The organism is Bradyrhizobium oropedii (genome assembly GCF_020889685.1).
Classification (GTDB): Bacteria; Pseudomonadota; Alphaproteobacteria; order Rhizobiales; family Xanthobacteraceae; genus Bradyrhizobium; species Bradyrhizobium oropedii.
Map to the genome: position 1 here is coordinate 1 of NZ_JACMYO010000038.1, position 53451 is coordinate 53451.

47 protein-coding genes and 1 pseudogene are annotated in these 53451 nt (G+C 64.9%); 25 read left to right on the forward strand and 23 right to left on the reverse strand.

Translation table 11 applies throughout. The features are described 5' to 3' along the window. The coding region (locus H8A95_RS13210) for an SDR family NAD(P)-dependent oxidoreductase (protein WP_229183607.1) at positions 1-163 on the reverse strand (163 nt) is incomplete at its 3' end. A 195-nt stretch (positions 164-358) separates the two neighbouring features. On the opposite strand from H8A95_RS13210, the gene H8A95_RS13215 reads away from it, so the two are divergent. Both H8A95_RS13215 and puuE read left to right on the forward strand, forming a co-directional pair. Then, positions 359-772, forward strand: a complete 414-nt coding sequence (locus tag H8A95_RS13215) for a DUF3830 family protein (protein WP_050631209.1) — start codon at positions 359-361, stop codon at positions 770-772. Between the two features lies 1 nt (position 773). Next, positions 774-1712: an allantoinase PuuE gene (gene puuE / locus H8A95_RS13220; RefSeq protein ID WP_229183571.1), complete on the forward strand. Its 939-nt coding sequence runs from the start codon at positions 774-776 to the stop codon at positions 1710-1712. A gap of 218 nt (positions 1713-1930) precedes the next feature. On the opposite strand, the gene H8A95_RS13225 is transcribed toward puuE, so the two are convergent. The 5 genes from H8A95_RS13225 to H8A95_RS13245 are packed head-to-tail and all read right to left on the reverse strand — an operon-like array spanning position 1931 to position 7302. Then, positions 1931-3463 carry an ABC transporter ATP-binding protein gene (locus H8A95_RS13225; protein WP_229183572.1) on the reverse strand — a complete coding sequence of 511 codons (1533 nt, stop codon included), beginning with the start codon at positions 3461-3463 and terminating at the stop codon, positions 1931-1933. Then, positions 3460-4143, reverse strand: a complete 684-nt coding sequence (gene biuH, locus H8A95_RS13230) for a biuret amidohydrolase (RefSeq protein WP_229183573.1) — start codon at positions 4141-4143, stop codon at positions 3460-3462. The genes H8A95_RS13225 and biuH overlap by 4 nt, the downstream gene beginning before the upstream one ends. A 15-nt stretch (positions 4144-4158) precedes the next feature. Further along, positions 4159-5085, reverse strand: a complete 927-nt coding sequence (locus tag H8A95_RS13235) for an ABC transporter permease (protein ID WP_229183574.1) — start codon at positions 5083-5085, stop codon at positions 4159-4161. Between the two features lies 1 nt (position 5086). Continuing rightward, positions 5087-6196, reverse strand: a complete 1110-nt coding sequence (locus tag H8A95_RS13240; RefSeq protein ID WP_229183575.1) for an ABC transporter permease — start codon at positions 6194-6196, stop codon at positions 5087-5089. Beyond that, complete coding sequence (locus H8A95_RS13245; RefSeq protein ID WP_229183576.1) at positions 6193-7302, reverse strand: BMP family ABC transporter substrate-binding protein; 1110 nt, start codon at positions 7300-7302, stop codon at positions 6193-6195. The genes H8A95_RS13240 and H8A95_RS13245 overlap by 4 nt, the downstream gene beginning before the upstream one ends. 371 nt (positions 7303-7673) lie before the next feature. Here H8A95_RS13245 and H8A95_RS13250 point away from each other — a divergent pair, with 371 nt between their 5' ends. The 3 genes from H8A95_RS13250 (at position 7674) to H8A95_RS13260 (ending at position 10682) form a co-directional block, all read left to right on the forward strand. Beyond that, a complete protein-coding gene (locus H8A95_RS13250; RefSeq protein ID WP_229183577.1) occupies positions 7674-8945 on the forward strand; it encodes an allantoate amidohydrolase in 1272 nt (423 codons plus the stop codon). A 131-nt stretch (positions 8946-9076) separates the two neighbouring features. Continuing rightward, complete coding sequence (locus H8A95_RS13255; RefSeq protein ID WP_229183578.1) at positions 9077-10315, forward strand: ATP-binding protein; 1239 nt, start codon at positions 9077-9079, stop codon at positions 10313-10315. A gap of 145 nt (positions 10316-10460) precedes the next feature. Continuing rightward, entirely contained in the window at positions 10461-10682 is a 222-nt protein-coding gene (locus tag H8A95_RS13260; protein WP_229183579.1) for a hypothetical protein, read from the forward strand. Here the strand turns inward: H8A95_RS13260 and H8A95_RS13265 are convergent. Then, positions 10630-11598, reverse strand: a complete 969-nt coding sequence (locus H8A95_RS13265; protein WP_229183580.1) for a LysR family transcriptional regulator — start codon at positions 11596-11598, stop codon at positions 10630-10632. The two genes, H8A95_RS13260 and H8A95_RS13265, sit on opposite strands and share 53 nt — an antisense overlap. Before the next feature lie 173 nt (positions 11599-11771). Between H8A95_RS13265 and H8A95_RS13270 the strand changes: the two genes are divergently transcribed. Next, positions 11772-12767 (forward strand): YeiH family protein, encoded by a 996-nt coding sequence (locus H8A95_RS13270; protein ID WP_229183608.1) that lies wholly within the window; start codon positions 11772-11774, stop codon positions 12765-12767. 13 nt (positions 12768-12780) lie between these two features. On the opposite strand, the gene H8A95_RS13275 is transcribed toward H8A95_RS13270, so the two are convergent. Next, positions 12781-13794, reverse strand: a complete 1014-nt coding sequence (locus H8A95_RS13275) for a formamidase (protein ID WP_229183581.1) — start codon at positions 13792-13794, stop codon at positions 12781-12783. A gap of 278 nt (positions 13795-14072) precedes the next feature. Between H8A95_RS13275 and H8A95_RS13280 the strand changes: the two genes are divergently transcribed. The 3 genes from H8A95_RS13280 (at position 14073) to H8A95_RS13290 (ending at position 17459) form a co-directional block, all read left to right on the forward strand. Beyond that, positions 14073-14750, forward strand: coding sequence for a cysteine hydrolase family protein (locus tag H8A95_RS13280; RefSeq protein ID WP_229183582.1), 678 nt, complete (start codon positions 14073-14075; stop codon positions 14748-14750). Between the two features lie 246 nt (positions 14751-14996). After that, positions 14997-16226, forward strand: a complete 1230-nt coding sequence (locus H8A95_RS13285) for a peptidase M15 (RefSeq protein WP_229183609.1) — start codon at positions 14997-14999, stop codon at positions 16224-16226. 39 nt (positions 16227-16265) lie between these two features. Next, on the forward strand, positions 16266-17459 hold the full coding sequence (locus tag H8A95_RS13290) for an aspartate kinase (protein WP_229183583.1): 1194 nt from the start codon (positions 16266-16268) through the stop codon (positions 17457-17459). Between the two features lie 229 nt (positions 17460-17688). On the opposite strand, the gene H8A95_RS13295 is transcribed toward H8A95_RS13290, so the two are convergent. From H8A95_RS13295 to H8A95_RS13310, 4 genes are all read right to left on the reverse strand, one after another. Then, entirely contained in the window at positions 17689-18513 is an 825-nt protein-coding gene (locus H8A95_RS13295) for a carbohydrate ABC transporter permease (protein ID WP_146985232.1), read from the reverse strand. Next, positions 18510-19451: a carbohydrate ABC transporter permease gene (locus tag H8A95_RS13300; RefSeq protein ID WP_163161793.1), complete on the reverse strand. Its 942-nt coding sequence runs from the start codon at positions 19449-19451 to the stop codon at positions 18510-18512. Before H8A95_RS13300 ends, H8A95_RS13295 begins: the two co-directional genes overlap by 4 nt. Further along, positions 19448-20770: an ABC transporter substrate-binding protein gene (locus H8A95_RS13305; RefSeq protein WP_229183585.1), complete on the reverse strand. Its 1323-nt coding sequence runs from the start codon at positions 20768-20770 to the stop codon at positions 19448-19450. The genes H8A95_RS13300 and H8A95_RS13305 overlap by 4 nt, the downstream gene beginning before the upstream one ends. Before the next feature lie 260 nt (positions 20771-21030). Further along, positions 21031-21885, reverse strand: a complete 855-nt coding sequence (locus H8A95_RS13310; RefSeq protein WP_229183586.1) for a VOC family protein — start codon at positions 21883-21885, stop codon at positions 21031-21033. Between the two features lie 78 nt (positions 21886-21963). Between H8A95_RS13310 and H8A95_RS13315 the strand changes: the two genes are divergently transcribed. From H8A95_RS13315 to H8A95_RS13325, 3 genes are all read left to right on the forward strand, one after another. Beyond that, complete coding sequence (locus H8A95_RS13315) at positions 21964-23331, forward strand: NAD(P)/FAD-dependent oxidoreductase (protein ID WP_229183610.1); 1368 nt, start codon at positions 21964-21966, stop codon at positions 23329-23331. 153 nt (positions 23332-23484) lie between these two features. Then, entirely contained in the window at positions 23485-24672 is a 1188-nt protein-coding gene (locus H8A95_RS13320; RefSeq protein ID WP_229183587.1) for a 6-phosphofructokinase, read from the forward strand. A gap of 217 nt (positions 24673-24889) precedes the next feature. Then, on the forward strand, positions 24890-26035 hold the full coding sequence (locus H8A95_RS13325; protein WP_229183588.1) for a fructose-1,6-bisphosphatase: 1146 nt from the start codon (positions 24890-24892) through the stop codon (positions 26033-26035). A gap of 17 nt (positions 26036-26052) precedes the next feature. On the opposite strand, the gene H8A95_RS13330 is transcribed toward H8A95_RS13325, so the two are convergent. From H8A95_RS13330 to H8A95_RS13345, 4 genes are all read right to left on the reverse strand, one after another. Next, complete coding sequence (locus H8A95_RS13330; protein WP_229183589.1) at positions 26053-27678, reverse strand: ABC transporter ATP-binding protein; 1626 nt, start codon at positions 27676-27678, stop codon at positions 26053-26055. Continuing rightward, positions 27675-28505 (reverse strand): ABC transporter permease, encoded by an 831-nt coding sequence (locus tag H8A95_RS13335; RefSeq protein WP_163160952.1) that lies wholly within the window; start codon positions 28503-28505, stop codon positions 27675-27677. Before H8A95_RS13335 ends, H8A95_RS13330 begins: the two co-directional genes overlap by 4 nt. A 2-nt stretch (positions 28506-28507) precedes the next feature. After that, on the reverse strand, positions 28508-29485 hold the full coding sequence (locus tag H8A95_RS13340; protein WP_229183590.1) for an ABC transporter permease: 978 nt from the start codon (positions 29483-29485) through the stop codon (positions 28508-28510). Between the two features lie 213 nt (positions 29486-29698). Continuing rightward, positions 29699-31312 carry an ABC transporter substrate-binding protein gene (locus H8A95_RS13345; RefSeq protein WP_229183591.1) on the reverse strand — a complete coding sequence of 538 codons (1614 nt, stop codon included), beginning with the start codon at positions 31310-31312 and terminating at the stop codon, positions 29699-29701. A 444-nt stretch (positions 31313-31756) separates the two neighbouring features. Between H8A95_RS13345 and H8A95_RS13350 the strand changes: the two genes are divergently transcribed. Next, positions 31757-32056 (forward strand): HU family DNA-binding protein, encoded by a 300-nt coding sequence (locus tag H8A95_RS13350; RefSeq protein ID WP_021077434.1) that lies wholly within the window; start codon positions 31757-31759, stop codon positions 32054-32056. A gap of 185 nt (positions 32057-32241) precedes the next feature. Here the strand turns inward: H8A95_RS13350 and H8A95_RS13355 are convergent, their stop codons facing one another. Next, positions 32242-33021, reverse strand: a complete 780-nt coding sequence (locus H8A95_RS13355; RefSeq protein ID WP_274617412.1) for an SDR family oxidoreductase — start codon at positions 33019-33021, stop codon at positions 32242-32244. 315 nt (positions 33022-33336) lie between these two features. Further along, positions 33337-34323, reverse strand: coding sequence for an ABC transporter substrate-binding protein (locus tag H8A95_RS13360; protein ID WP_229183612.1), 987 nt, complete (start codon positions 34321-34323; stop codon positions 33337-33339). Between the two features lie 65 nt (positions 34324-34388). On the opposite strand from H8A95_RS13360, the gene H8A95_RS13365 reads away from it, so the two are divergent. From H8A95_RS13365 to H8A95_RS13405, 9 genes and pseudogenes are all read left to right on the forward strand, one after another. Next, a complete protein-coding gene (locus tag H8A95_RS13365) occupies positions 34389-34643 on the forward strand; it encodes a hypothetical protein (protein WP_229183592.1) in 255 nt (84 codons plus the stop codon). Positions 34644-34797: 154 nt separating this feature from the next. Then, on the forward strand, positions 34798-35895 hold the full coding sequence (locus H8A95_RS13370; protein ID WP_420839382.1) for an ABC transporter substrate-binding protein: 1098 nt from the start codon (positions 34798-34800) through the stop codon (positions 35893-35895). Beyond that, the gene (locus tag H8A95_RS13375; protein WP_229183594.1) at positions 35873-36889 is read left to right on the forward strand and encodes an ABC transporter permease; all 1017 of its coding nucleotides are present in this window, start codon (positions 35873-35875) and stop codon (positions 36887-36889) included. The genes H8A95_RS13370 and H8A95_RS13375 overlap by 23 nt, the downstream gene beginning before the upstream one ends. Continuing rightward, a complete protein-coding gene (locus H8A95_RS13380; protein WP_229183595.1) occupies positions 36883-37680 on the forward strand; it encodes an ABC transporter ATP-binding protein in 798 nt (265 codons plus the stop codon). Before H8A95_RS13375 ends, H8A95_RS13380 begins: the two co-directional genes overlap by 7 nt. Next, positions 37674-38846 carry an acyl-CoA dehydrogenase family protein gene (locus H8A95_RS13385; protein ID WP_229183596.1) on the forward strand — a complete coding sequence of 391 codons (1173 nt, stop codon included), beginning with the start codon at positions 37674-37676 and terminating at the stop codon, positions 38844-38846. Before H8A95_RS13380 ends, H8A95_RS13385 begins: the two co-directional genes overlap by 7 nt. Before the next feature lie 33 nt (positions 38847-38879). After that, positions 38880-39973: pseudogene (locus H8A95_RS13390) on the forward strand (LLM class flavin-dependent oxidoreductase). Further along, positions 39970-40911 carry an ABC transporter substrate-binding protein gene (locus tag H8A95_RS13395; protein ID WP_229183597.1) on the forward strand — a complete coding sequence of 314 codons (942 nt, stop codon included), beginning with the start codon at positions 39970-39972 and terminating at the stop codon, positions 40909-40911. The pseudogene H8A95_RS13390 and the gene H8A95_RS13395 overlap by 4 nt, the downstream one beginning before the upstream one ends. A gap of 416 nt (positions 40912-41327) precedes the next feature. Further along, positions 41328-42173 (forward strand): CmcJ/NvfI family oxidoreductase, encoded by an 846-nt coding sequence (locus H8A95_RS13400; protein WP_229183598.1) that lies wholly within the window; start codon positions 41328-41330, stop codon positions 42171-42173. 253 nt (positions 42174-42426) lie between these two features. After that, positions 42427-43662, forward strand: a complete 1236-nt coding sequence (locus H8A95_RS13405; protein WP_229183613.1) for an MFS transporter — start codon at positions 42427-42429, stop codon at positions 43660-43662. 14 nt (positions 43663-43676) lie between these two features. Here the strand turns inward: H8A95_RS13405 and H8A95_RS13410 are convergent, their stop codons facing one another. Genes H8A95_RS13410 through H8A95_RS13425 form a run of 4 tightly spaced genes read right to left on the reverse strand, consistent with a single transcriptional unit; the run spans position 43677 to position 46919 of the window. Then, positions 43677-44441, reverse strand: a complete 765-nt coding sequence (locus H8A95_RS13410; RefSeq protein WP_229183599.1) for an anti-sigma factor family protein — start codon at positions 44439-44441, stop codon at positions 43677-43679. Continuing rightward, positions 44438-44968, reverse strand: coding sequence for an RNA polymerase sigma factor (locus H8A95_RS13415; RefSeq protein ID WP_229183600.1), 531 nt, complete (start codon positions 44966-44968; stop codon positions 44438-44440). The genes H8A95_RS13410 and H8A95_RS13415 overlap by 4 nt, the downstream gene beginning before the upstream one ends. Further along, on the reverse strand, positions 44965-46422 hold the full coding sequence (locus H8A95_RS13420; protein ID WP_229183601.1) for a YncE family protein: 1458 nt from the start codon (positions 46420-46422) through the stop codon (positions 44965-44967). Before H8A95_RS13420 ends, H8A95_RS13415 begins: the two co-directional genes overlap by 4 nt. Next, positions 46422-46919, reverse strand: a complete 498-nt coding sequence (locus H8A95_RS13425; RefSeq protein ID WP_229183602.1) for a DUF305 domain-containing protein — start codon at positions 46917-46919, stop codon at positions 46422-46424. The genes H8A95_RS13420 and H8A95_RS13425 overlap by 1 nt, the downstream gene beginning before the upstream one ends. Positions 46920-47153: 234 nt before the next feature. On the opposite strand from H8A95_RS13425, the gene H8A95_RS13430 reads away from it, so the two are divergent. From H8A95_RS13430 to H8A95_RS13440, 3 genes are all read left to right on the forward strand, one after another. Further along, positions 47154-48806: a hydantoinase B/oxoprolinase family protein gene (locus H8A95_RS13430; RefSeq protein WP_229183603.1), complete on the forward strand. Its 1653-nt coding sequence runs from the start codon at positions 47154-47156 to the stop codon at positions 48804-48806. Positions 48807-48813: 7 nt separating this feature from the next. Then, positions 48814-50853, forward strand: coding sequence for a hydantoinase/oxoprolinase family protein (locus H8A95_RS13435; RefSeq protein ID WP_229183604.1), 2040 nt, complete (start codon positions 48814-48816; stop codon positions 50851-50853). Positions 50854-50955: 102 nt separating this feature from the next. Then, positions 50956-52194, forward strand: a complete 1239-nt coding sequence (locus tag H8A95_RS13440; protein ID WP_229183605.1) for an ABC transporter substrate-binding protein — start codon at positions 50956-50958, stop codon at positions 52192-52194. 295 nt (positions 52195-52489) lie between these two features. On the opposite strand, the gene H8A95_RS13445 is transcribed toward H8A95_RS13440, so the two are convergent. Next, on the reverse strand, positions 52490-53451 hold a 962-nt coding region (locus H8A95_RS13445), incomplete at its 5' end, for a mandelate racemase/muconate lactonizing enzyme family protein (RefSeq protein WP_229183606.1).

Consider the following 53451-nt stretch of genomic DNA (forward strand, 5'->3'; position numbering starts at 1 on the left):
CGATGACGCCCTTGGCCAGCGTTTCCGCCTCGGCCGAGCGCTCACGGTAGTTGATCGCGACGGCAGCGCCGGCGTCCGCCAGCATCTTGACGATTGCAGCACCAATGCCACGCGAGCCGCCGGTCACCAGCGCCACATGTCCGTGCAGACTGTTTGTTGTCATCGGCAGTCCTCCTTTGCGCGTCCGAACAGGTTCGCAAAGGGGGAGGCGGGGTGCAACGCAACCCTGCTCAAATCTGCGTTGCGGCGGACGCCCTTGCGGCAAAAAACCGGCGTTTGCGGCCGGAATCGGCCTTGCGTCCGGCGCAAGCCGGCGGCAATGGTTGAGGCGTCACTTCCAGCCACCCACGAGAGTCCGATGAGCAAACTGATTGTCCGCGCCGGCGATTTCACCTTTGACGCCCGTTTCGAGGAACAGCTCGCGCCGAAGACGGTCGCCGCCTTCCGCAAGGCGATGCCGTTCGAGAGCCAGGCGATCCATGTGCGCTGGAGCGGCGAGGGCGTCTGGATGCCGCTCGGCGATCTCGATTTCGGCGTCTCCTACGAGAACCACACCAGCTATCCGGCGCCGGGCCAGATCATCCTCTATCCCGGCGGCATCAGCGAGACCGAGATCCTGCTCGCCTATGGCGGCGTGCATTTCGCCAGCAAGATGGGCCAGCTCGCGGGCAATCATTTCATCACGCTGACCTCGGGGCTCGAGAACCTCACCGCCTTCGGCAAGACGGTGTTGTGGAAGGGCGCGCAGAACATCCGCTTCGAGGAAGTCTGATGTGACCGAGGCCCGCTATCCGCGCGATCTCCGCGGCTACGGCCGCACGCCGCCGGATCCGAAATGGCCGGACGCTGCGCGCGTCGCGGTGCAGTTCGTGGTCAATTTCGAGGAAGGCGGCGAGAACAACATCCTGCACGGTGATCGCGCCTCGGAAGCGTTTCTCTCCGACGTGCTGGGCGCGCAGCCCTGGATCGGCCAGCGCCACGCCAATATTGAAACGATGTTCGAATACGGCTCGCGGGCCGGTTTCTGGCGGCTGTGGCGGATGTTCACCGAGCGCAAGCTGCCGACGACCGTGTTCGGCGTCGCGATGGCGCTGAAGCGTAATCCGGATGTCGTCGCCGCGATGCAGGAGGCCGGCTGGGATATCGCCAGCCACAGCCTGCGCTGGGTCGAGCACAGGGACATGTCGGAGGACGAGGAACGCGCGGAGATCGCGCGCGCCATCGCCGTGCATACCGAGGCGACCGGCGCGCGGCCGCTCGGCTGGTACACCGGCCGCTCCTCGATCAACACGCTGCGGCTTTTGATGGAAGCGGGCGGTCTGCGCTATCTCTGCGACTCCTATGCCGACGATCTGCCGTACTGGATCAAGGCTGCCGGCACCGACCCGCATCTCGTGATCCCCTACACGCTCGATGCCAATGACATGCGCTTCATCAACCCGCAGGGTTTTGGCGGCGGCGATGAGTTCTACACCTATCTGAAGGACAGTTTCGACGTGCTCTATGCCGAGGGCGCGACGTCACCCAAGATGATGTCGGTCGGCCTGCATTGCCGCGTCGTCGGCCGTCCCGGCCGCGCTGCCGCGCTGATGCGCTTCCTCGATTACATCCAGAAGCACGAGCACGTCTGGGTGCCGACCCGGCTTCAAATCGCCGAGCATTGGTACGCCAATCTGAAGCATCTCGCCGCGGATGCGTTCGAGATCGGCTAGATGGCGGGATCTTGCAGGGATCGCGCGCAACAAACTCCGGTGTCGTCCCTGCGAAAGCAGGGACCCATAACCACGAATGCTGATTGTTACGCAACGCTGGAACGACAAATCCCTTTCACAACATCCGCCGCGGAGTATGGGTCCCTGCTTTCGCAGGGACGACATCTTTGTGTGGCCAGAGCTGTTTGTCATTGCGAGCGAAGCAATGACGCCGATGGTCAGTGCCCGGCCATATGCCGGCCGATTTCCGTGAGGTCGGCCTCGCTGGCACGGGCCTCGTGGACGAACGCGCCGTGGAACATCACGACCAGCCGGTCCGATAATTCCAGCAGCTCATCGAGGTCTTCGCTGACCAGCAGCACCGCAGCGCCGCGGTTGCGGGCGGCCATGATCTCGGCGTGGATCTGCGCCACCGCCGCGAAGTCGAGTCCGAAGCAGGGGTTGGCGGCGATGAGCACCTCGACGTCGCCCGAGAGCTCGCGCGCCAGCACCGCGCGCTGCACATTGCCGCCCGAGAGTGCTGCGATCGGCGTCTCCGGCGTACGGGTCTTGATCTTGTAGCGATTGATCTTGCGCTCCGCATCGTCGCGGAACGCCGAACGATTCAGCCACCAGCCGCCGCGCGCGAACGGGGCGCGGTCGAACTCGCGGAACGCGATGTTGTCGGCGACGCTCATGCCGCCGACACAGGCGTTCTTCAGCGGTTCTTCCGGCAGCAGCGACATCTTGTGGCGGCGCATCTCCTCGCGGCTTGCGGCATAGCCCTCGCCCTGGACGCGGATCACGCCGCTCTCGGCTTCGCGCTGGCCGGCCAGCACCTCGACCAGCTGGCGCTGGCCGTTGCCGGAGACGCCGGCGATGCCGACGATCTCGCCGCTCTTCACGCTCAGCGACACGCCGTGCACGGCAATGGCGCCGGCATCGTCAAGCGCGGTGAGCTTGTCGAGCTCGAGCCGGGCCGCGCCGGTCTCGCCGGTGCGCGGCGGCTGCACCGTCAGCTGCTCGGCGCCGATCATGGTGCGGGCCATCTCGTCCGGCGTCAGATCGGCGACCCGGCCGGTGCCGGCGGGCTTGCCGCGGCGCAGGATCGTGACGTCGTCGGCAAAGGCCATCACCTCGCGGAATTTGTGGGTGATCATCAGGATGGTCAATTCGCCCGCGACCACCATGGCGCGCAGCATGCCGAGCACCTCATCGGCCTCGCCCGGCGTCAGCACCGAGGTGGGCTCGTCCAGGATCAGGAAGCGGCGCTTCAGATAGAGCTGCTTGAGGATCTCGCATTTCTGGCGTTCGCCGGCCGAGATGGCGGAAACCTTGGCGTCGAGCGGCACCTTGAACGGCATCCGCGAAAGGAAAGCCTCCAGCTCCCTCTTCTCCTTGCGCCAGTCGACCACAGCGGGCACGTCGTCGCGCGCCAATACCAGGTTCTCGGCCACTGTCATCGCCGGTACCAGGGTAAAATGCTGGTAGACCATGCCGAGCCCGAGCGCATGCGCGTTCTTGGGATTGGCGATGCTCTGCTGGCGGCCGCCGACGATGATGTCGCCTTCGGTGGCGTGGTAGTAGCCCATGATGCATTTCACGAGCGTGCTCTTGCCGGCGCCGTTCTCGCCGAGCAAAGCGTGGAATGAGCCGGGACGCACCTTGAGCTCGACATTGTCGAGCGCCAGGAAATCGCCGAACCGCATCGTCACGGCGATGGCGTCGACGCCGAACGCGCCTGATGGTGCGGGCGGTTCGCCGATGATCACGACAGCGCCCCGATCAAGTCGGCGGATTTCGTCACCGCGCCGAACACGCCGCCCTGCATCTTGATCATCTTCAGCGCGTGGTCGTGATTGCCTTTGTCGGTCGCGCCGCAGCAATCCTCGACCAGCACGCATTCGAAGCCGCGGTCGTTGGCCTCGCGCATCGTGGTGTGGACGCAGACATCGGTGGTGATGCCGGTCAGCACGATGTTCTCGATGCCGCGCAGCCGCAGCATCAGTTCGAGATCGGTGGCGCAGAACGAGCCCTTGCCGGGCTTGTCGATGATGGGCTCGCCCGGCAACGGCGCAAGGTCGGAGATGATCTCCCAGCCCGGCTCGCCGCGCACCAGGATGCGGCCGCATGGGCCGGGATCGCCGATGCCGGCGCCGATCTGGCGCGAGCGCCAGCGCTTGTTGGCGGGTAGATCGGCAAGATCAGGCCGGTGACCTTCGCGGGTGTGGATGATGTGAAAACCCTGCGCGCGCATCACCGCGAGCAGCTTCCTGATCGGCTCGATCGGTGCCCGCGTCAGCGAGAGGTCGTAGCCCATCTTGTCGACATAGCCGCCGACGCCGCAGAAATCGGTCTGCATGTCGATGATGATGAGCGCGGTGTTCTCCGGCCGCAAATCGCCATTGTAGGGCCAGGCGTAGGGCTCGGATTTGATGAAGCGCTCGGGCATGGATGATCTCGCGGTCTATCGGGTGATGGACAATTCGGCGGGCGCGCCGGTCAGCGTGCGCTTCGGCGAGCAGGTGATGATCATGATCGCAAGCGTCAGGATGTACGGCGCGGCATTGAACAGATGATAGCCGGAGGTGATGCCGACCGATTGCAGTGCGGGCCCGAGCGCGGCAGCGCCGCCGAACGCGAGCGAGGCCCACAGGCACAGCATCGGGTCCCAGCGCGCGAAGATCACCAGCGCCACCGCGGTGATGCCCTGTCCCGAGGAGAGGCCTTCGTTCCAGCTGCCGGGATAGAACAGCGACAGGAACGAGCCGCCGATGCCGGCGAGGAAACCGCCGACCATGGTGGCGCGCAATCTGATCAGCAGCACCGAATGGCCCATCGCGCGCGCCGCATCGGCGCTTTCGCCGGCGGTGCGGATCAACAGGCCCCAGCGCGTCGCTTTGAAGGCCCAATAGAGCAGCGGCGCGATCGCGACGCCGATCAGGAACAGCACGTTGATGCGCAGCGCCGCGCGCAGTTGCGGCACGTCGCTCCACCAGCCGAAATCGATCGCCGGCAGCCGCGCCGCCGTCGGCTCGATCAGCGGCTTGCCGAGGAAGAAGGCCAAACCAGTTCCGAGCAGCATCAGCGCGATGCCGACCGCGATGTCGTTGACGCGCGGCAGCGAGCAGATGCCGGCATGCAGCGCGCCGAACAGCGCGCCGGTGATGCCGGCGGCAAGCACGCCGAGCCATGGCGAGCCGGAGAGATAGGAGATGCCGTAGGCGCTCATCGCGCCCATCACCAGCGTGCCTTCGAGGCCGAGATTGATGCGGCCACTGCGCTCGGTGATGCACTCACCGAGGCTGACGAACAGGAACGGCGTCGAGACGCGGATGGCGCCGCCGAACACGGCGAGCGGGACGGTCCAGAGCCCGAGCGAAGCATCCGCCATGTCAGGACTTTCCCTTCAGGAAGCCGATCCGTCCGTAGAGCGCATCGCTTGCCAGCACGAACACGAAGATGATGCCTTGCAGCACCAGCACCGAGGCGTCGGGCAGGCCGAGCCGCCGCTGCAACAGGCCGCCGGAGGCCGAGATGCCGCCGAGCAGGATCGCCACCGGAATGATCGCGAGCGGATTCTGCCGCGCCAGGAACGCGACCAGGATGCCGGTGAAGCCGTAGCCGGCGGCGAGATTGGCATTGGTGCGGCCCTGGACGGCTGCAACCTCGATCATGCCGGCGAGACCTGCGCAGCTGCCGGCGAGGAAGCAGACGGTGAGGATCAGCTTGCCGACGGAAAGCCCAACGATCTTGGCCGCGCGGATGTTGCCGCCGGCGACGCGCGCGGCGAAACCGAAGGTGGTGTGATAGATCAGCACGTAGGCGGCAACGGCCGCGACGAGGCCGAACACCAGGCCCCAATGCACGTCGGTGCCGGGAATGCTGCCGATCATGTTGGCGGCGCCGATCTCGCGCGTCGACGGCTTGTTGAGGCTCGCCGGATCGCGCATCGGCCCCTCGACCAGATGGTTCAGAATCGCGAGCGCGATATAGACCAGCAGCAGGCTCGAGATCGTCTCGTTGACCCCGCGATACTGCCGCAGGCCGCCGGACAGCGTGATCCAGAGGCCGCCGCCGATCATGCCCGCGATCACCATCGCGGTCTGCACCACGATCGGCGCCGCGCCCTGCAACGCCAGCGCCGCTGATGTCGCCGACAGCGCGCCGATCAGAAGCGCGCCTTCGCCGCCGATGATCACCATGCCGAGCTGCGCCGGCAGCGCCGTGCACAGCGCGGTGAGGATCAGCGGTGCTGCGCGAGTCAACGTGTTCTGCCAGGAGAAGGCGGTGCCGAACGCGCCGTAATACATGTAGAAATAGAGATCGAGCGGGTTCTTGCCGTAGAGTGCAACGAAGCCGCCGAACACCGCGAGCGCGCCGACCAGCGCCGCGCCCGGGATCAGGATGTATTCGATACTCGCGCCGGTGCGCTGGAGGAAGCCGGGATCGGCGGCCGGAGCAACGCCGGCCGCCTCCACCGATTCCGCCGCCTCGGTGGTCACGCGGTGGCTCCGATCACGCCGTCGACCAGATAGTCCATCTTCTCGAGCTCGGGATCCTGCTGGCCGCGGTCGGTGCCGCCGGCGATCACGGTCTTGCCCTTGTTGTCGACGAGCGGGCCCTTGAAGATCGCGAACTCGCCCGACATGAACTTGGCCTTGACGTCGTCGGCATGCTTGCGCGCCTCGGCCGAAACCATCTCCCCATAGGGCGAGACCTTGACGATCTCTTCCTTGAGGCCGCCGCGATAGAAATTCGGGATCGCTTCACCCGCGGTGATCATCTTGACGAATTTCGGATAGAGCGCCTCCCAATTCCACTCGGCGCCGGTGAGATAGGCCTTCGGCGCCAGCGGCGACTGGTTGACGTGATAGCCGCACACCATCGCGCCGCGGCGCGCGGCGTTCTCGACCATCGTCTTCGGTCCGTCGACATGGCAGGTCAGCACATCGACGCCCTGGTCGATCAGGCTGTTGGTCGCCTCGGCTTCCTTGACCGGCATCGACCAGTCGCCGGTGAAGATCACCTGCGTGGTCGCCTTCGGATTGGCAAGGCGTGCGCCGAGCGTGAACGCGTTGATGTTGCGCAACACTTGCGGGATCGGCTTGGCCGCGACGAAGCCGAGCTTGCCGCTCTTGGTCGAATAGCCGGCGACGATGCCGGAGATGTATTGCGCCTCGTCGATATAGCCGAAATAGCTGCCGGCGTTCTTCGGGTCCTTGTCGGTCCACAGGCCGCCGCAATGCTCGAAGTGCATCTTCGGAAACTTGCCCGCCATCTTGACGACGTGCGGGTTGTAATAGCCGAACGAGGTCGGAAACAGCAGCGTGGCGCCGTCGAGATTGATCATGGACTCGATGGTCTTCTCGACCGCGTCGGTCTCCGGCACCTTCTCTTCCTCGACCACCTTGATGCCGGGAAGCTTCTTCAGCGCCGCCGCGCCCTGCGCGTGGGCCTGGTTGTAGCCATAGTCGTCGCGCGACCCGACATAGATGAAGCCGACCGTGGTTTCCGCTGCCGCCGCGCCGCGAACGCCGAGCGTGCTGCCGACCGCCAATGCCGCGCTTCCCTGCAACAAATGCCGTCTTGAAATCCTGCCAAAATCCATCGCCTGCTCCCTCCGGCGGGGCCTGCCCGCCTGTCCTTGTCGCGACCGCGTAACGGCGGCGCGTGACGGAGTGTCGCAAGCTTCGTGCCAGAGCACGTTTGGCGATCATTGTTCCGTAAGCGACTGAATATACATGAGAATGCTAATCGGTGTGAGGAGGCTCGGAGCTCGATCGAGATTGATTTGCCTATTTTGCGATCTGTTGGTCGCCGTTGTATGCAATGCCGTTAAGCAGTCGCTAACCGCCGGGCGGCCGCTGCGAGCCCGGTCGGGGGCGGTGCTGAAGGCGCCATTTGCCGGCTGGTGAATCGGGGCCGGCCTGCTACGAGTGAAGCGGGCTGCGGCGCCGGGGCGGATTGATGGGAAACAGCATGAGCGAGACAAAACCGTCTTCGAATCCGTCCTCCCTCGGCGACGAGATCGTGGCGCGGATCGTTCAGCTGGCGGCGATCTCGGAGACGCCCGAGCATCTGGCGCGCGTCTTCCTCACCGAGGAGCATCGCAAGGCGGCCGATCTCATCCTGTCCTGGATGCGCGAGGCCGGCATGAGCGCGCATCTCGATGCGATCGGCAATGTCTGCGGCCGCTACGAGGGCGAGCGGCCGGGCCTGCCGGCCCTGATGCTCGGCTCGCATTACGACACCGTGCGCGACGCCGGCAGGTGGGATGGGCCGCTCGGCGTCATCACCGCGATCGCCTGCGTCGCCGATCTGAACCGGCGCGGCAAGCGGCTGCCGTTCGCGATCGAGATCGTGGGCTTCGCGGACGAGGAGGGCGTGCGCTTTGCCTCGACCTTGCTCGGCAGTCGCGCGGTGGCCGGCACGTTCGACGAGAGCGTGCTCAACACCCGTGATCGCGCCGGCATCTCGATGCGCGATGCGCTGATCGCCTTCGGGCTCGATCCCGATCACATCGGCAAGGCAGCGCGCGCCCGCCGCGAGCTGCTCGGTTATGTCGAGCTGCATATCGAGCAGGGGCCCGTGCTGGAGGAGAAGGCGCTGCCGGTCGGCGTCGTCACCGCGATTTCCGGCGCGACCCGGTTGGCGGCCAATCTCACCGGTATGGCCGGCCATGCCGGCACCGTGCCAATGCCGCTGCGGCGCGATGCGCTCGCCGGCGCTGCCGAATGCATCGTTGCGATCGAGGCGTTTTGCCGGAGCGACGAAGCAGGCCTGGTCGGCACCGTCGGCTATATCAACGCGATGCCCGGCGCCACCAACGTGATCCCGGGCAAGGTGTCCTTCACCATGGACATCCGCTCGCAGAGCGACATGCATCGCAAGCGCGCCGTCGCCGACATCGTGCGGCAGGTCGAGGCGATCGCCAAGCGCCGCGAGCTCGCCTTGCAAATCGACGTCACCCATGAGAACCGCAGCGTGCCCTGCGCGCCGTGGCTGAAAACGCAGATTGCGGAAGCGGTCGCCGCCGAGGGCCATGCCGTGTTCGAGCTGCCGAGCGGCGCCGGGCATGACGGCATGGCGATGGTCGATATCGCCGATATCGGCATGATCTTCGTGCGCTGCCGCGGCGGGATCAGCCACAATCCGGCCGAGCACGTCGAACTCGCCGACGCCGACACCGGTGCGCGGGTGCTGCTGCGCTTCATCGAGAATTTCCGAGCGCACGTTACAGTGAATAGCTGAAGCTGCCGGTCCCGGGCGGTCGTCCGTCCGTGCCGAATCCGGACAATGTGACCGCCATTGGCTGGCACAGGCCGCCTATTTGCGCCCCCGCCGTGAAGCGCTAGACTTGCGGCAATTGGGGAGGGCAGGACATGAGGTCGTCCGTCGTCCAGGACGTTCAGTTCCCAAAACAACCGGCGTTGCAGCTGATCTATGACACTGCACCGATCGGTCTTGCCTACCTCTCTCCCGACTGCCGTTACCTCCAGATCAACCAGCGCCTCACCGAGATCTGCGGCATCTCGGTCGAAGGCCATCTCGGACGCACCGTGCACGATTGCGTGCCCGCGCTCGCCGCCGCGGTCGAAGGCATCGTTCGGTCGATCATGGAGACCGGGCAACCCGTCACCGACGTCGAGGTCTACGGCCAGCGTCCGGGTCACAATGACGAGCGCTGCTGGATCACGCATTGGCACCCGCAGCGCGAACCGAACGGCAGCATCGTCGGGGTCAATGTTGCGGCCGAAGAGATCACCGATCGCAAGCGCAGCGAACGCGAGATCCGTGCCGCGCGCGATGCGGCCGAGAAGGCCTTGCAGCATCTGCAGGAGACCCAGGCGTCGCTGATCGAGGCGGAAAAGCTCGCCGCGCTGGGCCGGCTGGTGGCCGGCGTCGCGCACGAGATCAACAGCCCGGTCGGCACCAGCCTCACGGTCGCCTCGGTGCTGGAACAGAAATGCGCCGACTTCGCTGCCGAGGCTGCGCGCGGCAAGCTGAAGCGATCGACCCTGAGCGATTTCATCGAGGTCGTCGAAAGCGCGTCGTCGCTGCTGGTCGGCAACCTCAAGCGCGCCGCGGATTTGGTGCAGTCGTTCAAGCAGGTGGCCGTCGATCGCAGCTATTTCGACCGCAGCCAGTTCGATCTCGGCGAGGTGACCGAGCAGGTGCTTTCGAACCTGCGCCCGGCCTTGCCGAAGAACAATCTGGCGCTCGCGGTCGATTGCCCGTCCGGTCTTGCGATGAACAGCTATCCCGGCCCTTACGGCCAGGTGCTGACAAATCTGTTCGTCAATTCGGTCGCGCACGCGTTTCCGGACGGCAAGGGCGGCACGATCACGATCCGGCTGCGCGCGTTGGGTGCGGATCAAGTGGAAATCCTGTTCGCCGACGATGGCTGCGGGATGGAGGATGACGTGCTGCGGCAGGCCTTCGATCCCTTCTTCACCACGCGCCGCGACATCGGCCGTATCGGGCTCGGTCTCCACATCGTTCACAACATCGTCACGAACCGGCTGGGTGGCGAGCTCCATCTGGATAGTGCCCCGGGAATGGGGACCAGCGTGCGGATCACGCTGCCGCGCCTGGCGCCGCAGCGCGGAACCGATAGTTGACGCCCCCGGGCGCTCAGAAGGAAATACTCCCCGGCATTCGGGCTGGAAAACGTCCTTCCAAGGAACCGGCGCAAAAGGCATTCGACTACCCTTGCTTCTGCCCCCGAGGTCGCGACATCATGGGCTATTCCTGATGGTTACGACGATGAGCCAATCCGCATTCGATCCCTTCGGTGAACCGGTCCCCGCAGTCGATTCTTCGGCCGCGAGCGAAAGCGTGTCGAAATGGCTGAAGACCGCGGGCACCAGCGTGTTCTGGGTGCTGGTGGTCGGCATCGTGCTGGCCCGCGCCGTCTACTTCGAACCCGGCGTATTCAGCTTCGAGCGTGCCGTTGCCTGGGCGCAGGGTCTGTTCGCCGCGCTCTGACCGCAGCTACGCGCGGCGGCGTCTTCGCCTTCGCTTCCCGAATGATCCCCTCGAACGCGACCGCCGCCGGCACGTCGAGCCGGCCGGGCGATTTGAGCTGCCACAGCGTGCGCTCGATATGGACGCCCTTGATCGGGATCACCTTCAGCTTTCCGAGCTTCACCTGATCGTCGATCGTCGCAACCGACACGATGGCGACGCCGACACCCGATGCCACCGCCTGCTTGATCGCCTCGGTGCTGCCGATCTCGAGCGTGCGCTGCGGCTCGACGCGGTGCGCGGCGAGCGCCTGCGCCACCACCTCGCGCGTGCCTGAGCCGGGCTCGCGCACGATCAGGATCTCGTCGTTCAGTGACCGGACGTCGATCGGGCCTGCGGCGGCTGCGAAGCGGTGATCGGGCGCTGCGATCAGCACCATCACGTCCGTGCGCCAGGCTGCGCTGGTCAGGGCTTCGTCCTCGACCGGCCCCTCGACCAGCGCGATCTCGATCTCGTGCCCCAGCATCAGCGCGGCGATGTCGCTGGTGTTGGCGCTCACCACATGCAGGTCGATGCCGGGAAAGGCGCGGTGAAACACGCCGAGATATTCCGGGATCATGTAGGTCGCGATCGTCGTGCTGGCGCCGATCCGCAGCGAGCCGCTGTCGAGGTTGCGCAGCGCCTGCAACTCGTCCTCGGCGGCGCGCTCGGCCGCGAACAGCGTCTCGGCATGCCTTGCCAGCGCCGCGCCCTCCCGGGTCGGCCGCACCCCCTTCGGCGTCCGGTCGAGCAGCCGGCAACCGACCTGCAACTCGAAATCCCGCACGCCCTTGGAGATCGCCGGCTGGCTGATGTGCAGGAGGTCGGCGGCGCGGGAGAAGCTTCCACTTCTCGCCACGGCCGCGAACAGGCGGAGCAGATGCAGGTTGAGGGACATAACTTCTCTCTATCGGGGCAGTCCGAAAATATATTAGCCAAGAGGCGGCCTCTGGCGCATAAAATCTTCTCCGAAAAGAGGATTTCGTGCCGGAACAAGAACAAGACCAGGGGCAGAAGCCGGGGGCGCTGAGGCGCATTTTCCGGCTCATTCCCGGCATTCTGCTCTGCGGAATGGTCACGGTCATCTCGCTCGGCATCCAGGCCGCCGAAGAGCGGGTTTTCGATCACCCCTATATCGAGGCCCTGGTCGTCGCGATCCTGCTCGGCATGGCGGTGCGGACCGCCTGGGAGCCCTCGGAGCGCTGGCGCTCGGGCATTGCCTTCAGCGCCAAGCAGCTGCTCGAGGTCGCGGTGATGCTGCTCGGCGCATCGATCAGCTTCGCCGCGATCCTGGCGTCGGGCTGGCTCCTGATCGGCGCCATCGCCGCGACCGTCGTGATCATGCTGGCGGTGAGCTATGGCCTCGCCCGCCTGCTCGGGCTCAAGGCCAAGCTTGCGATCCTGATCGCCTGCGGCAATTCGATCTGCGGCAACTCGGCGATCGCCGCGGTGGCGCCGGTGATCGAGGCCGATGGCGACGACATCGCCTCGTCGATCTCGTTCACCGCCATCCTCGGCGTGCTGATGGTGCTCGGCCTGCCGCTGCTGATCCCGCTCCTGAAGCTGACGGCGACGCAATACGGCATCCTCGCCGGCCTCACGGTCTATGCCGTGCCCCAGGTGCTGGCGGCGACCGTGCCCGCCGGCATCGTCTCGACCCAGATCGGCACGCTGGTGAAGCTGGTGCGGGTGCTGATGCTGGGCCCGATCGTGGTCGCCCTCTCGCTGTTCGTGGCGCGGCGGCGCAAGGCAAGCACCGGGGCCGGCGCCGCCGAGGAAGGCACTGCAAAGACCGCCTCGATCAGCCCGTTCAAGCTGGTGCCCTGGTTCATCATCGGCTTCCTGGTGCTCGCCGCGCTGCGCTCGTTCCAACTCGTGCCCGACATCGCGATCGCGCCGGTGACGAAGACGGCGGCGATCCTCACCGTCGTCTCGATGGCGGCACTCGGGCTCGGCGTCGATGTACGCGTGCTCTCGACAGTCGGCGGCCGGGTAACGGCCGCGGTCACGCTGTCGCTGATGCTGCTGCTGGCCTTGAGCATCGGCCTCGTGCACTTCTTCAAGTAGCCGCCTGTGGCGGCTACTCGGCAGCCTTCGCGGTCTTGCCGAACATCCGCGTCGGCGCCGCAAAGCCGCAGGACGTGCCGTCGGTGATCTTGACCTGATCTTCCCAGGGCAGGCGGAAGCGGCCTGACACCATGTCCTGCATGAACGTGTAGGGACAATCCATCGCGCCGCCTTTCACCGCGACGTAGCCGCGGTGCCAGAGCTGATAGATGTTATTCTCGACGCCCCAGTTGATCCGCGCCTCGCGCACGAGGTCGGGCCGCACCTCGGCGGTGATGATCTCGTCGGCCCGTCCCGTGGTGCCGTGCACGATGATGCTGCCGTCGAAATTGACGATCATGCCTTCGCCCATCGAGTCGAACGACCCGTCCGAGCCGCACATGCAGACATTGGCGGTCACCATCAGGTTCTGGAACGCGTTGGCCTGGTTGGTGAAGCGCCAGCTGTCGCGGATCGGTGCGGTGTAGCCTGCGGTGCGGATCATGATCTCGGCGCCCTTGTAGGCACATTCGCGCGCCATTTCCGGGAACATGCCGTCGTGACAGATGATCAGCGCGATCTTCGCGCCGTTCGGCCCGTCGATCACGGGAATGCCGATGTCGCCCGGCTCCCACGGCTCGACCGGAATCCAGGGATGGAATTTGCGGTAGTACAGCTTGATCTCGCCGTGATCGTCGATGATCAGGCCTGAATTGTAGGGATTGCCATGCGGGTTGAACTCCATGATGGAGAAGCAGCCCCAGATCCTGTTGTCGATGCAGGCCTGCTTGAAAGCCGCGACCTCGGGCCCGTCGAGCCGGCACATGATCTCCGGATTGGTATCCATCGAGAGGCCGTGCAGCGAATATTCGGGGAATACGACCAGATCCATGGTGGCGAGATTGCGCCGCGCCTTGCCAACCATCCAGACGATGCGCTCGGTCTGCCGTGCCAGATCGGCCTTGGTCGCAACCACGGGCAGTTGCAGCTGCACCAGTCCGATCACCACGCCATTGGGCGATTTGTTGAGGCCGCCAAGTCCATTCATGCCTGTCCTCCCGCTTGTTTGAAGCGTTGTCATTTCGCGAACGTTCGTCGCCGCTCGTTCGGGCTCTGGGCCAGCTCTTAGCTAGCAACGATCATGCCAGCAGGATTAAGCGATGCGCAAATCAAGCGGATGAGGGCAGGGCGAACGGCCGGGCGCGTGTCCCAAGCAATTGAGATGCGGGGCATTTCGGGCGATTGAAGGGGACGGCACTATCATTGCGCAATGGCACGCGGTTTGCTTAATCAAGCGCGGGTCTTCTCGCATTCGGGGCGTACGTCATGGCGAATTCAGGCGCGACAATCGCGGCGGAGCCGGGGCCGATCACGCTCGACTGGAGCAAGACTGCGCTCGTCATCATCGACATGCAGCGCGATTTCATGGAGCGAGGGGGCTTCGGCGAGACGCTCGGCAACGACGTCAGCCAGCTTGCCCGCGCGGTAAAGCCGATCGCCGAGGTGCTCGCGGCAGTGCGCGACGCCGGCCTGCTCGTGGTCCATACCCGCGAGGGCCATCTGCCCGATCTTTCGGACGCCCCACCGGCAAAAGTCGAGCGCGGCGCGCCTCGCTTGCGGATCGGCGATCCCGGGCCGATGGGGCGGATCCTGATCCGCGGCGAGGCCGGGCATGACATCATCCCCGAGCTCTATCCGCTCGACGGTGAGATCGTGATCGACAAGCCCGGCAAGGGCGCATTCTACGCCACCGAATTCGGCGACATCCTGCAGAAATACGGCATCGAGAATCTCCTGGTCTGCGGCGTCACCACTGAAGTCTGCGTCAACACCACGGTGCGCGAAGCCAACGACCGCGGCTATCGCTGCGTCGTGATCTCGGACGGCTGCGCGTCCTACTTTCCGGAATTCCACGAGATGGGCCTGAAGATGATCAAGGCCCAGGGCGGCATTTTCGGCTGGGTCGCCGAGTCTGCCGCGGTGCTGGCGGCGCTCGCTGGCTAGAGCGTGATGAGATTGGGACGCGGACTCATCAACGCGTAGCCTTGGCCGGATCGAGGCAAGCTGGATGAAGGCGAGGTAGTTGCCGCCCTAGCGACCGGGCGTTGCGGTCGAGCAACACTCCTTGGAAAAGCGTCGGCCCAACGGATTCCGCCCATTGCGCGTTTCCATTTGATCCGAATGATCGATGCCGTCACGTGCTTGGCTGTGCAACAGGGCTCGGATCGAGCCTTTGGAGGCTTCGGGATGATGAACCCGCGGCGAATTGCGACGGTGACGCCGGAGTTGTGCGGGACGGTCGTTCTCGCAGGTTGGCTCTTTGCCTGGCTTGCCGGCTCTGCCGGCATCGGGAACACCGGAGCAGTGCCCATCGAGGGACTAGCACCATCTCTCGCCGCCAATGCCGAACTGGCTGATACGCGACAGGCAACTGCAGTCGCCAACGTGAACGCTGACGTGGCGATGGCTGCCGAACCCGTGACGTGGCCGGCCTCCGACGCGACGGCCGCGCCGCCGGCAGGCGTCATGGGCAGCGCTGTCGCCAACGCCGATGCGGCGATGGCGGTTGAATCGATGCCGGCGCCGCCGGCCCCTGATGCGACAGCGACCTTGAGCGAACCGAAATCAATCGTCGTGGCTGCGTTGCCGGATTCGTCGCAGATGCTGCCGGTTGAAACATCGCCGGAGCAAACGGCGATAGCGAGCAGGCCTCCAGTGTCGAGCGACACCAAGGAGGGCGCGAGACCCTTGGATATTTTCGAAGAGTGCCTCGTCGTTGATGTGTGCATCGACCGGTATTTGTGGGCCCTCTACGAGCGGACGCCCAAGGAAGACACCATCAGCGTACAAGAGCAGCGGAAAGTGACGGTCAAAAGGAAGCGCAAGACGGTGACCGTCACCAGGACGTTCACCAGGCGCGTCGATAACGATTTCACGTGGAAGGATCCGAAGGCGGCGGAAAGAATGGCCATGCCGTTGATGGACTACGTGATTGGAGGGGTGGATCGGAGATTCAAGCTCAAGCTCTTTCACGCGCTTTACGCGGCGGAGCAGGCCGGTTTGTCGCCCGGGATAACCAGCGCGTTCCGCGATGACTACCGTCAATCGATCGCGAGCGGCCTGAAGGCGGCGTCCGACAAGTCATACCACGGAGGGAGCTTCCGCGGCGGCTATGGCCACGGGCTTGCCGCAGATGTCGTGAGCGTCAAAGGCGCGACGCGGGCGGAGCGTTGGGTCTCCACCGAGGCCCTTTGGAAATGGATCGATGCGCGTGGATCGGATTTTGGAATCGGGCGACCGTATCTCGATCGAGATCCGCCGCATGTCGCGCCGATAGACGGCAAGGAATACGCCGCTCACCGCGGCGTGACGAAAGCTCAGCATGCGGAAGCGGATACCAAGAAGCGCAACCGGGGCGCTGTGCGGGTCGTGGCGAAACGATCAAAAACCGCAAAAGCGTCGAAGGGGAGAACGATCTGACCGGGTTCGGCTGCGCCTTTCAACACGACGCAGGCAAGAATGCCTAGCAATCCCATCATTGTGCAAAAATACGGCGGCGCCTGTCTCGAAACGCCGGCAAAAATCCGCGCAGTCGCGAGCAGCGTCGCCGACTTGCATGGCCGTGGCCATCGTGTCGTGGCGATCGTTTCAGCGATGGGCAAGACCACCGACGAGCTCGTCAGGATGGCCTATCAGATCAGCCCGCATCCTAATCGCCGCGAACTCGATATGTTATTGACCACCGGCGAGCGCATCAGCATGTCCTTGATGAGCATGGCGCTGTCTGATCTCGGCGTGCCGGCGATCAGCTTTACCGGCAGTCAGGCCGGCGTGATGACCGATGGATCCCATTCCTCCGCACGCATTCTGGATGTGCGGCCGACTCGTGTGCGTGAAGAGCTCGATCGCGGACGCATCGTGGTTCTGGCGGGCTTTCAGGGCGTGAATCCGCTGACCAAGGAGATCACGACGCTTGGCCGGGGTGGCAGCGATACCACCGCGGTCGCCATGGCTGCGGCACTCCAAGCGGAGTGCTGCGAGATTATCAAGGAGGTCGACGGAGTCTGCTCGGCTGATCCGCGCATCGTCGCAAATGCAAAAACCTTGCGTCAGCTGGATTTCGCATCCCTATCCGAAATGTGCTTCTGGGGCGCCAAGGTGCTGCATTTTCGCTGCGTGGAGCTGGCCGACAGCCGAAACGTGCCCTTGGTCTTGAGAAAGTGGGGCGGCGCTCGACACAGCACGCAAGTGATGAAGGAGGTCGCGGACATGGAGAACGGAAGAGTCCTGGCCGTCAACTCGATGGCTCGCATCGAGCATGTGGAGATCGATTCGGCGGACCTCAATCAAGGCTTTGAGAAGTTCGCGCAGCATCTCAAGCAAAACGCCTTGCCTTGGCCGCAACTCCTCGCCTCGGCTTTCGCCGCCGAAAAAACCCGCATCATGATGACTTCCGATTCGGAGACGCTCGACGCGTTGCTGCGCACGTTGGAGAGGAGCAAAGACCTGCGCAAACAGCGCGAGACTCTCAGTTCGGTGAGCCTCACCTGCTTCGGCGGTATTTCTTCGGACCTGCCATACAAGGCGGTTCAGATTCTGCAACGTCACGGGATCATCGCCGACAAGTATGTCTTGTCATCGCATTCGGTAAGCTTCTTTGTTCCGACGGAGCGCCGTGAGGCTGCGGTCAGGGCCTTGCATTCGCTGATCTAGTTGAAACCTGGTGAAGGGGCAATGTCGCAGAAGCCCGCAAATGCCATATGCGATAGCCTTGGGGCGAGGTGACGCTTGCACAATTTCGGAATATTAGAAGAATATCCCTGACTTGCCCGACGTGTCAAGTTGCCTGGTCGAACGCCGGACGCCGCCGGCTACTTTGCATGGGGTTGTTTTCGATATTTTGGCCGCGCCCCCGGCGAGAGCCCCATCACTTCATATTGCCCTAGCCGCCTTTCACCGCGCCCGCCGTCAGCCCCGCGACGATCTGCCGTTGCGCCATCACGGTGAGCAGCAGCACCGGCGCGGTCACGATCAATGCTGCGGCGGCGAGCGGGCCCCAGCTCAGCTGGTCGAACGAGATCATGTTGTAGACCGCGACCGGCAGCGTACGGGTCTCGCGTCCGGCCAGCACGATGCCGAAGACGAAATTGTTCCAGGAGAAGATTACCGCGAGGATGAAGGCGACCGCGAGCCCGGGCCTCGCGATCGGCAGCGCGACATGGCGGAACACCTGCCAGCGGGTGGCGCCGTCGATCAGAGCGGCTTCCTCGAGCTCCAGCGGCGTGGTCTCGAAATAGCCGATCATGATCCAGATCACGATCGGCACGGTGACCACGAGGTGGATGATGATCTGCGGCACCAGCGTGCCGAGCAGGCCGAGCCACTGGAACAGCAGGAAGAGCGGGATCAGATACGACAGGCCCGGCGTGATGCGCGCGATCAGGATCACGATCGCCGATTTGTGCGCGGCCATCCGCGCAATGCCGTAGCCGGCGGGCACGCCGACCAGCATCGCCAGGGCGGTGGCGCAGCCGGTGACGACAAGGCTGTTGGTGAAATAGGTCAGGAAGCGGTTCGACGCGAACACGTCGGCATAGTTCTTCCAGGCGATATGCTCCGGAAAGAACACCGGAGGATAGGAGGCGTTGTCGATCTCGAATTTCAGCGACAGCGAGGCCATCCAGAGGAAGAACAGGATCGCCGGCGAGACGATGACGAACACCGACAGCCATAGCCCGATCCGGCCGAGGATATAGCGCGGGTTCATGCGTCGCTCCCGAGCTGCGACGTCCACAGCAGGCGCTTGCGCAAGTAGAGCAGCAGCGCCGCCAACGCGACGATCAGCAGGAAGAACACCACCGCGATCGCCGAGCCGTAGCCGAGGTCGTAATAGACGAAGGCGACGCTGTAGAGATAGACGTTGATGGTCTCCGACGCCGAGCCCGGCCCGCCCTGGGTGATGGCGAAGATGATGTCGAAGCTTTTCACCGCATCGATCATGCGGATCATGCCGGCGATGAACAGGAACGGCATGATCAGGGGAAGCGTGATGAAGCGGAACACCTGCCAGAAATTGGCGCCGTCGATCTGCGCGCTCTCATAGGGCTCGGTCGGGATCGCGGCGAGGCCGCCGAGCACGATCAGCATCACCAGCGGCGTCCATTGCCAGGTCTCGACCAGCACCAGCGATGGGATCACGGTGGTTGGGTTGAACACCCAGAGCTGCGGCGGCAGGCCGACCAGCGACAGCAGATAGTTCAGCACGCCAAGCTGCGGGTGGAACATCATGGTCCACACCAGCGCGATCGCCACCGGCGTTGCCATCATCGGCATGATGAAAATGCCGCGTAGAAAGCCGCGCGCGGCGAATTTCTGGTGAAACACCACCGCCGCAAGCGTGCCGAACACCAGCGGCAGCAATACCGACAGCGCGGTGTAGGACAATGTGTGTCCGACCGCCTCGACGAAGCGCGGATCGGTCGGCAGCCGCAAATAGTTGGCGAGCCCGACGAAGGTGGTGGGCGAACCGACCTTCCATTCCTGCATGCTCATCCAGATCGTGAACACCCAGGGAAAGATGATCACCGCCAGCACCACGACGAGCGCCGGGATCACGAACGGCCAATAGGACGGCGGACGCCACTCACGCGCCGGCGCAACGTTCTCGGTCGTTGCCGCCGGCTCAGTCTGTGTCACCACGCTCACGCTTTTTCGCTACGCTCCAGGATGGGGCGGAATTGCTCATGCGCCTTCTTCAATTCGGTAGCGGGATCGGCGCCCGACAGCGTCGCGGTCAGTGCCGCACCGACGATGTCGCGGAATTCAGCGACCGGGATGATGACGGGCAGGCCGAGCTTGGAGATCTTGGCGGAATCGACCACCGATTGCAGCCATTCCTTGGTCTTGACGCCCTTGGCGACCTCGGCATCATCGACGATGGAGTTGCGGAACGGAACGCCGCCGCCGGCTTGCAGCAGGCGCGCGCCCTGTCCCTTCGAAACCACCCATTGGCAGAGCAGATAGGCGGCTTCCTTGTTCTTGCTGGCGGCTGCGATGCCGACGCCGTCGCCATAGGTCGATGAGAAACTGCCCTTGGGGCCGGCGGGCACCAGCGTGTAGCCGACCTTGCCGACGACGCGTGAGGCGGCGGGATCTTCCAGCGGCGGCGCCCAGCCGTCGGCGTCGATCCACATCGCCGATCTGCCTTGGGTGAAGGACGCCATCGACTCCATCCAGTTGAAGCCGGCGACGCCGGGCGGCGCGCATTTGGTCAGCAGCCGCTGATAGAGTTTTGTCGCTTCGACGGCCTCGGGGCCATCGGTCAGGATATTGCCCTTCGCATCGAGGAATTCGCCGCCATAGTTCAGATAGAAGTTGGTCCACATCGCCATGTTGGCGTTGCGCAGGCCGCGGCCGACGAAGCCGTAGATGCCTTCCTTGGGATCGGTGAGCTTCTCGGCGGCGACCGCCATCTCCTCCAGCGTCTTCGGGACCTCGACGCCCTTCTTCTGGAACAACTCCTTGTTGTAGTAGAGGATGAAATAGTCGACCGACCACGGCAGCGACAGCATCTGGCCCTTGTCGTTGCGTGCGTATTGCAGGCCGGCTGCGGAGAAATCGCTCTCGACGAGGTCCGGCAGCGTCAGGCTCGGATCCTTGAGATAGCCCGACATGTCGGCGAGCCAGCCGGCCTTCTCGAATTGCCGCTTCTGCACGTGATAGCTGAGGTGAACGACGTCGAAGCTCGGCTTGCCCGACGACAGTTCGATCACGCATTTCTGGCGCTGCTGCTGCTCGGGGACCTGCTCCGATTCGACCTTGATGCCGGTGAGCTCGGTGAATTCCTTGATGTATTTTTGCAGATTGTCGCCGCGCGGTCCCTTGGCGAGGCTGACTTCGAGCGTGGTGCCGGAATATTTCTTCCAGTTGACCTCGGCGCGGGCCGGAAATCCGGTCAATCCAACCGCGCCCGCGGCGGCCGTGCCCGCCAGCATCTGCCGGCGCGAGATCAGGTGATGCGACATGTTTCTCTCCCAGGGACTGCTTCTTGTTTGGGAGGGATACTAGCGTCTTGCTTCTCTGTGCCTAGCCCCTACGAGCGCGGCGCCGCTGCATAACGCCGCGCCGCGCATCCTCCTAAACCCGTCACCCTGAGGAGCGCGAAGCGCGTCTCGAAGGGTCGACGGCCACCAGCCGGGCCGTGCATTCTTCGAGACGCGCGCAAGGGCGCACTCCTCCAGCGACAAAGGCGAAGCCTTTGCGCGGGGATGACGGGAAATGGCAGTTAGGCCTTGACGAAGGCGAGCAGGGTGCCGTTCGCAGCGGCCGGCGGCACGGTGATGCCGCCGCCGTCCTTCACGCCGACCGCGCCGAGCGCCTTCTCGGTGGCGGCAAGGTCGGCCGCGATCACGAGGCCGGCGCCGCCGCGCTCGGACAGGCCGTCAAGCGACACGCCGGGATAGCGCTTGCCGAGCTGATCCCTGGTCAGGAACACGAAGTCGGCGCGATCGCCGCCGGACGGCACCGCAACCGCACCGTCGGGATCGTTCCTGACAGCGATATCGATCATCTTGGACAGATGCGCGGCATCGCTCGCGGGTTCGGGCGAGACGATCAGCGCCTGCTTGAGGCGTTTTGCCCCATTGGCGTGCGTCATCAGTTCGGGGATCCACACCGTCTCGCGGGTCTTGTGCTGGCAGGCGAAGATGCGGACGCCGCCGGGCGCCTCGGCGGTCGGCCACTGGAAGGTGCGGAATTTCGCCGCCGAGACGGTACCATCAGGCAAGCTCACGGGGCGTTCGAAATCGGTCGGCCCGATCGGCGCATAGCCGCGTGCGCGGATCTCCTCGGCACCGGCGGTGGAATCCACCGCGGTGAACGCGATCCGTTCGATGCCCTCGCCGCGCTTCTCCAGGAAGGCGCGCGCCGGAGCGTTGTGTTCCGTCGGCGTCAGCACGCCGAGCAATTCCATGTAATCAGGGTCGAACATGATGGTGTAATTGCCCGATCCCATATGCGCGCTATGGGTGCCGCGCGGCGACACGGTGAAGCCGAGCCGCTTGTAATTCTCGGCCGCCTTGTCGAGGTCTTTCACCATGACTACGGCGTGATCGATTCCGATGACGTTCTTGAGTGCCACTTCTTGTCTTCCCGGCTGGAATGAGAGAGTAGAGTAGAACTAACCAGAATGACCGGGCGCCCGCAAGAAAGGATCATGATGACCAGCAATGCCGTGCGCTGGCCCAATTCGCTCTGGGCCGCAGCGACGCCAGCCGGCCCCGATTGCCCCGAACTGACGGGCGCGCAGCAGGCTGACGTCGTCATCATCGGCGGCGGCTTCACCGGCCTGTCGACTGCACTGCATCTGCGCGAGGCCAATGTCGACGTCGCGATCGTCGAGGCCGCCGAGCCGGGCTGGGGCGCCTCCGGCCGCAACAACGGCCAGGTGATCCCGACGCTGTCGCGCCCCGATCCCGATGACGTCATCAAGAGGCACGGCGCGGCCGGCGAGCGCTTCGTTGCGATGCTGCGCGACAGCGCGGCAATGCTGTTCGACGTCGTCAGGCGCTACAATATCGAGGCCGAGCAGGAGCAGGCCGGCTGGGTGCAGCCGGTGCATTCGCCGGGGCGGATCAAGATCGCGGAACGACGCGTGCAGCAATGGTCGAAATTCGGCGCGCCGGTCGAATTGCTGTCGCGCGACCAGACCCGCGACATGCTCGGCTCGGATGCGTGGTACGGCGGCTTCTGGAACAGGACCGGCGGTCACGTCAATCCGCTGGCGCTGGCGCGGGGCCTTGCGCGCACCGTGCTCGGGCTCGGTGCGCGGATCTACGCCCGCTCACCCGCGCTCGCTTTCGAGCGCCGCGGCGAGCGCTGGGTGGTGAAGACCGAGAAGGGTGAAATCTCCGGCCGCGCGCTTGTGGTCGCGACCAATGCCTATAGCGGCGAGTTCGCGAAATCGCTGGTGCCGGAGATCGCGACCGAGGTGATGCCGGTGCTGTCGTGGCAGATGGCGACGCAGCCGCTGTCGGACAATGTCCGCAAGACCATCATTCCCGGCCGGCAGGCGATGTCTGATACCCATGGCGAGCTCTATTTCGCGCGCTACGACGCCCGCAATCGCCTCGTCACCGGCGGCGCCGTGCTCGGCCCCGGTGACAAGACCGGGCGGCTGAAGGCGCGGGTGACCGAGCGGTTGCAGCGCCTGTGGCCGCAGATCGGCGACGTCTCCTTCGACTATGTCTGGAACGGCTATGTCGGAATGACCGCGGATTTCCTGCCGCGCATGCATCGCCTCGGACCGAACGCCTATGGCTGGACCGGCTGCAACGGCCGCGCCGTTGCGCTGACCATCCCGCTCGGCCGCGAATTGGCGCGGGCGGTGCAGGGCGTGCCGGAAAGCGAGCTGGCGCTGCCGTTCACCGAGCCGATGCAGTACATGGCGCACGGCTTGCTACGCAAGCTCGCGCCCTGGATGCTGGTGCTGTACCGGCAGCGCGATGCGCAGGAGCTGGTCGGGGGCGATCGCTTCGAGCTGCTGCGCTGGGCGGAGCATTTGCTCGCCTCGCGCCGGTCAAGGTGAGCGCGGACCAACGTTGCGCTTCGAAGAATGGGAGCCCAAACTGGTCCGGTGGAGCGCCGCGATCACGAGGATTCCGCCGTTGGCGGATAGTGTTGTGGAAACCCCGACGCGACGCAGGCGTTATTGCCACATACCGAGTCCTGGGAGGTGGTCATGGCGAGGAAGCGCATTGGTATTCTCACGGGCGGCGGTGACGTCCCCGGCCTCAACGCGGTGATCAAGAGCGTGACATATCGAGGCAGCGAGGACGACATCGAGGTTGTCGGTCTCCGCCGCGGCTGGGAGGCCCTCACACACGTGAACCTCGACGACCCGGCGAGCAAGTCCCATTACATCATCCCGCTGAGCCGCGAAAATACGCGCGTCATCGACCGGCGCGGCGGCACCGTGCTGCACTCGAGCCGCACCAATCCCTCCAAAATGAAGAAATTGCCCGATCATCTCGCGGGCCGCGACTTTCCGGTTTCCCGGAGCACCAAGGGTGGCATCGCAACCACGACGTGCGATCTCACCAGCCAGGTGCTAGCGAACCTCGCGGGGCTCGGCATCGAGCATCTGATCGCCATCGGCGGCGACGATACTCTTAGCTATGCGGATAAGCTCAACGGGCTCGGCGTCAAGATCATTGCCATCCCGAAGACGATGGACAACGACGTTCGCAACACCGAATACTGCATCGGCTTCTCGACCGCGATCACCCGTGCCAGCGATGCCATCCAGCGCCAGCGCACCACCGTCGGTTCGCACGAGCGAATCGGCATTTTCCGTGTCTTTGGCCGCGATGCCGGCTTTACGGCACTCTACACCGCATACGCAACCTCGATCCGATGCGCCATACCGGAGCACAAGGTCAATCTCGACAAGCTGATCCAGCTTCTCGTCGATGACAAGCACGGCAACCCAAGCAACTACGCGCTGATCGTGCTCAGCGAGGGCGCCGAGTGGGAGGGCTACAAGGCGCAGGAGTTCGGCGAGCCTGACGCCTATGGTCACCGCAGGAAGGCGAGCGTGGGCGAAGCGTTCGCGGACGAGATCAAGCGGCGCACCGGCGAGGAGACGATCGTCTCTGACCTCACCTACGACCTGCGGTCAGGCGATCCGGACTTCATCGACAAGCTTGTGGCGCTGACGTTCGGCAACTTGGCCTACGATGCAATCCTGGAAGGCAAAACCGGCCTCATGTCGGCGCTGGTCGAGGGGCGCTACGACCTCGTGCCGATCCCCGACGCCAAGCTCGGGCCGCGCAAACTGGACGTCGCAAGTGCGTACAACACGGAGCGCTACCGTCCTCTCTATTCCAACAAGCGGGGCTTGCCGATCTTTCTCAACCGCGCCTTCTAGCACGGTAGGTGGTAATCCCATCGAGCATGGCCGGCTATTCCGAATGCGTGGTTGGCGCGCATCGACACAAGCCGCAAGCGCGGCCATAATTCCGGTGGATCCTACAAAGGAACCTATCGCACCACACAACGTTCTTTTCGCGAAATGAGCAGCGCCGTCGTCCCCGGCGTAGCGAGCGCCGAGGCTAAGGCGCTGAGCTGCGGTCGGAGGGATGCTCATGAGACTCACCATTTCGGTCATCAAGGCTGACATTGGCTCCGTCGGGGGCCATACGAAGCCATCTGCACGTATGATGGCGGCTGTCGAAGGGGAGGTCGCGAAAGCGATCGACAATGGTCTCCTGATCGACGGTTTCGTCCGCCACACTGGCGACGACATCGCGATCATCATGACGCACACACGGGGCGAGGGGAGCTCCGAGGTCCATCAATTCGCCTGGAATACGTTTCTTGCGGCCACTGCGGTTGCGAAAACCTCCGGGCTCTACGGCGCCGGCCAGGATCTTCTCGTCGACGCCCCTTCCGGAAACGTTCGCGGCGCCGGCCCGGCCGTCGCCGAGCTCAGCTTCGACCACAGCCTCTCGGGCGCGAGACCCGCGGAGTCCTTCATGGTGTTTGCCGCCGACAAGTGCGGCCCCGGCGCCTACAACCTGCCGCTCTATCTGGCCTTTGCCGATCCCATGTATTGCGCCGGGCTGATGCTGCCCCCGATGATCAAGGGCTTCCGTTTCCATATTATCGACATGGATAACACGGCCGGCGACAGCGTGATCGAACTCGACGCGCCGGCGGACGGCTACCACATTGCCGCGCTGCTTCGCGATAACGAACGTTTCGGCATCGATCGCATCGTCTCGAAAACCTATGGTGAGGTCGCCGTCGCCATTTCGGCGCAGCGCCTTCACTCCATCGCAGGCAAGTACACCGGCAAGGATGATCCGGTCGCGATCGTCAGGAACCAGGGGATTTTCGCGGCGCCCGAGGAAATCATCTCGCCATTCGCCAAGGCGCACTTCGTGGGCGGCGATGCGCGCGGCTCGCATGTGATGCCGCTGATGCCCGTTCCGCTCAACACCCCGGTAACGGGGATGTACTGCCTGCCGATCGTTTCCTGCGTCGGCTTCTCGATTGACGGGGACGGGAAGTTTTCGGAGTCTTATACCGATTTCTTTGACAACCTTGCGTGGGACGAGGTCCGCCAGCGGGCCCAGCGCAAGGCGATCGAGATGCGCAGCCAGGGCTGGTCCGGTGCCGCGATGCTACCCTATTCCGAGCTGGAATATGGCGGCTTCCGCGACACGGTATCCGGATTGCTGAAGCGCTTTCGGCTGCGCGAGGAGCCAAAGCCACAAGCGGCGGAGTAGGGACCGCGCGTGCCCGGCTACGCGGTCGCGGTATCGTGCTCGCGCGCGAACGCTCCGCCGGGAATCGCGGACAGCAGCGCCTGCGTGTAGGGATGCTGCGGCTTGCCGAACACCTCGGCGGTCAGCCCCTGCTCGACCACGGCGCCATCCTTCATTACGGCAACAAGATCGCAGATCTGCGCGGCGACGCGCAGATCATGGGTGATGAAGATGATGGAGAGGCCGAGCTGCTGGCGCAGCCCGGCGAGCAGCTTTAGCACCTGCGCCTGCACCGAGACGTCGAGCGCCGAGACCGGCTCGTCGGCGACCAGCACGTCCGGCTTCAGTGCCAGCGCACGCGCCAGCCCGATGCGCTGCCGTTGGCCGCCGGAGAATTCGTGCGGGAAGCGGTCGCCGGCGGACGGGTCGAGCCCGACCAGTTCGAACAGCTTTCGGGCTTCGGCGATCGCGGTCGCGCGATCGGTGCCGTGCACGATCGGTCCCTGCGCCACCAATTCTGCCGCCTTGCGGCGCGGGTTGAGCGAGGCGAACGGATCCTGGAACACCATCTGGATATGACGGGTCTCGCGCCTGATCTCGTCGCGGCTGAGTTTTGCCCAGTCCTTGCCGTTGAGCATGATCGAGCCGGTATCGGGGTCGATCAACCGCACGATGCAGCGTGCCAGCGTCGATTTGCCCGAGCCGGATTCGCCGACGATGCCGAGCGTCGCGCCGCGCGGCAGGCGCAGCGTGACGTTCTTGACCGCTTCCGTGATCCGCGCGCCGCGGCCGAGGAAGCCGCCGGTGCGGTAGGTTTTTGAAACCCCGTCGATGGTCAGGATATCCTTGCCGGACAGGATGCGCGGTGGCGGCGCCGTCAGCGGCGGCACGGCTGATATCAGCTGCTTGGTGTAGGCGTGCTGCGGATTGTTCAGCACCTCATCGGCTGTGCCTTGCTCGACGATCGCGCCGTGCTGCATCACCACGACGCGGTCGGCGATCTCGGCGACCACGCCGAAATCATGGGTGATGAACAGCACCGCGGTCTTCTTGCGCTGCTGCAGATCGCGGATCAGCTTCAGGATTTGCGCCTGCGTCGTGACGTCGAGCGCGGTGGTCGGCTCGTCGGCGATCAGGAGCTTCGGGTCGAGCGCGAGCGCCATCGCGATCATGGCGCGCTGGCGCTGGCCACCGGAGAGCTCGTGCGGATAGGCCTTTGCGGCTGCCTTCGGATCGGGGATGCGCACGTCCTCGAGCAGCGCCAGCACCCGTGCGTTGATCTCGGCCTTGGACAGGCCGGTGTGGATCGAGAACATCTCGCCGATCTGGTCGCCGATGGTGCGCAGCGGGTTGAGCGCCGTCATCGGCTCCTGGAAGATCATCGCGATGCCGGCGCCGCGCACATCGCGCATCTCGGCGCTATCGGTCGCGCAGAGGTCGCGGCCGTCGAACATCATCCGGCCTTGTTCGATGGTCACCTCGTTCGGCAGCAGCCGCATGATGGCATTCGCCATCATCGACTTGCCGGAGCCGGATTCGCCGACCACGCAGAGGATCTCATTCGACGCAATCGAGAGCGAGACATCGGACAGCGCATGCGGCCGGTCGGCGCCTTTGGGCAGGCGCACCGTCAGGCCGTCGAGCGAAAGGACAGCTTCGCTCATCGGCTCTTCAGCCTCGGATTGAGCGCATCGTTGAGGCCCTGGCCGACCAGCGACACCGCGAGCACGGTGACGAGGATCGCAATGCCGGGGATTGCCGAGACGTACCACTGCACCCGAAGCACATCACGGCCGAGCCCGATCAGATTGCCCCAGGAGGCGACATTGGGGTCGGACAGCCTTAAGAAAGCGAGAGCGCTTTCCAGCAGGATGGCGACCGCCATCACCACGCTGGCATAGACGATCACGGGTGGCAGTGCGTTGGGCAGGATCTCGCCTAGGATGAGCTGAACATCCTTCATGCCGAGCGTCTTGCCGGCCTGCACGAATTCGCGGTTGCGCAGCGACAGGAACTCGGCGCGGGTCAGCCGTGCCGGCGCCGGCCATGACACCACGCCGACCGCGATGGTCACCGTGGTCAGCGTCGAGCCGAACACCGCCACCAGCACCAGCAGCAGCACGAAATTCGGCAGCGTCTGGAACGCCTCGGTGATCCGCATCAGCACATTGTCGACCCAGCCGCCGTAATAGCCGGCGAAAGCGCCGACCAGGATGCCGATCAGGATCGCGATCATCGTGGCGACGCCGCCGATCAGGAGCGAAATCCGGGCGCCGTAGAAGATCTGCGCGGCGATGTCGCGCCCGGAATTATCTGTCCCGAGCAAAAAGCGCGGGTTGGAGAACGGCCAGACCAGCGGCCGACCTGCCAAGGCAAGCGGATCGCGCGGATAGAGGAAACCCGCGCTTACAGCCATCGCGATCACGAGCAGCAGCAGGATCAGGCCGATCACCGCGGCCGGGCTGCGGAAATAGCGTTTTGCCGCGTCCATCGTCAGCCCTCCGTCGCGATGCGCGGATCGAGCCGCGCGTAGAGCAGGTCGACGACGAAGTTGACTGATATGACCAGCAGCGCCGAGACGAAGACGATGCCGAGCAGGGTGTTGAGGTCGCGCTGCACCACCGATTCATAGGCGAGGCGGCCGAGGCCGGGCAGCGAGAACACGCTCTCGACCACGACCGAGCCGCCGAGCATGGTGCCGGCCTGCAAGCCGATCAGCGTCACCATCGGCAGCAGCGCGTTGCGCAGCACATGGCGGGTGATGACATGGGTCTCGTCCAGCCCCTTGGCGCGGGCGGTGCGGACGAAATCGAGGTTCAAGACCTCCAGCATCGAGGCGCGCATGATGCGCAGATAGATCGCGAGGAAGATCAGCCCGAGTGTCAGCGTCGGCAGTACGAGATGTGCTGCGATATCGAGCACGCGCCAGATCCCGGTCTGGACTGTGCCGATGTCCTCGAAACCGCCCGGCGGCAGCCATTGCAGATAGACCGAGAACACCACGATCGCCATCAGCCCGAACCAGAACGAGGGCGTGGCGTAGAAGATCAGGCCAAGCGTCGAGATCATCGTATCTGGCCAGCGGTTGACGCCGCGCGCGGCGATCACGCCGAACAGGAGGCCGAAGAAGAACGCGAACGACAGCGACGCCGTCATCAGCAGGATGGTCGGCGGCAGCCGTTCCAGGATCACGGTCGCCACCGGCTTGCCGTAGATCGAGGAGAAGCCGAGGTCGAGCCGCACCAGGTGCCACAGATAGCTGCCGAGCTGCGCCGGAACCGAGAGGTCGAGCCCGTAGAACTTGCGCAGCTCTTGCGCCGTCGCGGCATCGCCGCCGCCCATCTGCGCCATCAGCGCATCGACGGTGTCGCCCGGCGCGAGCTGCAACAGCAGGAACACGCCGATCAGGATCAGGAACAAGGTCGGAATCGAGGCGGCAAGCCGCCGCCCCGCAAGGCTCAGGATACGCATGCTTTATCTATAGCGGTTTCGAACGAAGGGGACACTGGCCTCTCTTACCTCGCCCCGCTTGCGGGGAGAGGTCGGACTGCGAAGCAGTCCGGGTGAGGGGGGACAGGTCCATCGTTGGATCGACATCGTGGAGGGAGCCCCTCACCCCAACCCTCTCCCCGTAGAGAACGGGGAGAGGGAGAAGTGGGCAGCACCGCTTCTGCCGGAGATGAGCTACGCCGAAAGCCAAAGATCGTGCCAACTCGCCGAGCCCCAGCGCGGCGTGTTGGAGTGGTTGCGCGCCTTGGCCGTGATCACGGTGACGAAGATCTGCTCGATCGGCATCCAGACCGGCAGCTCGGTGTTCACCTCCTTGACGAAATCGGCATAGAGCGCCTTGCGCTTGGCCGGATCGACTTCGGTTGCGGCATCGTCGATGGTCTTGTCGACAGTCTTGTCCTCCCAGCCCCACTGGTTGGTCCACGGCGCGCCCTTGGGCTGGCCGGAGCGGTACCACACCGTGGTCGAGACCGCGGGGTCGTTGCGATACTGGTGCCAGCCGGTGGCTAGATCGAAGGCGTGGTCGTCATAGACCTGCTTGAGGAAGCCGCCGCCGTCGTTGCGCACGATGTCGACCTGGATGCCGACTTCGCCGAGCGACTGCTGGATGAAGGTCGACCACAGCGAGATGTCCTCGCCCCACGGCGCCGGCAGCAGTTTCAGCGAGAAGCGGTTGCCACCGGAGGCCTTGAACCCGGCCTCGTCGAGCAGCGCGATGGCCTTGGCCTTGTCGTAGGGATATTGCGGCGTGTTCGGCCCGGGATAGAAGTCGGTCGAGGTCGACGGGATCGGGCCGGTGCCGAGCTTGGCGAAATCGCCCAGGAAATTGTCGATGAAGAACGGCACGTTGATCGCGTGCGCAATGGCGCGGCGGACGCGGATGTCGGCCAGTTCCTTGCGGCGGAAGTTGAACTCGATGGTGTTGGTGCGGGCGTTGCCCTCATTGCCCTTGGTCGAGACGATGAAGCGCTTGTCCTTGCCGAGCCGCGCCATGTCCGAGATCGTCAGGCCCGAGAACGGGCTGTAGTGCAGCTCGCCGGCCTCCATCTGCGCAGCCGCCGCGGCGCGGTCGGTGATCACCTTCCAGACGATGCGGTCGAGATAGGGCGCGTTCGGCCGCCAGTAATCCGGGTTGCGGTCGGCGATGATGTACTGCCCACGCTCATATTTGACGAACTTGAACGGACCGGTGCCGACCGGCGCCAGATTGGTCGGGTTCTGCCTGATGTCGCCGCTCTCATAGAGGTGCTTGGCGGAGACGTAGCCGAGGTCGGGCAGGGCGCGCAGCAGCAGGTTCAGCGGCATCGGCCGCTCGTAGCGGAAGATCGCGGTCTGCGGATCGGGCGTATCGACTGATGTGAGGAACAGTTGCAGCGTCGATCCGTAGTTGAGGATCTTCTTCCACATGTTCATCGCGGTGAAGGCGACGTCCTCCGAGGTGAACGGCTTGCCGTCGTGCCAGGTGATGCCCTTCCGCAGCTTGAAGGTGACGGTCTTGCCGTCCGGCGTTGCCTCCCAGCTCTCGGCGAGCACGCCGACCGGCTGCCCGTCGGCGTCGAGGTCGACCAGATTTTCCTGGATCTTGCCGCCGATGATGTAGACCCCGGTCGAGGCCTGGATGCTGGGGTTGAGTTGGCGCTGTTCGGCGCCGTAATGGACGTTGAACACGCCGCCCTTGCGCGGGGTCTCCTGCGCGAAGGCCCGCATCGGATTGATGACATTGGCGGCAATTGCGGCCGAGGTCAGAAGGGCGGTGCGGCGGTTGATCTCGAGGCGGCTCAAATCCATACGCGGGTCTCCGGAACGTAACTAAAGGCTTGCATCGGGCGGCCGGCCGATCGGTCGTGGCCGCCTTGCACCGATGTTACCTTGGAAAGGGAACCCGAGTCGAACCCGGCTCATTTCCTAATGCCGCGGCCTTTTGGAGGATCCTTTCCGAAACCTGAAGTGGCGCACCGCGGCGCCTCGCAACCCGAATTGTGCGCGGCATTGTCGCACCGCGGCGGCGCGAGATGCGCAAGGTGATTCTCTTCAGGGGGCGTTTCGGGGGCCCCGAAGCCGCGCAAACGCTGTAATTTTAGGGGTCGGAAGCGACTTGACTGGAAAAAACACTGGAAAAAACCCTGATTCGGGCGCTGTCCACAGCGATATTCGTGTGGTGAGTGCAGAAAACACTGTTTTTCTCGGCGTTTTCCGCCATATCGTGCCCACTCCAGAATCAATGGAGCAACCATGGCTACCCAACTGTCGAAGTCGCAAGTGATCGAGAAGATCGCGACCACCACCGAACTCTCCAAGCGCGACGTCAAGAACGTTTTGGACTCGCTCGTCGATGTCGGCCACAAGGAGCTGAAGAAGGCCGGGGTGTTCCTCGTCCCCGGCTTCGCGAAGTTCGTTGTCGTCAAGAAGCCTGCGACCAAGGCGCGCAAGGGCACCAACCCCTTCACCGGCGAAGAGATGATGTTCAAGGCCAAGCCGGCCCGGAAGATCGTCCGCGCACGGCCGGTCAAGGCCGCCAAGGACGCGGTTTAAGATGAAAGGCCTCCGGTGACGGAGGCCTTTTGCTTTTGAGCCGTTAGCCAGCCGCAGTAGGTTGCCTGCCCGCGAGAGTGTTCGAGCGAAATGGACACCGGCTCGCATGTGGAAACGCGCCGAAGCAAGCATCCGGAGCTCCGGTCCTGGTTAAGCCAAGACCGGAGTTCTGGATCACCGGAGTTCTAGACCACCGGCGACCGGCCACCATCGACATTGATGGCGGTGCCGGTGATGTAGGAGCCTTGCTCCGAGGCCAGGAAGCAGGCGAGGTTGGCAAACTCCTCCGCTGTGCCGATGCGGCCGAGCGGCGTGCCCTTGGCAAGGCCCTTGGCGAATTCTCCGAAATCCGTGGTCGGCGCCTGGGCAGCATGCCGCTTGACCCATTGATCGCTCATGATCAGGCCGACCAACAGCGCATTCACCAGGATGTTGTGCTCGCCGCCTTCATTGGCCATGACCTTGGTCAGCGCCATGCCGGCGGCACGCGACACCGATGTGGGCGCGGAATTGCCGGCCGGGGCCTTCGCAAAGGTGTTGAGCACGTTGATGATGCGGCCCCATTTGCGCTGCTTCATGCCCGGCCAAACCAGCCGGCTGAAGCGGATCGCGGCAAACAGCTTGAGGTCGAGGTCCTCCTGCCAGGCCTCGTCGCTGATGCTCTCGAACGCCAGCGTGCGCGCGGTGCCGGCGTTGTTGACCAGCACGTCGATCTTGCCCAAGTCGACGACGATCTGGTCGTGGGCGTTGCTGATGTCGGCGGCCTTCGCGACGTCGCAGACGTAATCGCGCACCACGAGGCCATCTTTGGCGAGCGCCTCGCGCGCTGCTGCGAGGTCGGCTGCACCGCGGGCGAGGATCGCGACCTTGGCGCCGGATTCCGCAAACCGCCGCGCCACCGCGATCCCGATACCTTTGCTGCCGCCGGTGACCACCGCCACGCGGTCCTTCATCGATAGGTTCATTGTTGTTCTCCGATGCATCAAGGTCCCGGAGACAACGCTATCAAACCGACAGCGCGACCAACAAGGTCATGCAGAGCAGGTGTGCCGTGACAATTATCGCGAGATGGAGCGGGCCGGGCATCGGATGTCTCCGGGTTGCACAGTGAGGTGAGCTCCGCCGTCAAGCTCCCTCACCCTGAAAGGGGGAGGGTGGGGTGGGGGTCAAGCCGCAACGGCAGTGTCCGCGGAGGCAGGATCCCCACCCGGTTTGCTGCGCAAACCGACCTCCCCTTTCCAAGGGGAGGTGAGGAGAGAGCGCGCTACATCAAGCAAGCGCTAGTTCGAATTGGCACCGGCCGTAAAGCTGCGATCGACGGCCTTGCCGACGTCGAGCGTCTTGCCGAGGATGCCGTAGCGCGTGGCACGGTCGGAGGCGGCCTGTATTTCCTTCACCACGGCCTCGTCGATTGCGATCGGGCTCGTCTTCTGCGCGGTGTAGGCGGCGAGCAGCACGTCTTCCGGAAGCTTGGTGAGCTCGGCCGTGCTCTTGGCATATTCCGCGACATGGTCGAGCGACCACAGCCGCGCCTTGTTGAGCCGCTGCACCAGATCCTGCACCGCCGTGCGCTTGGTCGCGATCGCATTGTCGGAGGCGACGATGAAGGTGATGGTCGGCGTCAGCCCTTCTCCGTCGGCGACGACGCGCGCATTGTCCTTCAGCTTGGCATAGGAAACGTAGGGCTCCCACACCGCCCAGGCGTCGATTGAGCCGGCGAGCAGCGCGATCTTGGCGTCGACCGGGCCGAGCGGCGCGAAGGTCGCGTCCTCAATGCTGCTGCCTGCCTTTTCCAGCGTCGCGTTGATCAGGAACTGGCCCCAGCCGCCGCGCGTGCCGGCAAGGCGCTTGCCCTTCAGGTCGGCCGCCGTCTTGATCGGCGAATCCCCGCGCACCAGGATCGCCTGGGTCCGCGCATCCGAGCGCGTGCCGCCGATCGCCTTGATCGGTGCGCCCGACGCATAGACCGTGAGGAACGACAGATCGCCGGTGTAGCCGACGTCGAGCGCGCCGGCATTGATCGCCTCCAGGATCGGAGCCGCGGCCGGAAATTCCGACCACTCGATCTTGTAAGGCAGGTCCTTGGCGAGGCCGGAAATCTCCAGCAGCGAGCGGTTGCCGCCCTTCTGGTCCCCGACACGCAGCACGATCGCATCAGCCGCGAACGCCGCCGCCGATGTCGACAGCGTGATCACTGCTGTGATCAGCGCGGACGCGGTGCGGCGCGTCAGAGAATAGGGAGAGCCCGGGCGGGTCAGTTTGCGCATATGCATTTTTTCTTTCTGATTCATTCACTGCCCGGCGGAAAGCACGGCAGCGTTCGATCAAGTCTATGAGCAAGCCGTTCGCCGTCAACGAAACGGAAATCTGTATTCGCGGGCCGCACAGCAAGGATGATCTCGTCGAACCTGCCGAACGGAGAAGACATCGCGCATGTGTCCGCAAAGCGCCTGGATTTGATACAGTCACAGCGATGGCGCCGCATCTCCGTGTCGCGACAACAGCGAAAATCCTTTCATCGTCGCGCGATGCGATCGTGGAGATATCGACTGCGGCGTCGATGACATTCGAAATTCCATTTCATTGACGGTGAACCTGCCGCGCCGCATCATTTGAGCGTTGCCTTGAGTGCAATCGCGCCGGAGAAATCCGCTTTTTCTGAACCATGAGCTTCGAACGACGGGGCGTGCAGACGGAGCCGTTTTGTGCGCGGGGCGGAGCCTTGCCGAAATGCAGGAGTAATGATGTCGACCGACAACAAGAAGACGGTGATGGATCGCCGCACCTTGCTGCGTGCAGGCGCTGCCGCAGCCTTTGCCGCACCGATCGGCGCCTATAGCGCGCAGGCCTTCGCGCCGCGCCCGATCGCGCCGGCGATCGACTTCTCTGAATTCCCGGTCTGCAAGACAGCATCCGATGCGCCGCCGCTGACGGGCGCACCGCGCAAGCTGAAGCTGTCCTGGAACGCCGGCGCGGTCTGCCTCGCGCCGCTGCCGGTCGCGATCGATTATGGCTTCTTCCAGAAGCAGAACCTCGACGTCGAGCTCGTCAACTATTCCGGCTCGACCGACCAGCTGCTGGAGGCGATCGCCACCGGCAAGAGCGACGCCGGGCTCGGCATGGCGCTGCGCTGGCTGAAGCCGCTCGAGCAGGGCTTTGACGTCAAGATCGCCGCCGGCACCCATGGCGGCTGCATGCGGGTGCTGACCCGCACCAATTCCGGCGTCGACAAGCTCGCTGATCTCAAGGGCAAGATCGTCGCGGTCGGCGATCTCGCCGGTCCCGACAAGAACTTCTTCTCGATCCAGCTCTCAAAGCTCGGCATCGACCCGGTCAAGAATGTCGACTGGCGCGCCTATCCCGGCAATCTGCTCAATGTCGCGGTCGAGAAGGGCGAGGTGCAGGCCTTCCTGTCGTCGGACCCGCTGGCCTATCTCTGGCTGAAGGACGCGCAGTACAAGGAGGTCGCCTCCAACCTCGATGGCGAGTACCGCGACAAGAGCTGCTGCATCGTCGGCCTGCGCGGCAGTTTGGTCCGCGAAGAACCCCACGTCGCCCGCGCCATCACTCAGGCGCTGCTCGATGCTGCGATGTTCACCTCGCAGAACCCGGACAAGGCGGCGAAGTCGTTCCAGCCCTATGCGCCGAAGGCGGCGAGCCTCGCCGATCTCGAGGCGATGGCGCGCTACCACACCCATCACCATCATCCGACCGGCGAGGTGCTCAAGCGCGAGCTCAAGGGCTACGCCGACGACCTGAAATCGGTGCAGGTGTTCAAGCAGAGCACCGATACGGCTAAATTCGCGGAGCGGATCTATGTCGACGTATTCAGTGTCTGACACGACGGCAGCGGCTGCGCCGCGCGCCGCGGTCACGTTCTCGAACCTTTCCGGCAGCTACGGCGTCGGGCTTGCGGCGAGCCTCGCCTGGCTCGCGTTCGGCGCGTCGTGCCTGTATTGGCCCGACGTCGGCGATTGGTCGCGGACCTCCTCGCTCGGCATCGGCGCGATCGTCATCGCGGTTTTCATCCTGTTCGGCACGCTCAGCGCGGATTATCTCGGCAGCGCCGGGCAGGCACTGCGCAAGCGTGCGCCGTGGCTGCTGGCGTTCGGCGCCCTTGTCACGCTGTGGGAGGTCGCCACCGCGAAATTCGCGTGGCTGCCGCTGCCGTTCTTCCCGCCGCCACAGTCGATCCTCGAGGTCTACACCGACGATCTGCCAAGACTGCTCGACAGCGTGTTCGCCTCGATCAAGCTGCAACTCGGCGGCTACATCATCGGCGCGACGGTCGGCTTCGTCACCGGCGTCTCGATCGGCTGGTCGCAAAAGATCGGCTACTGGGTGCATCCGGTGCTGCGCTTCATCGGTCCGCTGCCGGCCACCGCCTGGTTGCCGATCGCCTTCTTCACCTTCCCGTCGAGCTGGAGCGCCTCGACCTTCCTGATCGCGCTCGCCACGGGATTTCCGGTGACGGTGCTGACCTGGTCGGGTGTGGCGAGCGTCAGCAGCGCCTATTACGATGTCGCGCGCACGCTCGGCGCCAAGCCGTCGTTCCTGGTGCTGAAGGTCGCGATCCCCGCGGCGCTGCCGCATGTCTTCGTCGGCCTGTTCATGGGGCTCGGCTCGTCCTTTGCGGTGCTCGTCGTTGCCGAGATGATCGGCGTCAAGGCCGGGCTCGGCTGGTACCTGCAATGGGCGCAGGGCTGGGCGGCCTATGCCAACATGTATGCGGCGCTGATCGTGATGTCGCTGCTCTGCTCCGGCGCGATCACGCTGCTGTTTCGCACCCGTGACCACCTGCTGGTCTGGCAGAAGGGCGTCGTCAAATGGTAGTGCAGTCCACCGCTGAAGCGATCACCTATCCCGCCGTCGGCGCCGAGCTCGACATCGAGGGCGTCAGCCACGCCTTCGACATCGATGGCGCCACGCTGCCGGTGCTCGACAATGTCAATCTCGCGATCGCGCCGGGCGAGTTCGTCGCGCTGCTCGGCCCGTCCGGCTGCGGCAAGTCGACCCTGCTGCGGCTGGTGGCCGGGCTGGAGAATCCACGCAGCGGCTCGCTGCGCGAGGATGAGGTCCGCATCACCGGCCCGCATCCGTCGCGCGTCGTCGTGTTCCAGGATCCGACGCTGTTTCCCTGGCGTACGGTCTGGGATAATGTGGCGCTCGGGCTGGAAGCGCAGGGCATTCTGAAAACGCAGCGACACAGGGTCGATGCCGTGCTCGAGCTGGTGGGCCTGTCCTCATTCCGCAACGCCTATCCGCATCAGCTGTCCGGCGGCATGGCGCAGCGCGTCGCGCTGGCGCGAGCGCTGGTCAACGATCCGAAGATCCTGGTGCTCGACGAGCCGCTCGGCAAGCTCGACTCGCTGACGCGGATCGCGATGCAGTCCGAGCTGGTGGCGCTGTGGCAGCGCAAAGGCTTCACCACGCTGCTCGTCACCCATGACGTCGAGGAGGCATTGGTGCTGGCCAACCGCGTCATCGTGCTCTCCGACCGCCCGGCGCGGATCAAGGCTGATATCGCGGTCGGGCGGCCATACCCGCGGCATCGCGGCGATCCCTATCTCGCGGAGCTGCGCAAGCAGATCCTCGGGCTGCTCGGACTGGAGGCGACGTGGTGACGACAGCAGCGAGGGAGCTGCCGCCTGCGGACGAGCCCGAATACATCGCGCGCGCGTTGCGGCTCGCGGAGGCGTTTGCCGCGCGCGCGCCCGCGCATGATCGCGACGCCAGCTTTCCGTTCGAGAATTTCTCCGATCTCTCCCGCGAAGGCCTGCTGGCGCTGACCGCGCCGGCGGCGCTCGGTGGCGGCGGGGCCGGTGCCCGCGATGCCACGCGCGTGCTCGGCATCATCGGCAAGGCCGATCCATCGACCGCGCTGGTGCTGTCGATGCATTACATCCAGCACCTGGTGATGGCGCGCAGCACACGCTGGCCGGGCCGGCTGTCGCGCAAGCTCGCCAGGGAGACGGTCGAAGGCGTGGCGCTGATCAACGCATTGCGCGTCGAGCCCGAACTCGGCTCGCCGGCGCGCGGCGGCCTGCCGGCGACCACGGCGCGCCGCACCGAGACCGGCTGGCGGCTGACCGGCCGCAAGATCTATTCGACCGGCGCGCCGATCCTGAAATGGTATTCGGTCTGGGCCAAGACCGACGAGCCCGACACCCGTGTCGGATTGTTTCTGGTTCCCGCCGGCCTGCCGGGAACGCGCATCGAAGAGACCTGGGATCATCTCGGCCTGCGCGCCAGCGGCAGCCACACGGTGATCTTCGACGACGTGGTGTTTCCGCTGGATTACGAGATCGACGTCCGCAGGCCCGACGACTGGAAGGTTCCTGACGTCACCCAGGCGACCGTGCACGCGATTTTCGTCGCCGCGATCTATGACGGCATCGGCCGTGCCGCCCGCGACTGGCTGGTCAAATTCCTGAAGGAGCGGGTGCCCGCCAATCTCGGCGCGCCGCTGGCGACCGTGCCGCGCATCCAGGAGGTCGTCGGCAGCATCGAGGCGCGTCTTGCGGTCAATGCCCGCCTGATCGACAGCTTCGCCGCCGATTTCGATAACGGCTTCCCGCTGTCCGCGATCGAGTCTAACATCATCAAGCTGACGGTGACCAATAACGCCGCAGCAGTGGTGGAGGATGCCTTGTCGCTGACCAGCAATCACGGCCTGTCGCGAACCAATCCGCTGGAGCGGCATTACCGCGACGTGCTGTGCGGACGCGTCCATACCCCGCAAGACGATGCCACCCGTGTCTCCGCCGGACGCCACGCGCTGGGCGTCTGAAAACAACAGCCAACAACAACGGAGTTGTCAGTCATGCCGGTCGAGTTCATCGGCTTCATCACCAACAACAATGCCTCCGAGACCATCGTCCGGTCCGGGCCGGTACTCGATCCGCCCTATATCGAGACGGTCGCCAAGGCCCATGAGCTGGCCGGCTTCGATCGCGCGCTGCTCGCGTTCCATTCGACGACGCCCGACGCGCTGCAGGTCGCGCAGCATGTCCTGACCATCACAAAATCGCTGAAGGTGATGATCGCGCAGCGCCCGGGCTTCACCGCGCCGACGCTCTTGGCGCGCAGCTTGCGACGCTGGACCAGTTCTATGGCGGCCGCGTCTCGCTGCACGTCATCACCGGCGGCAACGCCATCGAGCTGCGCCAGGACGGCAACACGCTCGACGACAAGGACGAGCGTTACGCCCGCACCAGCGAATTCCTCGACGTGGTGCGGCTGGAATGGACCTGCGAGAAGCCGTTCAACTACAGCGGCAAGTATTACAACGTCGAGAACGGCTTCTCGCAGGTGAAGCCGTTGCAGAAGGGCGGTGTCTACACCTTCGTCGGCGGCGGTTCGGATGCCGCGGTCGAGGTCGCGGGCAAGCATGCCGATACCTTCGCGCTGTGGGGTGAATCCTATGCGCAAGTGCGCGACGTCACCGCCCGGGTGCGCGTCGCGGCGGCCAGGCACGGCCGGCCGACGCCGCGCTTCAGCCTGTCGGTGCGACCGATCCTGGCCGACACCGAGGAGAAGGCGTGGGCGAAGGCCGAACATATCCTCGAGCGCGCCACCACGTTGCAGGACCAGACCGGTTATCGCCGGCCCAATCATGCGACCGACGGCGCCAAGCGGCTGCTCGCGCTCGCCGATCAGGGCACCCGCATCGACAAGCGGCTGTGGACCGAAATTGCGAAACTCACCGGCGCCAACAGCAACACGACCGCGCTGGTCGGCACGCCCGAGCAGGTCGCCGAGGTGTTTGCCGATTACTACGATCTCGGCGTCAGCCACTTCCTGATCCGCGGCTTCGATCCGCTGGTCGATGCCATCGACTACGGCCGCGAGCTGATCCCGCTGACCCGCAAGCTGATCGCCGCGCGCGACGAGCAGCGGGGGATCGCCGCCGAATGATCCGTCTCATCGTTGCGGCGGCGCTTGCGCTCGCCGCCATCGACGCGTCCTTCGCGCAGGCCACGCTACGCGTCGGCGACCAGAAGGGCAATTCGCAGGCCGTGATGGAAGCGGCCGGCGTGCTCAAGGACATCTCCTACAAGATCGAGTGGAAGGAGTTCGCCGCTGCCGCGCCGCTGCTGGAAGCGTTGGGTGCCGGTGCAATTGACACCGGTCTGGTCGGCGATGCGCCCTTCACCTTCGCGGCCGCCGCCAACGTCCCGGTCAAGGCGATCGCCGCGGTCAGACAGTCCGGTGAAGGACTGGCAGTCGTGGTGCCGGAGAATTCCGCCATCAAGAGCTTTGACGATCTGCGCGGCAAGAAGATCGCGACCGGCCGCGGCTCGATCGGCCATCAGCTGATCCTGGCGGCGCTGGAGTCGCGCGGCTGGAAAGCGAGCGACGTGCAGATCGTGTTCCTGGCGCCATCGGATGCCAAGGTCGCCTACACGCAAGGCTCGGTCGATGCCTGGTCGACCTGGGAGCCTTACGTGAGCCAGGAGGAGGTGCTGTTCAAATCGCGCCGCGTCATCACGGCCGACGGCATCACGCCCGGCCTCGGCTTCCAGGTCGCGACCCCTGACGCGATTAAGGCCAAGCGCGCCGAGCTCGAGGATTTCGTGCGCCGGCTCGCGACTGCCCGCGCATGGTCGCAGAATAATGTCGCGGGCTACGCCGCGACCTGGGGCAAATTGATGAACATCCCGCCCGCGGTACCGCTGAACTGGCTGGCGCGGGCCAAGATCCGGATCGCGCCGATTGACGACAGCGTGGTGGCCGACGAGCAGAAGACCATCGACCTCTACGACCGCTGGGGCCTGATCCGGCAAAAGGTCAACGCCGCCGACATCGTCGACCGGTCGTTTGGCGCCGCCGTGGAGAAGGGCGCCGGGCTTTGATCGAAGTGCGCGATCACGCGTAATTCCGTCACCCCCGCGCAACGGCTTCGCCGTTGTCGCTGGAGGAGCCGCGAAGCGGCGTCTCGAAGGGGCGACGGCCACGGACGGGGCCACGCATCCTTCGAGGCTCGCTGCGCTCGCACCTCCCAGCGACAAAGGCGAAGCCTTTGCGCGAGGATGACGTGGTCAGATACTTTCCGCCGTTTCGCTCCGCGCTCACTACCCGTGAGCGGATGCCGCCGCTAACGAACTCGTGATCGCAAAACATCCATTCGTTGGCGGGGAGCCGCGCGACAAGGAATTTTCCCGTCCCGTACCGGAGAGAACAGCAACGTTGCTATTTTCGCCGCGCCCTTGTCACTCCGGCTCGTGCCGCCAAGATCAAAAGCACGAACAATCGAGTCCGGGAGATCACCATGGGCCTTCAAGAAACTCGCATCGAGTCGCTGCCGTTTGTGACCGCTGAACTGAATTACCTCGCGCCGACGCCGGGCAAGCCCCGGACCTACGCTTTCGATCCGCCGCCCGGCGAACCCAAATCCACCGCGCTGCCCGAAGCCCACAACGTTCCGATTTTTGACGGGCGCTTGATATCAGACAGCTTCTCGCTCGACCGCGAGGGTTTTGCGCTGGTCAAGCATCCGACCGTCGTGAAGGATTATTACGACGACAACGAAGTCCGCAATGTCTACTATCCCGCCGTCGAAGCCTTCCTGAAGGCGACGCTGAAGGCGGACCGCGTGCTCATCTTCGATCACACCGTGCGCAAGCGCGTCGAGGGTGCGGCCGATATCCGCGGTGGCGGACCGCGCCAGCCGGCGACACGCGTCCATGTCGACCAGACTGCCATCTCCGGCCGCAACCGCGTGTTCGAGCATCTGCCCAACGAAGCCAATGAACTCGTCAAGGGCCGCGTCCAGGTGATCAATCTGTGGCGCCCGATCCGCGGTCCCCTGCGCGATTCACCGCTGGCGATGGCCGACGGCACTACGGTCGCGCCGGAGGATTTGATCGCCTCCGACCTGATCTATCCGAACCGCAGCGGCGAGACCTATTCGGTGAAGTACAATCCGAACCATCGCTGGTTCTACATTCCCGAGATGACGCCGGACGAGGCGATCCTCTTGAAATGCTACGACTCGGCAACCGACGGCCGCACGCGCTTTGGGCCGCATACGGCGTTTGTCGATCCGACCACGCCGGCGGATGCCGCGCCGCGCGAGAGCATCGAGCTGCGCACGCTGGTGTTCCATAAGCAGTAAGGGACGCAGTCTCCAAAAACTCGTCATGCCCGGGCTCGTCCCGGGCATCCACGTCTTTGGCCCGGCGTGAAGAAAGACGTAGATGGCCGGGACGTAGGCGAGCGGAAGCGACGCCGTCCTTCGGACGGCTATGCCCGGCCATGACGGCATGTGGGGCAACGAAAATTGCAATGCCTCCATAGTTGGCACCATCAGCCCAATAATGTTACGCCCGTCCCGAAAATGCTCGGGGAAGAGGCGAATCGTGGACGGCGTGGTGACTAAAGAAGAGGCGGGGATCGGGTTCCGTGCCCTGGTTCTGGCGCTTCTGGCATTGGCCTCCGGCCATATGCTGTCGACGCTGCTGCGGACGATCCCGGCGATCAGCCTCGATCTGATGGCACGGGATTTCGGCACCTCGCCGCAGGCGCTGGCGAGCCTCACCTCGATCTATCATTTCTCCTTTGCCGCCTCGCAGATCCCGGTCGGTGCCGCGATGGATCGCTTCGGCGTGCGGCCGGTGTCGCTGAGCCTGCTAGCCGGCACCGTGGTCGGAACGCTGGTTTCGGCGCTCGCCACTGGCCCCGCGAGCTTCGTGCTCGGGCAACTCATGCTCGGCGTCGCCACCTCGGGCATGCTGATGTGCCCGATGACGCTTGCGGCCAAGCAGATGTCGGCGGCGAAGTTCGGCCTGTGGTCCGGCCTGATCCTCTCGATCGGCAATATCGGCATGCTGCTGTCGGCAAGCCCGCTGGCCTTCGTGGTCGATCAGTTCGGTTGGCGTGCCGGCTTCTGGGTCTCGGCCGGCTACGGCATTGTCGTGCTGATCGCGGTGTTCGCGCTGGTGCCGCGGCAGCCGGCGGCGCATGCGGATGATTCCTCGCCGCTACGGCAGATGGCCGAGGTGCTGCGGCTCGGACTGTCGCGCGGCCTGCGCGGGTTGATCGCGCTGTCGCTGGTGTCGCTCGGCGCGTCGCTGACCTTGCGCGGCTTGTGGGGCGGACCGTGGCTGATGGATGTGAAGGGCTTGAGCCGCATCGAGGCCGGCAACGTGCTTGGCCTGTTCACGCTGGCGATGATCGTCGGTCCGGCCTGTATCGGCGCGTTCGATCGCAAGTTCGGGCACCGCCGTGCCATGGTGGCGTCCACGCATGCCATTGCCGCGCTGCTGCTGGTGCTGATGGCGGCGGGCGCGCCGCATTTCCCGGTCTCGAACATGCTGGGCGTGGCCGTGATGCCGACGCAATACGATCTGGTGCTGCTGATCCTGATCGGGCTCGCGACGTCGGCGCAGCCGCTGATCTACGGCATGACGCGGCAGCTCGTCGACGCCCAGAACACCGGCAAGGCGCTGTCGTCGGTCAATCTTGCGTTCTTCCTCGGCGCGGCGCTGCTGCAATCGAGCACCGCCGGCGTTGCGGCGCTGTTCGGGCTGCCGGCGGTGCTGCTGTTCATCGCCTTCGCGCTGGTGATCGGAACCGTGCTGTTCCTGGTCTACACCAAGGCGTAAATCTCTGTCCGGACTTAGATGGACTGTGCCTGCTTGCGGATCTCGTTGGCGAGCGGCTTCAGCTGCTCTGCCGCGCCCGGTCCCACGAGGCTGTAGCCCATGCCACCGTCGGCCCAGGAGAAACCGGCGACGTCGTTGCCTGAATGCGGCGCCATCGGTGCATTCTGGTCGGACGTCATCGGCCGCGTCAGCACGACCAAGCGCTCGCCGCGGTCGTCGTCATACATGAACATGGCGGCGGGGCCATGTGCGGTCGGCACCACGCGGCCGCCCATGAAACGGTAACCCGACTTGCTCAGGTCTGGCAGCTTGACCTGCTGACGCAACCGGCTGGAGACCCATGCCGCGAGTTCGGTGCTGTCGCGCAGCTCGACCGGCCGGGTCCGATCGGAGGCGTACACATGATAGGAATCGCTTGCCTCCTGGGCGAGCGCAGCAAGGCCGCCTGTCGGCGCCTCCGTCGCGCCGCGGATCGCCCAACCGCCGACACCCCCGATTGCGAGCATTAGCATCGCCGCGATCGCCCATCGGAACGAGGCGGGGCGGCGGCGCTTGCTCTCGATGATCCTGGACAGATTGAGCTGCGGCGGCAGCGGCTCCTCCGCGATCGGTGCCAACGCCGCACGCAGCATGCTGCGCTGGTCGGAAAAGGACGCAACACGCTGGGCCACATCCGGATGGCCTTCGAGATAGGCGGCGACCTCGGCCTGACGCTCCGCCTCGAGCGCATGGTCGACATAGGCATGCAGATCGTCCTCCGAGATCGGGCGATTGCTCATGGCTTGCTCCGCAACTGCACGACATTCCCCTGCTGGTTGTCCGCAGGTTTTTCCAGTTCCTGCTGCAATCTCTCACGTGCCCGCGACAGGCGCGACATCACGGTGCCGATGGGAATGTTGAGCACCTTGGCGGCCTCCGCATAGCTCAGGTCTTCGACGGCGATGAGCAGCAGCACTGCGCGCTGCTCCTCGGGAAGCTTTGCAAGCTTCGCGAGCACGTCCTGATAGATCAGCTGCTGTTCCTGCACCGCGTTCTGTCCGAATTCGTGCTCGCCCGCCTCGTCGATGCTGACGTGGCGGGCACGCGCGGCGGCGCCGCGGAACTGGTTGACCGCGAGGTTGTGCAGGATGGCAAACAGCCACGACTTCGGGCTGCCGGTGTCGCGCCGTTGCTCCCAATGACTGACGGCGCGCTCCAGGCAGTCCTGCACCAAATCGTCGGCGGCCGCGCGGTTGCGGACCAGCGCGCGCGCGTAGCGGCGCAAGGCTGGAATCACCGGTTCAATCTGGCGCAGCATGTCGTTCATGGCGCTTGCACCAGGACCACAGCTCCGAGCTTCGCCGGCTCGCCTGATGCGATGACGAGATAGCGCCGTTCGGCCTTGGCCGCGCTTTGTACGATCTGCCGGATCGGTCCAGTGGCGTTGACGATCGCCGAGCCCGCTGGGTTGGTCATGAGGGCTGCGAGCGGCTGCACCGATCCCGTCCCGTCGGCATGTTCCGCCAATCCTAGCACGTAGTGCTGCTTGGGTTCGAGCCCGGTGACCGACGCCTGCACCACCTGGATCAGGCCCTGGTCGAACAGCGAGACGCTGGTCGGCGGCTTGTCGCCCGTTGCATGCTGCTTTGGTACGAGCGCGAGGTGGGCGGCCTGGCCGGCGACGCCGAGGGCTTGCAGGTTCTGGCGATCATCGGGATTCGGCGCGGCGTTCGGCACGTATGCTATGGCTTGCGGCGCCTGGCCGATCGGGATGTTGGCGATCACCTTGTTGGTTGCGGTGTCGATCGCGGCCAGTGCATCGGCATTTTCAAGGCCGACATAGACCCGCGTGCCGTCGCCGGACGGCCAGATGCCATGCGGGAGGTTGCCGACGGGAATGGTCGCGATCTGCGAGAAGTCATCGGTGCGGAACACCTTGATCTCGTTGGTGCCGCCGACGGTGATGTAGGCGAAGGTGCCCTTGGCGGTCTTCGCGAAATTGACGTGGTTGGTGATCGGGCCGGTGTCGATCGTCTTGATCGGATTGAATGGCGGCTTCGCGTTGAACACCTGGGTCTTGCCCGTATCCTTCAGCGTGAACCAGACCTGCTCGCCATCAGGCGTGGCCGCGATGTTCGGGCAGAACGGGCTTTCCTGCTTCACCTTGGCGACGATCTGATGGTCGGCGACCGAGACCACGTCGGTCTCCGGATCGAACGACGAGCAGATGTAGCCGTATTTGCCGTCGGGCGAGAAGATCTGCATGCCTGGTCCCGGCGGCACCTCGATCCGCATCGTTTCCTTGAAGCTCGAGGCGTCGATCACCGAGATGTAATTCTCGCCGCGCACGGTGACCCACACCTCCTTGCCGTCAGGCGTGAAGAATGCCTCGTGCGGCGAACGCCCGACATAGGTGGTGTGCTTGACCGCGTTCGTCGCGGTGTCGATGAAGGTCACCGAGTTCGAGCCGATCGAAACGATCGCGAGCGTATGATGGTCGGGCGAAAAGCCCATGCCGTGGACCAGCACCTGTCCCTTGTAGAGCGGGCTGAAATTGCCGGGCTGCGGATCGCCGAGCCGGATCACGCCGAGCAGCTTGTTGTCGACGGGATCGGTGACCGACACGGTGTTGGAGAACTGTTCGGCGGCGTAGACGCGGTCGTGATGGCTGATCGGAATATCGGGCGAGGATGCGGCGTCCGGCGCCTGTCCGGCGAAAGCGGAACTTGACAGCGCGATCATGCTGGTGGCCAACAGGGCCTTCATGAGTTGGCTCGTCATCACTTGGGCTCCTGCTTCATCATGTCGTGGTGCATGTTCGTGTGATCGTGGATGGTTGCCGCCGGAGCAGGTTGCGCGCCGGGTTGGGTCGGGGCGGGCGTTGTGTCCGTGACCTTTTCGCCGATGGCGAGCTTCATGGCGTCGATTTCCTGGCGCTGCTCGACGATGATCTCCTGTGCGATCCGGCGCAGCCGCTCGTTCTTGCCGTAGCGGAGTTCGATCACGGCCATGTCGATCGCACCCTGGTGATGCGGCGTCATCATCGCGACGAAGTCGCGATCGATATCGCCGCTCGGCCTGGCCGCCATGTCATTCATCATCTTGGTCATCGCCGCATCGTTCTCGGCGAGGAAGGCGCTCTCCTCAGTCGACTGCGCGCTCTGCGCCGGTTGATGCGCCTCTTGCGCGAGCGCCACTGGGGAGAGAGCAACGGCAAACAGTACACGCGCGCCGAGCAACGCGGCACCGATGCCGGGTCTGAAGAATCGCAGGATCATCACGTTCACCCTGAAAGTTGGCTGGCACGGGTGGGACGCGGGGCGGCGAATTCTATTCCGTCGGAGGGGTGAAGATTCGTGCCGATCACGAATTACTGAATGGCGGAATAAATTCTTTGCCCCCGCGCCGCGGTTTGCGATCTGGAAGCGTCTGGTTATAAGAGGGAATTCCGGTTTCGGTTGACCGGTTCCTCGATCCTCTCTGCGCGATCCCACGCGCCAATAAGGGCCAAGATGTCCGCCAAGATCGATCCGATCACCCGCTCCGTCGTCCAGCACCGCCTGTCGTCGATCGTGAAGGAGATGGGCGAGGCCATGCTTCGCACCTCCTATTCGCAGATCCTCAATTCCAGCCGCGATTTCTCGCTGGCGATCTGCGACACCAGCGGGCGGCTGATCGCGCAGGCCGATCACATCCCGGTGCATGTCGGCGCTCTGCCGTGGGCGACGCTGGCGGTCGAGGAACGCTTCAAGGATGTCGCGCCCGGCGACGTCATCCTGCTCAACGATCCCTATCAGGGCGGCAGCCACCTGCCTGATCTCACGGCCTTCGTGCCGGTGTTCGACGGCGGCAAGCGATTGCTCTGGACCATCGTGCGCGCGCACCAGAGCGATATCGGCGGCGCCACCCATGGCGCCTACAATCCCGCCGCAACCGAGATCTATCAGGAAGGCATCCGGATTCCGCCGATCAAGCTCTACGAGGCCGGCAAGCCGCGTGAGGATCTGCTCGATCTGCTGGCGCTCAACATCCGCAACCCCCGGGAATTCCGCGGCGACCTCGCGGCGATGCTGGGCGCCGCGCATCTGGGCGAGCGCCGGGTTGCAAAACTGTTCAGCGAATTCGGCGCGGAGACCGTCGAGGCCGCGATCGAAGCGATCCTCGATGCCACTGAGCAGCAGACCCGCGCCGTGGTATCGTCCTGGAGGGACGGCGTGTTCTATGGCGAAGCGCTGCTCGATGATGACGGCCACGGCCGCACCGATATCAAGATCGCCGCCAAGGTGACCAAGCAGGGCAGCGACATCGAGGTCGATCTCACCGGCTCCGATCCGCAATCGACGAGTTTTGTAAACTCGTCGCACGCCAACATGCAGGCCGCGGTCGCGATGGCCTTTGCCTATCTGATCGATGCCGATATCCCGAAGAACACCGGCGCGCTGCGGCCGCTGAAAGTGGTGGCGAAGCAGGGCACGATTGTGTGGGCCGATCCCGGCCGTCCGGTGACGCTGTGCACCAGCCATCCCTCCAACGAGATCGTGGAAGCGATCATCAAGGCGATGTCGGCCTCCTGCCCGGATCGCGTGATGGGCGGCTGGGGCCGCCGCTTCCGCATCGCGATCCAGGGCGAGGATCCACGCAACGGACGCAATTTCATCTGGCACATGTTCCAGGCGCGGCCCGGCGGCGGCGCATCACCGGGCGGCGATGGCTATTCCTCGATCGGCGAATGGCACTCGGTCGGCGGTCTCAAATTCGGCAGCATCGAGGTTGCCGAGGTGCGCTTTCCCCTGCATTTCCGCCAGCATGAGTTCCGGCCGGATTCCGGCGGCGACGGCCAGCATCGCGGCGGTCTTGGCGTGGCGCTCGACATGGTGCTGGAGACGGCAAAGCCGGCCAAGGGCAACACCGCCGGCGACGGCGCGCGGCACGGCCCCTGCGGCATGCTCGGCGGCAAGGACGGCGAGCCGCATCATTACCGGCTGCTTTCGGAAGGACATGAGCCGCGCGTGTTGAAGACCAAGGAGGTCGGCATCGAGCTGCGTCCCGGCGACTGCCTTGAGATCCGATCGTCTGGTGGTGGCGGCTGGGGTCCGTCAGAGAAGCGCTCGGCGGAGGCGCGGGCGCGCGACGTCGCGCAGGGTCTGGTTTCGAAGGCGGTATAGGGCAGCGATGTACACGATTGGGGTCGACGTCGGCGGCACTTACACCGACCTGGTTGCAACTGACAAAACCGGGCGCACGGTTTTCGCGAAATCGCCGTCCACGCCGGCCGATCAGTCGGTCGGGGTCATGGCGGGACTGGAAGAGCTGGCGCGCCGCCTCGGCGTCACGCGCGCGGCGATGCTGGCTGCGACCGACCGCCTGGTGCACGGCACGACCGTTGCGACCAATGCGCTGCTGGAACGCAAGGGCGCCAAAGTCGCGCTGCTGACCACCGAGGGCCATCGCGACGTCGTCGAGATGCGCGAAGGGCTGAAGCCGGATCGCTACGATCTGCGTACGCCGCCGCCGGAGCCGCTGGTGCCGCGCGAGCGCCGCTTCGGCGTGCGCGAGCGGCTGAAGGCCGACGGCAGCGCCGCGGTTGCGCTGGATGGCGCTGCGCTCGGCGATGTCATCGCGGAAGTGAAACGATCGGGTGCGAATTCGGTCGCGGTCTGCTTCCTGCACGCCTATCTCAACCCGGCGCATGAGCTCGCCGCGGTCGAGCGGCTGGCGAAGGAATTGCCCGAAGTCAGTGTGTCGCGCTCGAGCGACGTGCTGCCGCAGATCAAGGAATATGAGCGCGTCTCGACCACGATCGTGAACGCCTATGTCGAGCCGACGGTGCGGCGCTATCTCACCAATCTGGAGCGCAGCCTGCATGAGGCCGGCTTCAAGGGCTCGCTGTTCGTCGTGCTGTCGCATGGCGGCATGGCGCCGGTGGAAGAAGCTTCGCGACTTGCCGCGGGCACCGTGCTGTCGGGCCCGGCCGGCGGCATCTCCGGCAGCCGCCGCTGCGCCGAGATGCTTGGGATCCCCGATCTCGTGCCGTTCGACATGGGCGGCACCTCGACCGATATTTCGCTGATCGCTGACGGCGCGGCTTCGCTCTCGGCCGACGGCATGCTCGCGGGCCAGCGCATCGCGCTGCGCAGCCTCGACATCGCCAGCATTGCGGCCGGCGGAGGGTCGATCGCAAGCGTTGACGGCAGCCGCACGCTGCGCGTGGGGCCGGAGAGCGCCGGCTCGGTACCGGGGCCGGCCTGTTACGGCAATGGCGGCACGGCTGCTACCGTCACCGACGCCAATGTCGTGCTCGGCTATCTCGATGCCGCGGCCTTCATGGGCGGCGCGCGGCCGCTCGATCGCGCGGCGTCGGAAGCTGCTGTCGACCGGATTGCGGAAGCGCTCGAGCTGTCGCGGATCGAGGCCGCCGCGGGCATCTACAAGATGATCAATCTGAAGATGGCTGACGGCATCCGCCTGATGACGCTGCGCCGCGGCGTCGATCCGCGCAAATTCGCGCTGCTCAGCTTCGGCGGCGCCGCCGGCATGCATGCCGCCGAAGTCGCGCGCGAGCTCGAGATCAAGCGCATCATCGTGCCGACGGTTGCCTCGGTGCTGTCGGCCTGGGGCATGCTGACCAGCGATCTGCGTTACGAGGTCAGCCGCACGCATTATGGTACGGGTCGGATCTCCGCCGACGAGGTGAGGGCGCTGTTCGCCGGGCTGGAGCAGCAGGCGGCCGGCCGGCTGCGCGACTGGTTCAAGGGCGACATCGCGATCGAGCGCTCGGCCGAGATGCGCTATGGCGAGCAGGTGTTCGAGATCGACGTGCCGCTCGGCGATCTCGATCTCGGCGCCGCGGATCTGGTCGCGCAGATCGAGGAGCGCTTCCATCGCCGCCACGAGGAGCTCTACACCTATGCCTCGCGCGGCCAGGAGGTGGTGTTCGTCAATGCGCGCGTCGCTGCGGTCGGCAAGGTCGCGCCCCGCGGCGGCGATGCCGGGGAGGCCGCATCGGCTGTGCCCTGCGCGCCGCGTAGTAAGCGGCAGGCCTGGCTCGGTGCCTGGCGCGAGGTGCCGGTCTATGCGCTCGATGATCTCAAGCCCGGTCATTCGCTGGCCGGTCCCGCCATCATCGAGGCGGAAACCACGACGGTGCTGGTCGACAGCGGCGACCGCGTCACGGTCAATACGCTGGGCTGGCTCGACATAACATTGCGCTGAGGTCCGCTTCCGCCATCAACATTTCATTTTTCCGGCATTGGCTAGGGCGATAAGCTCCGCTCGCTGGGAGGGAGCGCCGGCCTGCTGCCGGCGTTTGTGGCGATGTTGATGCAAACGAAGCGACAAACTGCACTTTCGATATGTCTTGCGCTCGCGGCTGTTCTCGCGGCGGCGCCGTTGCGCGCGCAGCAGGCGCAGACGGCGGCCGGCAGTGATATCCGCGTCGGCAATGTCATGCCCTACACCGGGCCGCTCGCCGCGTTCGCGACCATCGGGCGGGCGGAAGCGGCCTATTTCGACATGGTCAACGAGCATGGCGGCATCAACGGCCGCAAGGTCAAGTTCGTCTCGGTCGATGACAGCTCCAATCCGAAGACCGCGATGGAGCAGACCCGCGATCTCGTCGAGAAGCAGGACGTGCTGTTGATGTTCGGCTCGTTCGGCACGCCGAGCAACCTCGCGGTGCGGAAGTATCTCAACGAGAAGAATATCCCGCAGCTGTTCGTCGCTTCCGGCGACGAAGAGTGGGCGCATCCGAGAGCCTTCCCCTGGACCATGGGCTGGCAGCCGACCTTCCGTGCCGAAGGGCAGATCTACGCCAACTACATCCAGGCCGCCTATCCCTCGCGCAAGATCGCGGTGCTCTGGCAGAACGACCAGTTCGGCCGCGACCTGTTCAGGGGATTGCAGGAAGGGCTCGGCGACACCGCAGGGATGATCGTCGCCGATCTCGCCTTCGACGCATCGGAGACCGCGATCCAGAACCAGATCGGTATTCTGAAAAACTCCGGCGCCGACATCCTCGTGTTCGACGGCGCGCCTGCGATCGCGGCGCGCGCAATCCGCGTGGCCGCCGACCTCGACTGGCATCCGGTGTTCATCCTCGACAATGCGTCGGCCTCGATCGCCAGCGCGTTGCGGCCGGCGGGCCTGCAAAACTCACTGGGCGTGATCTCGACCTCGTTCCTGAAGGACGCCGGCGATGCGTCCTGGAAGAACGACCCGCAGATCAAGGCGTGGCTCGCCTTCATGGACAGATATTTCCCCGACGGCGACAAGGACGACATCTATGCCGTGTTCGGCTATGCCGCCGCCGACACGCTGATGCAGGTGCTGCGCCAGTGCGGCGACGACCTGTCGCGCGACAACATCATGCGGCAGGCCGCCTCGCTGAAGGACTACCAGAGCCCGATCGCGCTGCCGGGGATTGTGATCAACACCGGGCCGAAGGATTTCCGCCCGATCAAGCAGATGCGGCTGGTGCAGTTTGACGGCACCGCCTGGCAGCCGATCGGCGACGTGATCGAGAGCGCGTTCACGGCGGTGCGGGAGGATAACTAAGCACCGCCGCCGTTCTATCACCGTCACCCTGAGGAGGCCGCGCTGCGGCCGTCTCGAAGGGTCGACGGCCCGGCTGGCGGCCGTGCATCCGTCGAGGCTCGCTCCGCTCGCACCTCAGGATGACGGTGATGGGCGCAGTGCTTCCCCTCCATCGTAATGCGTCGTCCCGGCGAAGGCCGGGACCCATTACCCCAACTCTCAGTTGTTTGGCACCGCTGGGGGTGACAATCCTTTTCACACCACACAGCGGTGGTTATGGGTCCCGGCCTTCGCCGGGACGACGATGTGGAGAGACCTACTTCTTCAGCCCGTAATTCAGCAGCCCGCCCTTGTTCTTCGGCGGATGCGCGCGCAGGCCTTCCTCGTTCGGCTCGGTGCCCCAGCCCGGACGGTCCGGAATCACGAGATGGCCGTCGACGAACTCGGGCACGTGGGTGAACAGCTCGTGGTCCCACGCGAGCCGATCGATGTCGGTCTCCATGATCCGCAAATTCGGCACGGCCGCGCAGAAATGCGCGTTCATCATGGTGCAGAGGTGGCCGTAGAAGTTATGCGGCGCGACGTTGACCTCGAAATGCTCGGCGGCCGCGGCGATCTTCATCGACTGCCAGACCCCGTTCCACGGCGTGTCGATGATCGCGACATCCACCGCCTGCTCGGTGAAATAGGGCAGGAACTCGCGCAGGCCGAGCAGCGTCTCGCATGACGAGATCGGGTGCGGGCTCTGGCGACGGATATAGCCGAGCGCCTGCGGGTTGAAGGTGTCGATCTCGACCCAGAACATGTCCATCTTCTCGATCGCGCGTAGGATCTTGAGATAGCCTTCGGTCTTGGCGTTGAAGTTGAGGTCGAGCAGCAGATCGACATCCGGCCCCGCGCCGTCGCGGATCGCCTCCAGATGCATGCAGAGATTGCGCAGCACGGTGCGGTCGATATTGATCTCGGGCTGGAACGGTGAGCCGAACCCGGGTCGCCAGCCCATCGGCTTGCCGTCGGTGTAGACGAAGATATTGGTCTTCATCGCCGTGAATTTCTTCTCGCGCACCTCGGCGCCGATCGCCTTGACGCCGTCGAGATCGGTGATTGGCGGCTTGTACCAGTCGGGGTGATTGATGCGCCAGGTCGCGCAATGCGACCAGTAGACCCGGACGCGGTCGCGGATCTTGCCGCCGAGCAGGTCGTAGCAGGGCACGCCGAGCGCCTTCGCCTTGACGTCGAGCAGCGCGTTCTCGATCGCCCCGAGCGCCAGCGCCACCA

Bases quoted from the DNA above. Each gene is read 5' to 3' on its own strand.
- H8A95_RS13250 (WP_229183577.1), top strand. From the start codon at position 7,674: ATGAGCGAGACAAAACCGTCTTCGAATCCGTCCTCCCTCGGCGACGAG.
- H8A95_RS13245 (WP_229183576.1), bottom strand. From the start codon at position 7,302: ATGGATTTTGGCAGGATTTCAAGACGGCATTTGTTGCAGGGAAGCGCG.
- H8A95_RS13215 (WP_050631209.1), top strand. From the start codon at position 359: ATGAGCAAACTGATTGTCCGCGCCGGCGATTTCACCTTTGACGCCCGT.
- H8A95_RS13380 (WP_229183595.1), top strand. From the start codon at position 36,883: ATGGTAGTGCAGTCCACCGCTGAAGCGATCACCTATCCCGCCGTCGGC.
- H8A95_RS13260 (WP_229183579.1), top strand. From the start codon at position 10,461: ATGAGCCAATCCGCATTCGATCCCTTCGGTGAACCGGTCCCCGCAGTC.
- H8A95_RS13360 (WP_229183612.1), bottom strand. From the start codon at position 34,323: ATGCGCAAACTGACCCGCCCGGGCTCTCCCTATTCTCTGACGCGCCGC.
- H8A95_RS13435 (WP_229183604.1), top strand. From the start codon at position 48,814: ATGTACACGATTGGGGTCGACGTCGGCGGCACTTACACCGACCTGGTT.
- H8A95_RS13350 (WP_021077434.1), top strand. From the start codon at position 31,757: ATGGCTACCCAACTGTCGAAGTCGCAAGTGATCGAGAAGATCGCGACC.
- biuH (WP_229183573.1), bottom strand. From the start codon at position 4,143: ATGCCCGAGCGCTTCATCAAATCCGAGCCCTACGCCTGGCCCTACAAT.
- H8A95_RS13375 (WP_229183594.1), top strand. From the start codon at position 35,873: ATGTCGACGTATTCAGTGTCTGACACGACGGCAGCGGCTGCGCCGCGC.
- H8A95_RS13335 (WP_163160952.1), bottom strand. From the start codon at position 28,505: ATGGACGCGGCAAAACGCTATTTCCGCAGCCCGGCCGCGGTGATCGGC.
- H8A95_RS13440 (WP_229183605.1), top strand. From the start codon at position 50,956: ATGTTGATGCAAACGAAGCGACAAACTGCACTTTCGATATGTCTTGCG.
- H8A95_RS13370 (WP_420839382.1), top strand. From the start codon at position 34,798: ATGATGTCGACCGACAACAAGAAGACGGTGATGGATCGCCGCACCTTG.
- H8A95_RS13415 (WP_229183600.1), bottom strand. From the start codon at position 44,968: ATGAACGACATGCTGCGCCAGATTGAACCGGTGATTCCAGCCTTGCGC.
- H8A95_RS13325 (WP_229183588.1), top strand. From the start codon at position 24,890: ATGAGACTCACCATTTCGGTCATCAAGGCTGACATTGGCTCCGTCGGG.
- H8A95_RS13425 (WP_229183602.1), bottom strand. From the start codon at position 46,919: ATGATCCTGCGATTCTTCAGACCCGGCATCGGTGCCGCGTTGCTCGGC.
- H8A95_RS13410 (WP_229183599.1), bottom strand. From the start codon at position 44,441: ATGAGCAATCGCCCGATCTCGGAGGACGATCTGCATGCCTATGTCGAC.
- H8A95_RS13420 (WP_229183601.1), bottom strand. From the start codon at position 46,422: ATGACGAGCCAACTCATGAAGGCCCTGTTGGCCACCAGCATGATCGCG.
- H8A95_RS13255 (WP_229183578.1), top strand. From the start codon at position 9,077: ATGAGGTCGTCCGTCGTCCAGGACGTTCAGTTCCCAAAACAACCGGCG.
- H8A95_RS13295 (WP_146985232.1), bottom strand. From the start codon at position 18,513: ATGAACCCGCGCTATATCCTCGGCCGGATCGGGCTATGGCTGTCGGTG.
- H8A95_RS13355 (WP_274617412.1), bottom strand. From the start codon at position 33,021: ATGAACCTATCGATGAAGGACCGCGTGGCGGTGGTCACCGGCGGCAGC.
- H8A95_RS13275 (WP_229183581.1), bottom strand. From the start codon at position 13,794: ATGAATGGACTTGGCGGCCTCAACAAATCGCCCAATGGCGTGGTGATC.
- H8A95_RS13330 (WP_229183589.1), bottom strand. From the start codon at position 27,678: ATGAGCGAAGCTGTCCTTTCGCTCGACGGCCTGACGGTGCGCCTGCCC.
- H8A95_RS13365 (WP_229183592.1), top strand. From the start codon at position 34,389: ATGAGCAAGCCGTTCGCCGTCAACGAAACGGAAATCTGTATTCGCGGG.
- H8A95_RS13400 (WP_229183598.1), top strand. From the start codon at position 41,328: ATGGGCCTTCAAGAAACTCGCATCGAGTCGCTGCCGTTTGTGACCGCT.
- H8A95_RS13290 (WP_229183583.1), top strand. From the start codon at position 16,266: ATGCCTAGCAATCCCATCATTGTGCAAAAATACGGCGGCGCCTGTCTC.
- H8A95_RS13235 (WP_229183574.1), bottom strand. From the start codon at position 5,085: ATGGCGGATGCTTCGCTCGGGCTCTGGACCGTCCCGCTCGCCGTGTTC.
- H8A95_RS13280 (WP_229183582.1), top strand. From the start codon at position 14,073: ATGGCGAATTCAGGCGCGACAATCGCGGCGGAGCCGGGGCCGATCACG.
- H8A95_RS13285 (WP_229183609.1), top strand. From the start codon at position 14,997: ATGAACCCGCGGCGAATTGCGACGGTGACGCCGGAGTTGTGCGGGACG.
- H8A95_RS13315 (WP_229183610.1), top strand. From the start codon at position 21,964: ATGACCAGCAATGCCGTGCGCTGGCCCAATTCGCTCTGGGCCGCAGCG.
- H8A95_RS13340 (WP_229183590.1), bottom strand. From the start codon at position 29,485: ATGCGTATCCTGAGCCTTGCGGGGCGGCGGCTTGCCGCCTCGATTCCG.
- H8A95_RS13345 (WP_229183591.1), bottom strand. From the start codon at position 31,312: ATGGATTTGAGCCGCCTCGAGATCAACCGCCGCACCGCCCTTCTGACC.
- H8A95_RS13270 (WP_229183608.1), top strand. From the start codon at position 11,772: ATGGTCACGGTCATCTCGCTCGGCATCCAGGCCGCCGAAGAGCGGGTT.
- H8A95_RS13320 (WP_229183587.1), top strand. From the start codon at position 23,485: ATGGCGAGGAAGCGCATTGGTATTCTCACGGGCGGCGGTGACGTCCCC.
- H8A95_RS13395 (WP_229183597.1), top strand. From the start codon at position 39,970: ATGATCCGTCTCATCGTTGCGGCGGCGCTTGCGCTCGCCGCCATCGAC.
- H8A95_RS13430 (WP_229183603.1), top strand. From the start codon at position 47,154: ATGTCCGCCAAGATCGATCCGATCACCCGCTCCGTCGTCCAGCACCGC.
- H8A95_RS13265 (WP_229183580.1), bottom strand. From the start codon at position 11,598: ATGTCCCTCAACCTGCATCTGCTCCGCCTGTTCGCGGCCGTGGCGAGA.
- H8A95_RS13305 (WP_229183585.1), bottom strand. From the start codon at position 20,770: ATGTCGCATCACCTGATCTCGCGCCGGCAGATGCTGGCGGGCACGGCC.